This window comes from Pseudomonas gingeri (genome assembly GCF_013386165.1).
GTDB lineage: Bacteria > Pseudomonadota > Gammaproteobacteria > Pseudomonadales > Pseudomonadaceae > Aquipseudomonas > Aquipseudomonas gingeri_C.
Genome location: NZ_JACAOS010000018.1, coordinates 347,382 through 403,658, shown reverse-complemented (window position 1 = coordinate 403,658; position 56,277 = coordinate 347,382). Strand labels below are relative to the sequence as shown.

58 protein-coding genes (1 of these 58 cut by a window edge) are annotated in these 56,277 nt (G+C 61.8%); 36 read left to right on the top strand and 22 right to left on the bottom strand.

The genetic code is table 11. The features are described 5' to 3' along the window. Window positions 1-339 carry the final stretch of a fumarate/nitrate reduction transcriptional regulator Fnr gene (gene fnr / locus HX866_RS23535; protein ID WP_177095006.1) on the top strand. 396 nt of this gene lie to the left of the window's left edge, so the window shows 339 of its 735 coding nt (coding positions 397-735); the start codon falls outside the window, past its left edge; the stop codon is at window positions 337-339. A 145-nt stretch (window positions 340-484) separates the two neighbouring features. On the opposite strand, the gene HX866_RS23530 is transcribed toward fnr, so the two are convergent. Further along, a complete protein-coding gene (locus HX866_RS23530) occupies window positions 485-1,672 on the bottom strand; it encodes a molybdopterin molybdotransferase MoeA (protein ID WP_177140546.1) in 1,188 nt (395 codons plus the stop codon). A 22-nt stretch (window positions 1,673-1,694) separates the two neighbouring features. Further along, window positions 1,695-2,234 carry a molybdenum cofactor biosynthesis protein B gene (gene moaB, locus HX866_RS23525; RefSeq protein WP_177125742.1) on the bottom strand — a complete coding sequence of 180 codons (540 nt, stop codon included), beginning with the start codon at window positions 2,232-2,234 and terminating at the stop codon, window positions 1,695-1,697. An 80-nt stretch (window positions 2,235-2,314) separates the two neighbouring features. Between moaB and mobA the strand changes: the two genes are divergently transcribed. The 3 genes from mobA (at window position 2,315) to HX866_RS23510 (ending at window position 3,845) form a co-directional block, all read left to right on the top strand. Next, window positions 2,315-2,914: a molybdenum cofactor guanylyltransferase MobA gene (mobA, locus tag HX866_RS23520; RefSeq protein WP_177140484.1), complete on the top strand. Its 600-nt coding sequence runs from the start codon at window positions 2,315-2,317 to the stop codon at window positions 2,912-2,914. 111 nt (window positions 2,915-3,025) lie between these two features. Then, window positions 3,026-3,247 (top strand): YgdI/YgdR family lipoprotein, encoded by a 222-nt coding sequence (locus tag HX866_RS23515; protein ID WP_103499324.1) that lies wholly within the window; start codon window positions 3,026-3,028, stop codon window positions 3,245-3,247. A 148-nt stretch (window positions 3,248-3,395) separates the two neighbouring features. Then, on the top strand, window positions 3,396-3,845 hold the full coding sequence (locus HX866_RS23510; protein ID WP_177095000.1) for a type II 3-dehydroquinate dehydratase: 450 nt from the start codon (window positions 3,396-3,398) through the stop codon (window positions 3,843-3,845). 12 nt (window positions 3,846-3,857) lie between these two features. Here HX866_RS23510 and HX866_RS23505 read toward each other — a convergent pair whose 3' ends face one another. The 7 genes from HX866_RS23505 to HX866_RS23475 form a co-directional block, all read right to left on the bottom strand. Further along, a complete protein-coding gene (locus HX866_RS23505; RefSeq protein ID WP_177140483.1) occupies window positions 3,858-4,748 on the bottom strand; it encodes a pseudouridine synthase in 891 nt (296 codons plus the stop codon). A gap of 98 nt (window positions 4,749-4,846) precedes the next feature. Beyond that, entirely contained in the window at window positions 4,847-5,179 is a 333-nt protein-coding gene (locus HX866_RS23500) for a transcriptional regulator (protein WP_177094997.1), read from the bottom strand. Window positions 5,180-5,329: 150 nt separating this feature from the next. Next, window positions 5,330-5,530 (bottom strand): hypothetical protein, encoded by a 201-nt coding sequence (locus HX866_RS23495; RefSeq protein ID WP_177094995.1) that lies wholly within the window; start codon window positions 5,528-5,530, stop codon window positions 5,330-5,332. A gap of 159 nt (window positions 5,531-5,689) precedes the next feature. Then, window positions 5,690-5,926, bottom strand: a complete 237-nt coding sequence (locus HX866_RS23490) for a glutaredoxin family protein (protein ID WP_177105574.1) — start codon at window positions 5,924-5,926, stop codon at window positions 5,690-5,692. Between the two features lie 61 nt (window positions 5,927-5,987). After that, the gene (locus tag HX866_RS23485) at window positions 5,988-6,959 is read right to left on the bottom strand and encodes an acyltransferase family protein (protein ID WP_177105575.1); all 972 of its coding nucleotides are present in this window, start codon (window positions 6,957-6,959) and stop codon (window positions 5,988-5,990) included. Window positions 6,960-6,965: 6 nt separating this feature from the next. Continuing rightward, window positions 6,966-8,072, bottom strand: coding sequence for an acyltransferase family protein (locus HX866_RS23480; RefSeq protein WP_177125744.1), 1,107 nt, complete (start codon window positions 8,070-8,072; stop codon window positions 6,966-6,968). A 73-nt stretch (window positions 8,073-8,145) separates the two neighbouring features. After that, the gene (locus tag HX866_RS23475; protein WP_177094986.1) at window positions 8,146-9,354 is read right to left on the bottom strand and encodes an ammonium transporter; all 1,209 of its coding nucleotides are present in this window, start codon (window positions 9,352-9,354) and stop codon (window positions 8,146-8,148) included. Between the two features lie 357 nt (window positions 9,355-9,711). Between HX866_RS23475 and HX866_RS23470 the strand changes: the two genes are divergently transcribed. From HX866_RS23470 to HX866_RS23430, 9 genes are all read left to right on the top strand, one after another. Continuing rightward, on the top strand, window positions 9,712-10,026 hold the full coding sequence (locus HX866_RS23470; protein ID WP_177094984.1) for a DUF883 family protein: 315 nt from the start codon (window positions 9,712-9,714) through the stop codon (window positions 10,024-10,026). Window position 10,027: 1 nt separating this feature from the next. Then, window positions 10,028-10,405, top strand: a complete 378-nt coding sequence (locus HX866_RS23465) for a phage holin family protein (protein ID WP_177094982.1) — start codon at window positions 10,028-10,030, stop codon at window positions 10,403-10,405. After that, window positions 10,402-10,743: a hypothetical protein gene (locus HX866_RS23460; protein ID WP_177094980.1), complete on the top strand. Its 342-nt coding sequence runs from the start codon at window positions 10,402-10,404 to the stop codon at window positions 10,741-10,743. Before HX866_RS23465 ends, HX866_RS23460 begins: the two co-directional genes overlap by 4 nt. A gap of 123 nt (window positions 10,744-10,866) precedes the next feature. Next, entirely contained in the window at window positions 10,867-12,030 is a 1,164-nt protein-coding gene (locus HX866_RS23455) for an EAL domain-containing protein (protein WP_177094978.1), read from the top strand. Window positions 12,031-12,110: 80 nt separating this feature from the next. After that, a complete protein-coding gene (locus HX866_RS23450) occupies window positions 12,111-13,442 on the top strand; it encodes a deoxyguanosinetriphosphate triphosphohydrolase (RefSeq protein WP_177094975.1) in 1,332 nt (443 codons plus the stop codon). Window positions 13,443-13,683: 241 nt separating this feature from the next. Continuing rightward, complete coding sequence (locus HX866_RS23445) at window positions 13,684-14,106, top strand: response regulator (RefSeq protein ID WP_177094973.1); 423 nt, start codon at window positions 13,684-13,686, stop codon at window positions 14,104-14,106. 291 nt (window positions 14,107-14,397) lie between these two features. Continuing rightward, on the top strand, window positions 14,398-15,027 hold the full coding sequence (locus tag HX866_RS23440; protein WP_040064687.1) for a response regulator transcription factor: 630 nt from the start codon (window positions 14,398-14,400) through the stop codon (window positions 15,025-15,027). Between the two features lie 8 nt (window positions 15,028-15,035). Beyond that, window positions 15,036-18,683, top strand: a complete 3,648-nt coding sequence (locus tag HX866_RS23435) for a transporter substrate-binding domain-containing protein (RefSeq protein ID WP_177140482.1) — start codon at window positions 15,036-15,038, stop codon at window positions 18,681-18,683. Between the two features lie 60 nt (window positions 18,684-18,743). Then, window positions 18,744-21,695 (top strand): HD-GYP domain-containing protein, encoded by a 2,952-nt coding sequence (locus HX866_RS23430; protein ID WP_177140481.1) that lies wholly within the window; start codon window positions 18,744-18,746, stop codon window positions 21,693-21,695. A gap of 6 nt (window positions 21,696-21,701) precedes the next feature. On the opposite strand, the gene HX866_RS23425 is transcribed toward HX866_RS23430, so the two are convergent. Both HX866_RS23425 and HX866_RS23420 read right to left on the bottom strand, forming a co-directional pair. Then, window positions 21,702-22,184, bottom strand: coding sequence for a GAF domain-containing protein (locus HX866_RS23425; RefSeq protein ID WP_177094967.1), 483 nt, complete (start codon window positions 22,182-22,184; stop codon window positions 21,702-21,704). After that, complete coding sequence (locus HX866_RS23420; protein ID WP_177105579.1) at window positions 22,181-23,071, bottom strand: ATP-binding protein; 891 nt, start codon at window positions 23,069-23,071, stop codon at window positions 22,181-22,183. The genes HX866_RS23425 and HX866_RS23420 overlap by 4 nt, the downstream gene beginning before the upstream one ends. 167 nt (window positions 23,072-23,238) lie before the next feature. Here HX866_RS23420 and HX866_RS23415 point away from each other — a divergent pair, with 167 nt between their 5' ends. Beyond that, window positions 23,239-25,554 (top strand): hybrid sensor histidine kinase/response regulator, encoded by a 2,316-nt coding sequence (locus HX866_RS23415; protein ID WP_177094964.1) that lies wholly within the window; start codon window positions 23,239-23,241, stop codon window positions 25,552-25,554. On the opposite strand, the gene HX866_RS23410 is transcribed toward HX866_RS23415, so the two are convergent. The 3 genes from HX866_RS23410 to msrB all read right to left on the bottom strand — a co-directional run bounded on the left by HX866_RS23410 (window position 25,541) and on the right by msrB (window position 27,038). Further along, a complete protein-coding gene (locus HX866_RS23410) occupies window positions 25,541-25,999 on the bottom strand; it encodes a MarR family winged helix-turn-helix transcriptional regulator (protein ID WP_177094962.1) in 459 nt (152 codons plus the stop codon). The genes HX866_RS23415 and HX866_RS23410 overlap by 14 nt on opposite strands. Then, window positions 25,996-26,481, bottom strand: coding sequence for a glutathione peroxidase (locus HX866_RS23405; RefSeq protein WP_177094960.1), 486 nt, complete (start codon window positions 26,479-26,481; stop codon window positions 25,996-25,998). The genes HX866_RS23410 and HX866_RS23405 overlap by 4 nt, the downstream gene beginning before the upstream one ends. A gap of 161 nt (window positions 26,482-26,642) precedes the next feature. Then, window positions 26,643-27,038 carry a peptide-methionine (R)-S-oxide reductase MsrB gene (gene msrB, locus HX866_RS23400; protein ID WP_177094958.1) on the bottom strand — a complete coding sequence of 132 codons (396 nt, stop codon included), beginning with the start codon at window positions 27,036-27,038 and terminating at the stop codon, window positions 26,643-26,645. 226 nt (window positions 27,039-27,264) lie between these two features. On the opposite strand from msrB, the gene HX866_RS23395 reads away from it, so the two are divergent. Further along, entirely contained in the window at window positions 27,265-28,476 is a 1,212-nt protein-coding gene (locus HX866_RS23395) for a pyridoxal phosphate-dependent aminotransferase (RefSeq protein WP_177095326.1), read from the top strand. Window positions 28,477-28,792: 316 nt separating this feature from the next. Next, on the top strand, window positions 28,793-29,680 hold the full coding sequence (gene htpX / locus HX866_RS23390) for a protease HtpX (RefSeq protein WP_100940613.1): 888 nt from the start codon (window positions 28,793-28,795) through the stop codon (window positions 29,678-29,680). A gap of 57 nt (window positions 29,681-29,737) precedes the next feature. On the opposite strand, the gene HX866_RS23385 is transcribed toward htpX, so the two are convergent. Continuing rightward, on the bottom strand, window positions 29,738-30,397 hold the full coding sequence (locus HX866_RS23385; RefSeq protein ID WP_177094956.1) for a thiopurine S-methyltransferase: 660 nt from the start codon (window positions 30,395-30,397) through the stop codon (window positions 29,738-29,740). Window positions 30,398-30,506: 109 nt separating this feature from the next. Here HX866_RS23385 and HX866_RS23380 point away from each other — a divergent pair, with 109 nt between their 5' ends. Further along, a complete protein-coding gene (locus HX866_RS23380) occupies window positions 30,507-31,274 on the top strand; it encodes a DODA-type extradiol aromatic ring-opening family dioxygenase (RefSeq protein ID WP_177094954.1) in 768 nt (255 codons plus the stop codon). 205 nt (window positions 31,275-31,479) lie between these two features. Here HX866_RS23380 and HX866_RS23375 read toward each other — a convergent pair whose 3' ends face one another. Both HX866_RS23375 and prmB read right to left on the bottom strand, forming a co-directional pair. Further along, the gene (locus HX866_RS23375) at window positions 31,480-33,153 is read right to left on the bottom strand and encodes a DEAD/DEAH box helicase (RefSeq protein ID WP_177094952.1); all 1,674 of its coding nucleotides are present in this window, start codon (window positions 33,151-33,153) and stop codon (window positions 31,480-31,482) included. 418 nt (window positions 33,154-33,571) lie between these two features. After that, complete coding sequence (gene prmB / locus HX866_RS23370; protein WP_177140480.1) at window positions 33,572-34,480, bottom strand: 50S ribosomal protein L3 N(5)-glutamine methyltransferase; 909 nt, start codon at window positions 34,478-34,480, stop codon at window positions 33,572-33,574. Between the two features lie 220 nt (window positions 34,481-34,700). Here prmB and HX866_RS23365 point away from each other — a divergent pair, with 220 nt between their 5' ends. The 5 genes from HX866_RS23365 (at window position 34,701) to HX866_RS23345 (ending at window position 37,486) form a co-directional block, all read left to right on the top strand. Beyond that, window positions 34,701-35,294, top strand: coding sequence for a cysteine hydrolase family protein (locus HX866_RS23365; RefSeq protein ID WP_177094948.1), 594 nt, complete (start codon window positions 34,701-34,703; stop codon window positions 35,292-35,294). Window positions 35,295-35,432: 138 nt separating this feature from the next. Beyond that, window positions 35,433-35,753: a hypothetical protein gene (locus HX866_RS23360; protein ID WP_177125749.1), complete on the top strand. Its 321-nt coding sequence runs from the start codon at window positions 35,433-35,435 to the stop codon at window positions 35,751-35,753. 76 nt (window positions 35,754-35,829) lie between these two features. Then, a complete protein-coding gene (locus tag HX866_RS23355) occupies window positions 35,830-36,387 on the top strand; it encodes a Smr/MutS family protein (protein ID WP_100940620.1) in 558 nt (185 codons plus the stop codon). A 78-nt stretch (window positions 36,388-36,465) separates the two neighbouring features. Then, complete coding sequence (folE, locus tag HX866_RS23350) at window positions 36,466-37,011, top strand: GTP cyclohydrolase I FolE (RefSeq protein WP_017129709.1); 546 nt, start codon at window positions 36,466-36,468, stop codon at window positions 37,009-37,011. Between the two features lie 103 nt (window positions 37,012-37,114). Beyond that, the gene (locus HX866_RS23345) at window positions 37,115-37,486 is read left to right on the top strand and encodes a glutathione S-transferase N-terminal domain-containing protein (protein ID WP_177105584.1); all 372 of its coding nucleotides are present in this window, start codon (window positions 37,115-37,117) and stop codon (window positions 37,484-37,486) included. 12 nt (window positions 37,487-37,498) lie between these two features. On the opposite strand, the gene HX866_RS23340 is transcribed toward HX866_RS23345, so the two are convergent. The 3 genes from HX866_RS23340 to HX866_RS23330 all read right to left on the bottom strand — a co-directional run bounded on the left by HX866_RS23340 (window position 37,499) and on the right by HX866_RS23330 (window position 39,800). Next, window positions 37,499-37,894, bottom strand: coding sequence for a lysozyme inhibitor LprI family protein (locus HX866_RS23340; protein ID WP_177140479.1), 396 nt, complete (start codon window positions 37,892-37,894; stop codon window positions 37,499-37,501). A gap of 126 nt (window positions 37,895-38,020) precedes the next feature. After that, on the bottom strand, window positions 38,021-38,623 hold the full coding sequence (locus HX866_RS23335) for a glutathione S-transferase family protein (protein ID WP_177094940.1): 603 nt from the start codon (window positions 38,621-38,623) through the stop codon (window positions 38,021-38,023). 10 nt (window positions 38,624-38,633) lie between these two features. Continuing rightward, window positions 38,634-39,800 (bottom strand): aminotransferase-like domain-containing protein, encoded by a 1,167-nt coding sequence (locus tag HX866_RS23330; protein WP_177125751.1) that lies wholly within the window; start codon window positions 39,798-39,800, stop codon window positions 38,634-38,636. A gap of 81 nt (window positions 39,801-39,881) precedes the next feature. Here HX866_RS23330 and HX866_RS23325 point away from each other — a divergent pair, with 81 nt between their 5' ends. From HX866_RS23325 to HX866_RS23315, 3 genes are all read left to right on the top strand, one after another. Continuing rightward, window positions 39,882-40,322: a MarR family winged helix-turn-helix transcriptional regulator gene (locus tag HX866_RS23325; protein ID WP_177125752.1), complete on the top strand. Its 441-nt coding sequence runs from the start codon at window positions 39,882-39,884 to the stop codon at window positions 40,320-40,322. Between the two features lie 357 nt (window positions 40,323-40,679). After that, entirely contained in the window at window positions 40,680-42,029 is a 1,350-nt protein-coding gene (locus HX866_RS23320; protein ID WP_177094934.1) for an NCS2 family permease, read from the top strand. 64 nt (window positions 42,030-42,093) lie between these two features. Continuing rightward, complete coding sequence (locus tag HX866_RS23315) at window positions 42,094-42,720, top strand: LysE family translocator (protein ID WP_177140478.1); 627 nt, start codon at window positions 42,094-42,096, stop codon at window positions 42,718-42,720. 156 nt (window positions 42,721-42,876) lie between these two features. Here the strand turns inward: HX866_RS23315 and uraH are convergent, their stop codons facing one another. After that, window positions 42,877-43,230 carry a hydroxyisourate hydrolase gene (gene uraH, locus HX866_RS23310; protein ID WP_177094930.1) on the bottom strand — a complete coding sequence of 118 codons (354 nt, stop codon included), beginning with the start codon at window positions 43,228-43,230 and terminating at the stop codon, window positions 42,877-42,879. Window positions 43,231-43,662: 432 nt separating this feature from the next. Here uraH and puuE point away from each other — a divergent pair, with 432 nt between their 5' ends. From puuE to HX866_RS23270, 8 genes are all read left to right on the top strand, one after another. After that, on the top strand, window positions 43,663-44,589 hold the full coding sequence (puuE, locus tag HX866_RS23305) for an allantoinase PuuE (protein WP_177094928.1): 927 nt from the start codon (window positions 43,663-43,665) through the stop codon (window positions 44,587-44,589). Then, complete coding sequence (uraD, locus tag HX866_RS23300; protein ID WP_177126390.1) at window positions 44,586-45,101, top strand: 2-oxo-4-hydroxy-4-carboxy-5-ureidoimidazoline decarboxylase; 516 nt, start codon at window positions 44,586-44,588, stop codon at window positions 45,099-45,101. The genes puuE and uraD overlap by 4 nt, the downstream gene beginning before the upstream one ends. A gap of 60 nt (window positions 45,102-45,161) precedes the next feature. After that, complete coding sequence (alc, locus tag HX866_RS23295) at window positions 45,162-46,157, top strand: allantoicase (protein WP_177094924.1); 996 nt, start codon at window positions 45,162-45,164, stop codon at window positions 46,155-46,157. Window positions 46,158-46,300: 143 nt separating this feature from the next. Next, window positions 46,301-46,804, top strand: coding sequence for an ureidoglycolate lyase (locus tag HX866_RS23290; protein ID WP_177105590.1), 504 nt, complete (start codon window positions 46,301-46,303; stop codon window positions 46,802-46,804). Window positions 46,805-46,855: 51 nt separating this feature from the next. Continuing rightward, window positions 46,856-48,223, top strand: coding sequence for a urate hydroxylase PuuD (locus HX866_RS23285; RefSeq protein WP_177126386.1), 1,368 nt, complete (start codon window positions 46,856-46,858; stop codon window positions 48,221-48,223). A gap of 208 nt (window positions 48,224-48,431) precedes the next feature. Beyond that, window positions 48,432-49,787 (top strand): nucleobase:cation symporter-2 family protein, encoded by a 1,356-nt coding sequence (locus HX866_RS23280; protein ID WP_177140477.1) that lies wholly within the window; start codon window positions 48,432-48,434, stop codon window positions 49,785-49,787. Window positions 49,788-50,140: 353 nt separating this feature from the next. Continuing rightward, a complete protein-coding gene (locus HX866_RS23275; protein ID WP_177140476.1) occupies window positions 50,141-50,926 on the top strand; it encodes an outer membrane protein OmpK in 786 nt (261 codons plus the stop codon). 164 nt (window positions 50,927-51,090) lie between these two features. Beyond that, the gene (locus HX866_RS23270) at window positions 51,091-51,699 is read left to right on the top strand and encodes a TetR/AcrR family transcriptional regulator (RefSeq protein WP_177094915.1); all 609 of its coding nucleotides are present in this window, start codon (window positions 51,091-51,093) and stop codon (window positions 51,697-51,699) included. A gap of 130 nt (window positions 51,700-51,829) precedes the next feature. Here HX866_RS23270 and HX866_RS23265 read toward each other — a convergent pair whose 3' ends face one another. Further along, window positions 51,830-52,270, bottom strand: a complete 441-nt coding sequence (locus HX866_RS23265) for a GlcG/HbpS family heme-binding protein (protein ID WP_177126384.1) — start codon at window positions 52,268-52,270, stop codon at window positions 51,830-51,832. A gap of 256 nt (window positions 52,271-52,526) precedes the next feature. Here HX866_RS23265 and gcl point away from each other — a divergent pair, with 256 nt between their 5' ends. The 3 genes from gcl to HX866_RS23250 all read left to right on the top strand — a co-directional run bounded on the left by gcl (window position 52,527) and on the right by HX866_RS23250 (window position 56,233). After that, window positions 52,527-54,302, top strand: a complete 1,776-nt coding sequence (gcl, locus tag HX866_RS23260; protein WP_177094911.1) for a glyoxylate carboligase — start codon at window positions 52,527-52,529, stop codon at window positions 54,300-54,302. Between the two features lie 113 nt (window positions 54,303-54,415). Further along, complete coding sequence (hyi, locus tag HX866_RS23255; protein WP_177126381.1) at window positions 54,416-55,198, top strand: hydroxypyruvate isomerase; 783 nt, start codon at window positions 54,416-54,418, stop codon at window positions 55,196-55,198. A 144-nt stretch (window positions 55,199-55,342) separates the two neighbouring features. Then, the gene (locus HX866_RS23250; protein WP_177094908.1) at window positions 55,343-56,233 is read left to right on the top strand and encodes a 2-hydroxy-3-oxopropionate reductase; all 891 of its coding nucleotides are present in this window, start codon (window positions 55,343-55,345) and stop codon (window positions 56,231-56,233) included. The last annotated feature ends 44 nt before the right edge of the window (window positions 56,234-56,277 follow it).

Sequence of the window (56,277 nt, the reverse complement as noted above, 5' to 3'; positions counted from 1 at the left end):
CAGCTGCGCCGCCAGTTGATGCGGGTGATGAGCAGGGAAATTCGTGATGACCAGCAAATGATGTTGTTGCTGTCGAAAAAGACCGCGGATGAGCGCATCGCGACGTTCCTGGTCAACCTGTCGGCGCGTTTCCGCGCCCGGGGCTTCTCGGCCAACCAGTTCCGCCTGAGCATGTCGCGCAACGAGATCGGCAACTACCTGGGGCTGGCGGTGGAAACCGTCTCGCGGGTCTTTACCCGCTTTCAGACCAATGAGTTGATTGCCGCCGAAGGCAAGGAAATCCATATCCTCGACCCGATCCAGCTGTGCGCGCTGGCGGGTGGGTCGCTGGAAGGCTGATTCGACTGGACTCAACACGATCCCTGTAGGAGCCGGCTTGCTGACGATGCAATCTGACAGCCGACATCGTTGTCGCCTGGAGAATCGCTATCGCCAGCAAGCCGGCTCCTACAAGTACGGCGTTTCAGCGTGAAATATCGTCGGCCTAGCCCAGCACTTCGCTCAGCGGAATAAAGTTCACCCAATCGCCTTCCACCAGGGTGCTCTCTTCCAGCACCTCGACCAGCCCCTCGGCCCAGGCCGCGCTGCGCAGCACGCCGGAGCTCTGGTTGCGGTAGATGATCGCCCGGCCGTTTTCCAGGCGGCCACGCAGGTATTCGCGGCGATTGCCCGGCTTGGGCCAGACAAACCCGGCCGGCACCTTGAACTGCAACGGCTGCACCTCCTGCACGCCCTGACGGCGCAACAGATAAGGCCGGGCCAACAGCGCGAAGGTCACCAGGGTCGAAGCCGGATTGCCCGGCAAGCCGATCACCGGCACGCCACGGAAATGCCCGAAGGTCAGGGGCTTGCCCGGTTTGATCGCCAGCTTCCACAGCTCCAGCTCGCCCGCCTCACGCAAGGCGATCCCGAGAAAGTCCGCTTCGCCCACCGAGACCCCGCCCGTGGACAGGATCAGGTCGACATCGCCCAACTGTGTCAGGCGCTGGCGGGTCGCCTCCAGATCATCCGGCAGGATCCCGGCATCCACTACCTCGCAACCCTGGCGCGTCAACCAGCTGCACAGCAACACACGGTTGCTGTTGTAGATCTGTCCCGGCCCCAGCGGCTGGCCCGGTTCGACCAGCTCGTCGCCGGTGGACAGCACGGCCACCCGCACCCGCCGCACCACGTTCAGTTCGGCACAGCCGAGGGACGCCGCCAGCCCCTGTTCAATCGGCCCCAATCGGGTCCCGGCGGCCAACACCACCTCACCCACGGTGGTTTCCTGGCCCTGGGGGCGGATATTCTGCTCAACCACCAGCGTTTCGATAAAGCGCACCCGCCCATCGGCGAGCACCTCGGCGTTTTCCTGCATTTCGACGCAATCGGCCCCCGCCGGCACCGGGGCGCCGGTAAAGATCCGCGCGCAGGTTCCCGCCTGCAAAGGCTCGGGAGCCTGCCCGGCAAAGATCCGCTGGCTGACCGGCAGCGGTTCGCCGTGCCAATCGGCCAGGCGCAAGGCATAACCGTCCATGGCGCTGTTGGGCCAGGGCGGCAGGTCAAGACTGGAAACCAGGTCCTCGGCCAACACCCGGCCATCGACCTGTGCCAATGGCACGCGCTGCGCCTCGCGGATCGGCGCCGCCTCGGCCAGCGCCAATAGCCGGGCCAGGGCGACTTCCACCGGCATCAACGCACCGAGCTTGCCCGGCTTACCCGCGGGATTCACAAGGTTCTGCCTGTTTCAGATGAGGGACGAAGTTGCACGGGCGATGGCGCGAGTCCAACTGCTCGGCCAGGATCCCGTCCCAGCCGGTGCGCACCGCGTTGGTCGAACCCGGCAGGCAGCAGACCAGGGTGCCGTTGGCCAGGCCGGCCAGCGCCCGGGACTGCACGGTGGAAGTGCCGATATCCGCGACGGAGATCTGCCGGAACAGTTCGCCAAAACCGTCGACCTGTTTGTCCAGCAGGCAGGTCACGGCTTCCGGGGTGCTGTCACGGCCGGTAAAACCGGTGCCGCCAGTGATCAGCACGACCTGAACCACGTCTTCGGCGATCCAGCTGGCGACCTGCGCGCGAATCCGGTACAGGTCGTCCTTGAGCAAGACCCGCTCGGCGAGACGGTGCCCGGCGGCGGTCAGGCGGTCGACGAAGACCTGCCCCGAGGTGTCGTTATCAAAGGTACGGGTGTCACTGACAGTCAAGACCGCGATGTTCAGCGGTACGAAAGGTGTATCAGCCTTGGCTTTCATAGGCTCGGTCCAGTTGTAAGGAAGAACAGCCCGGTGTTATATCACAGCGTCCGTTTTTATCGCTGCTGCCGAGACTGCCCATGCCCGTGAACGACCTTTCCATTCTGCTCCTGGCCGGCGGTCGTGGCCAACGCATGGGCGGCCAGGACAAAGGCTTGCTGGAATGGCGCGGACAGCCGCTGATCGCCCATCTGCACGCCGTGGCGCGAGCGTTCACCGATGACCTGATCATTTCCTGCAACCGCAACCCGGAGCGCTACGCGGCCTATGCCGACCGGCTGGTGAGCGACGACGACAACGACTTTCCCGGTCCCCTGGCCGGCATTCGCGCAGGCCTCGCGGTGGCACGCCACGGGCATCTGCTGGTGCTGCCCTGCGATGTGCCGCAGATCGACGCCGCGCTGCTCACGGCCATGCTCGACGCCGTTCAGCGTGATCCGACCCGACCGCTGATGCTGCGCCAAGGCGAACACTGGGAACCGCTGTTATGCGTGATCCCCACGGCCCACGCCGGGGTCTTCGAAAAGGCCTGGGCCCTGGGCGAACGCAGCCCGCGACAGGTCATGCTGCAACTGCAGGCCCAGGCCCTGGAGTGCCCGATCGGGGATCCGAGGCTGGCCAATCTGAACACCCCGGAGCTGCTGAAGCCCTCGATTCACGCCTCTGATGAGGCCTCGTAAGGAACTTGCTGAGCCTATGTCCGTCAGAAACTATCAAGCAGCGTTGTAATACATCAGCTCTGACATCAATCGACGCTATCCTCAAAAAACACCCTTTTCCGGAGAAGTACCATGACGCAACGGACTCTTGCCGCACTCCTGCTGACAACCGCCCTGGCTGGCCTCGCCGGCTGCTCGTCGCCGACGGTGATCACCCTGAATGACGGACGTGAAATCCAGGCGGTGGACACCCCGAAATACGACGAAGACTCAGGGTTCTACGAATTCAAGCAACTGGACGGTAAAAAAACCCGCATCAACAAGGACCAGGTGCGTACCGTCAAAGAGCTGTAAGCCCTTCGATGCTTGCAGCACAGAGCCCGCCTTGCGCGGGCTCTGTCGTTTCTGCCCAACAGCGACAGCCAGCAGGCACAACCCTCGGGTACGGCCTATCCTGTAAGAATCCCTCATCCGGGCTCATTCCACTTCCGGTAGCTGAATCATGAAAGTCCTCATGCTGCACGGCCTCAATCACCACCTGTTCGGCAAGTGTGAGCCGATCCGCCATGCAGGCATCACCCTGGAACAGATCGACGCGCGCCTGCGCACGCTGGCCAGGGAGCTGGACGTGGATGTCACCAGTTTCCAGACCAACAGCGAGGGGGCCATGTGCATCCGTATCCGCCAGGGCGCCCGTGAACAGGTGGACGCGGTGCTGATCAATGCCGGCGCCTGGGCCCAGAGCAGCTACGATATTCGCGACGCCCTGTCACACTTGTCAGTGCCGGTGATCGAGTTGTACATGGCCAATATCCATCGCAACGAACCCTTGCACCAACCGTCGGTGCTGGCCGAAGTGGCCCGGGGACAGATCTGTGGTTTCGGCGTCGACAGCTACCTGCTCGGCCTGCGGGCGGCGGTGAGCGCAGCCCAGGCCCAGACCTGCCATTGACGGCCGCAGGTGTCACCAGCGCAGGACGATTTCGCTCTCGAAGTGGCGCTCCTGACCACTGATCGGGTCGCGAAAGCGCAAACCCTGGGCCAACAGCTTGAGGGGGTTGGCATAGTCATCCACGGCGTCCTTGAGCACCTGTGGATAAAACGGATCATTGCAGATGCCCGCGCCGAGTGCCGCCATGTGCACCCGCAACTGGTGCTTCTTGCCCGTCACCGGATACAGCCCGTAGCGCCACAGCTCGCCGTTCTTCTCCACAACCTCGACCGCGGTTTCGGTATTGCTGGTGCCGGACCCTTCGCGCATGCGAAAAAACGGCTCGCCCTCCACCAGCCGGCTTTTATGCACCAACGGAAACGACAGGTTCGGCAAGGCCCGGGCAATCGCCTCGTAGCGTTTTTCAATCTGCCGTGTCGGAAACAGCGTCTGATAGGCCGAACGACTGGCGGGATTGGCCGAGAACAGTACCAGGCCCGCAGTGTGCCGGTCGATGCGGTGCAGCGGCACCAGATTCGGGTTGTCCAGACGGTGGATCAGGCGCCGCAACAAGGTTTGCTCGACATACTCGCCGGCCGGCGTCACCGGCAGGAAATGCGGCTTGTCGGCCACCACCAGATGCTCATCGGCGTAGAGGATCGTCTCGATCACCGGAATCGGTGTCTCGTTCGGCACCTCGCGAAAGTAGTGAATCCGCAGGCCCTCGCGATAAGGCAACTGCGCGCTGATGGCCACGCCCCCGGCGTCCAGGACCCGGCCACGGGCAATGCGGTCGAGCCATTGCTCGCGGCTGATCGCCTGGAAGTGTTCACACAGACAATCCAGCACCGTGGCCCACGAACCGGGTGGCAGGTACAAGGTACTGGCCTGGTGCTCGGCGGCATTGAAGGGCAAGGCGGACATGGCAGGACTCGAACGGCTGGGCAAGCCGGCATTATCCCGCAAGACCCCGGCAGAACCTAGGGCAACGCAATCCGCACGCCAGCCTCCCTGCCAGAGCCTCAGCCCGAGGCGATCTTGCCTCCCAGCAACTTTGCACCGGCCGCCTCGGTGTAGTCCTTCAGCCAGCGCAACACATCCACCGCCTCCCAGCGTCCTGGATCGTAGAGCGCGTACATCAGGCCCTGGTAACCCACCACATCCAGTTGCCGGTGATAACCCGCGCGCTGGAACAGCGCTTCGATTTCTGCGAAACAGGTATTGAAATGCAACTTGTTGAAGGGTGTCTTGCCTTCCGTTACCAGCCCGTCCAGGCGCAATTCGAGTACCGCTTCACGCACCACATCAGCGGACATGCGGTTCACGCTGGATTTCAATTGTTCGACATTGAGCATGCTTTAACCCTCTTTATCTCTCTGGATTCCGTTCCCGGGTGCGCACGCCAGGGTGGGCATCCTGTCCCAACACCGGAACGAAAACTGTATAAACATACAGTAACTTATTTTTTGATGACCCGCCAATCGATTGCCGCCGACCGGCAGCCTTCATGATTCCCTGGGATGGACTTTGCCATAGACGTTGCCGCCGATGAACGAGCCCACCGTGCCGAGGATCACCATGGCGTAGGTCGCACCATCGATCTTTCCATACCAGGTCAACATCGCGGTGCTTACGCCAACCACCACAGTGGCGAGGAACTTGCGCCCGCCCAATTGGTTGACCAGCAGAATCGACCTCCCTTTCATTTCATTTCCTCCCTTGCGGCACTGGAACGTGCTGCCTCAAACGTCATGCAGCGACGTAAGCACAGTCGTTTTTCAAGCGCAACCGCGGGTAATTTGATGAAACAGAAGGCTCGCAGAGACCGTCACAACAACGGCTCCAGGACAGGCGCGGCAGAAGGCTCAGCCCAGAAAGGTCACCACCTGTTCGACCTCGAACGGCCAACCCAACTCGGCCCCGGTGTCGACGCGGCGCAGGACCGGGATACGCAGGCCATAGGTGTCGAACAGGGCTTCGCTGTCGGCGATATCCACCAGCTCCACCATCAGGCCGTGTTCGACCAGCGGCATCAGGATGGCTTCGGCGAGTTCACAGAGATGGCAACCCAGGGTGCCGAACAACTGACATTCAGGAGGCATGACAACGGGTCCGGACAGCACAAAGCCTTATTCTAGCACCCGTGGGCTGACGGGCCGGACCTCAGAGAATGAACCTCAGCCGTCGGCTCGCCAGGATCAACAACGGCGCTGTCACGAACGCCAGCACCAGCACCATCGCGGTCATCAGGTTGCCGTAGTCCACTCCCGCCCACATCACCCCGTAGAGGTACAACGGGTGCACGTAGTACACCGCCGAGGACAGCTTGGCATTGAAGGTACTGCCAGAGGCCCGGAAAAACACGAAGGGCAGCAGGAACAGCGCCGCAGTGATCAGCGGTAGCGACAACAGGAAATCGAAGTTCTGCCGGGCATCGGCCTGCAGGGAGAAATTCATCCTGGCCTCGGCCAACACCAGCACCAGGCCCACCACCAGTGCCGTGCAGACACCGCGCCGGGTAACCTTCTCCGGCACGCCATGGCGGGCAAACAGGAAGCCCACGGCCATGAACGGAAAGCCCATGAAGAGGAAGTTCCTGGCGGTGTAGTCGTTCTGGTTGAAGTGCTGGAGAAAGGCGTCGGGCAACTCGACGTAGACCCGGGTGTATTGCAGGAACAGGCCGATCAGGAAGGCGCCCAGGGCCAGCAGCGACAGCAGGCGGGTACCGCAGTTGCGCAGCAGGTAAAGCAGCAGGCCAGCGCCCAGCATGCCCACCAGGTACCAGAGGTGGAAATAGCCGATCACGAACTGCTTCAGCACGCCCAATACCCCACTGACACTGGCCAGGGTCTCGAGATCGACATAGGTCGGGCTGTAGATCAGCATCCAGAACAGGTACAGCAACAGCCCGCGCTTGAACCAGGTGGCAAAGGAATGCCCGGAGGCAAGGGTCTTCCAGAGGTAGTAGCCGTTGATCACAAAAAACGTCGGGACCGCCACCCGGAACAGGCCATTGCACAGCACATAACCCAGTTCGGTGTAGTTGCCGCCCAGGAAATGGCCATGCAGCAGCACAACAAACACCGCCAGCAGGACCTTCAACGCGTCCAGGTTACCGTTCAGGACTTTAGCCATGGACACTCACTTACCATCCTGCACCGGGTCCACGAGCTTGCGCGAAGAGGCACTGCGAAACCGTCGATTGCAATAGCTCGTCGCACGGTCCAATACCGGTTTCTCGAAGAAGCTGTAGCCAACCCAGCCGTAGCCCCAGACCGCGATCATCATCAGCGCCAGAAATACCAGATTGTCTTCGAAATGGGTCGGCCAGTTGCCAATGATCTGCCAGGCGCGCCCGATCACGCCGAGCACCAGCAGGTGCGAGAGATAGATGGTGTAAGACATATCACCGGTGAAAACCAGAAAGCGCGGACACTGGATCAACCGGCGCCGTTCCAGCAACGCCAGGGACAGGGTCAGGGCACCGAACACCAGGCCCACCAGGAGCATTCTCGGCAGGCCCTCGGTCGAGAACAACTCGAAATGGTTGATCAAGGCGAAACCCGGCACCACCGCCGCCACCAGCATCAGCCAGAGCAAGGCCGTCGGCACCTTGGCGCTATGACGGCTGTAGAAGAACAGGGCCACCCCACTGCCGATGATGAACTCCAGCGCATAGGGGTGCAGCACGATCTTGAGGACCGAGGAATAGTCGCGCCAGGAGTCCAGCAGATTGAATGTCACCAGCAGCGCCGCCCAGGCCAGCATCAGCAGCGCCAGCCAGCGCTCGCGAAAGCCGAGCAGAAAGCTGAACACCAGGTAGAACCACAACTCGAACACCAGCGACCAGGCGACCATCACCAGCAGCACCCGCTCATTGGGCAACAGCAGGAACGACAGCCACAGGTTGGAACCGCCATGGGAGCTGTTGACCAGCGTCGGCTGGACCAGATAGACCACCAGGGTGATAAAGAAGTACAGCCAGTAGTTGGGGTAGATCCGCGAGACCCGGTTGAACAGGAAGCGCTGGGCCTGGGCCAGGTCCTGGAAGCGGCCACGGGTGACAATCACCATGACGAAGCCGCTGATGACAAAAAACAGGTCCACGCCCAACTGGAAAAAGTCCACCCACGCCGGCAGCAAGGTATCGCCACCGGAGTACTTGTGTTCGACCGCTGCCATGTGGAACAGCACCACGCCCAGAACTGCCAAGCCTCTCAGCCCTTGCAGCGAATACAGACGCTCCATAGATCTCTCCGTTCGACCGGGATCTGGCCGCACGCCCCCCAACCTGGGGTTGAGCATAGCGAAATGGACTGGATTAGTCCTGACTCACCGCACCGATCTTGTGAATTGACAGGTCGGCACCGTAGTACTCCTCTTCCTGGCTCAGCCGCAGGCCATGCACCGCCTTGATCAGGCCATACACCGCAAAACCACCGGCCAGGGCGATCACCACCCCCAGCGCGGTACCGATCAACTGGCTGACCAGGCTGACCCCACCCAGGCCACCCAATGCCTGCTGGCCGAAGATCCCGCAGGCAATTCCACCCCAGACGCCACACAGGCCGTGCAAGGGCCAGACACCCAGGACATCGTCGATCTTCCATTGGCTCTGGGCCGCGATAAAGCACCAGACGAACAAGCCGCCCGCTACCACGCCGGTCACCAGCGCGCCCACCGGGTGCATCAGATCGGAACCGGCACAGATCGCCACCAGCCCGGCCAGGGGACCGTTATGCAGGAAGCCCGGGTCATTGCGACCGATGATCAACGCCGCCACCGTGCCGCCGACCATCGCCATCAGCGAGTTGACCGCCACCAGCCCACTTACCCCTTGCAGGGTCTGGGCGCTCATCACGTTGAAGCCGAACCAGCCGACGATCAGGATCCACGAGCCCAGGGCCAGGAACGGAATGCTCGACGGCGCGAACGCCACCAACCGCCCTTCGCGATAACGGCCCTGGCGCGGCCCCAGCAACAGCACCGCCGCCAGCGCCAGCCAGCCGCCCATGGCGTGCACCACCACGGAGCCGGCGAAGTCATGGAAGCTGGCACCAAAGCGGGCCAGCAGCCAGGCTTGCAGACCAAAATTGCCGTTCCAGACCAAGCCTTCAAAAAACGGGTACACAAAGGCCACGATCAATGCGGTGGCGCACAACTGCGGGGCAAACCGCGCACGCTCGGCAATCCCGCCGGAAATGATCGCAGGGATCGCCGCGGCAAAGGTCAGCAGGAAAAAGAACTTCACCAGGCCATAACCCTGGTTGCCACTGATTTGTGCCGCCGGCTGCAAAAAGCTCACGCCGTAGGAAATCCAGTAACCTATGAAGAAGTAGGCCAGGGTCGAAATCGCGAAGTCGCTGAGGATTTTCGACAAGGCGTTGACCTGGTTCTTTTGCCGAACGGTACCGACCTCGAGAAAGGCGAAACCAGCGTGCATGGCCAGGACCATGACCGCACCGAGCAGAATGAACAGGGTGTTGGAACCATGGACCAGAGTGTCCACAGCGCTTTGCAAGTTTTCCATGGAGACGGCAGACCTGAAGTCAGGGAAAGGCACCAAAGCAGTTCGACCGCCGCGTATTTCGCACCAGATTGGCGCTCACCTGAACCGAGAGCGAACCGCTTTGGCGCAGGGTGAAACACGAGGCACGAGGAACCCTTGGGTTTTTTCCGCGTTTTTTGATTATTTGAGGTATGGTTTTCGCAGGCCAGGGCCCTAGGGCGCCCAAATACAGCGCACATGCCCGACACAACGCACCAGCACAAAGCAAAAGCTGTACCAGCCGATCGCAGTGAACCTTCAGCCAAGGCCCACACTCGAAACCTGCAGAGGCTTTTTACGGACGCTTTTTCATCAATGGCTTTTCACGGAGAACACCCCATGGCTCGCAAGACGGCACAGACGGCTCAAGAAATACTGATGGCGGATTTCCAGACCCTGGTCAGCGACACCGAGCGCCTGCTCGAACACACCGCCAACCTGGCCGGCGACCAGGCCGATGAGTTGCGCACGCAGATTCACGAAAGCCTGCTCAAGGCCCGCGAAACCCTGCAACTGACCGAAGCCTCGCTGCGTGATCGCGGCCAGGCCGCCGTTGAAGCGACCGAAGCCTACGTCCAGGCCAAACCCTGGCAGTCCATCGGGATTGCCGCCGGTATCGGCTTTATCGTTGGCCTGCTGGCGACGCGGCGCTGATATGGCTGGCGATGAATCGACCGGCAGTGGCGCCTCGACACGCCGCCTGGGCGCAGCCTTCCTCGGCCTGCTGCACAGCCATGTCGAATTGTTCGGCATCGAGCTCCAGGAGCAGAAAGCCCGCACCGTCAGCCTGCTGCTGTTCGCCGGGTTGACCCTGGTGTTCGGCCTGTTGCTGCTGGTGGGGCTGTCGGCGCTGGTGCTGATCCTGCTCTGGGACAGCGCGCGCCTGGCCGGGATCATCGGCCTCTGCGTCTTTTACAGCCTGGCCGCGCTGTTCTGTGCCCTGCGCCTGAAAGCGGCGATCTTCGATGAGTCGTCGCCCTTCCACGCCACCCTTGAAGAATTGGCCAACGACCGCGAGCGACTGCTGCCATGAGCCTGCCCGAACTGACGCACCTGCATACCCGACGCGATATGCGCAAGGCGCTGATCCGCCTGCGCATGGAAATGCATCGCCAGGAAATCCGCCATGAGTCCCGCGAGCTGCTGCAACCGTTGCAGCGCATGCGTGGCCTGGGCCAGAACTGGCAGGCCAACCTGGGCCTCAAGCACGCGCCCTTGTGGGGAATCGGTCTCGTCACGCTGCTGGGCTTTTTCGGCGGCAAGGGCGCCAAGGGTGGCGGCCTGGACAGCCTGTCACGCTGGGCGCGCCTGAGCGCCAGCCTGTTGCCCCTGATCCGGCTGGTCGTGCGCGGCAGCTCGTCGAAACGCTGATTGTGTGAATCTGGCTACATTCTTGCAATGGCCATGGGGTTGCGCGCAAATCTTCGGACTCGCGTTCAACCTCTGCCTTGCCCGCCGCAGCCAGACCCATCCGACCCAACCCTAGGAGGCTCCGTGATCGACGGGCAACCGCTCGCCTGCTTTCAGCCGTTTATCGATACCGCCACCGGCCGTATCGCCGGTGTCGAGGCCCTTGGCCGACTGCGCCAGGCCAACGGGCAACTGACTTCCGTGGGACCGCTGTTCGCCGATCCGCGAACGCCTTCCGCTGCCTTGCGACGCCTGGACCGACAGATCCGCGACAACGCCCTGAGCCGCCTGCATGAAGCGCCCCCGGACTGGTTCCTGAGCCTGAACATGTCGCCGCGCTGGATCAGCCGCCTGAGCGATGGCCAGGCGTTGCCGAGCCTCAAGCAGCTGGCGCAGCACGCAGTCGATCCACGGCGCATCGTCTTCGAGATCACTGAGCTGGGGGGCGACAGCCTGCGCCTGGCGGAAGTGGTCAAGCGCTATCGGGAAGCCGGTGCGCGCATCGCCATCGACGACTTTGGCGCCGGTTATTCACAACTGGATCGGGTGCTGGCCCTGCAACCGGACATTCTCAAGCTCGACATGCGCCTGTTCCAGGCCGCGGCCCGTGGCGGCCCCAGCAGCGAGGTGGTCAAGGCCCTGGCGCAAATGGCGGAAAAAACCGGCTGCTGGATCATCGCCGAAGGGGTGGAGACCGAGGCCGAGCTGAATTTCGCCCTGGAATGCGGCTCGCGCTACGTGCAGGGGTATCTGTTCGCCAAGGCCGAGCTGGACTTCTTTGCCACCGACGCCTTTGTCGAGCGCTTCGCCGAGCTGCGTGAGCGTTATGTGCAGCAAAAGCTGGCCGAACGCGCGCGCCTGATGAACCTGCGCCAGCAACTGGGCGGGTTGATGAACACCTTGCAGAGCTGGGCCCAGGCCCAGGCGCCACTCAGCCAATTGCCACGGCCAGACAACTACCCCTGGCTACTGCGCTTCTACCAGTGCGATCGCCACGGCACCCAACTCACGCCCAATCTTGAATGGCGCAACAACACCTGGCAGGCCGACGGCAGCTACCTGGGCCACAACTGGTCCTGGCGGCCGTATTTCTATCACCTGCTGGCCGAAGGCTGGGACGAACGCCGGCTGATCCTCTCGAGCACCTATCGCGATGCCACCAGCAACCAGTACTGCCTGACCGCCGGACAATTCTTCGACAACGGCCAGCGGCTGCTGCTGATCGACATCGATGCCGCCGGCTTATAAATTTGCTTGCATGGTTTTGCTTGCAGGCCGGCCCGCTAAACGAGAAGCTGGGGCATCAGTCACCGACGGAGAGCCCCGCCTTGGATTGGCACACCCTGCTTACCCGCGAACGCCTCGGGAAATCGCTGCACAGCCCTGAAGAACTGGGCCGCAGCCCCTTCCACAAAGACCACGACCGCATCATCTTCTCCGGTGCCTTCCGGCGCCTGGGGCGCAAGACCCAGGTCCACCCGGTGACCAGCAACGACCATATCCATACACGCCTGACCCACTCGCTGGAAGTCAGTTGCGTCGGTCGGTCCCTGGGCATGCGTGTCGGCGAAACCCTGCGCGACGCCCTGCCCGACTGGTGCGAACCCAGCGACCTGGGCATGGTCGTGCAATCGGCCTGCCTGGCCCATGACATCGGCAACCCGCCGTTCGGCCACTCCGGCGAAGACGCCATCCGCCACTGGTTCCAGCAGGCAGCGGGACGCGGCTGGCTGGACGGCATGAGTGAGGCCGAAGGCAATGACTTCCTCAATTTCGAAGGCAATGCCCAGGGCTTCCGGGTGCTCACCCAGCTCGAATATCACCAGTTCGAAGGCGGCACCCGCCTGACCTACGCCACCCTCGGCACCTACCTCAAATACCCGTGGACCGCTCGGCATGCCGACTCCCTGGGTTACAAGAAGCACAAGTTCGGCTGCTACCAGAGCGAACTGCCGATCCTCGAACAGATCGCCCACAAGCTCGGCCTGCCGCAGTTGGAGGAACAACGCTGGGCACGCCATCCGCTGGTCTACCTGATGGAGGCCGCCGACGATATCTGCTATGCCTTGATCGACCTGGAAGACGGCCTGGAAATGGACCTGCTCGAATATGCCGAAGTCGAGTCACTGCTGCTCGGCCTGGTGGGCGACGACCTGCCGGAAACCTATCGGCAACTCGGGCCGCAGGACTCCCGGCGACGCAAGCTGGCGATCTTGCGCGGCAAGGCCATCGAACACCTGACCAACGCCGCTGCCCGGGCCTTCGTCGAGCAACAGGATGCGCTGCTGGCCGGGACCCTGTCGGGGGACCTGGTGGAACACATGCACGGTCCGGCCAAACGCTGCGTACTCAACGCCAAGGACATCGCGCGCAAGAAAATCTTCCAGGACAAGCGCAAGACCCTCCATGAGATCGGCGCCTACACCACCCTGGAAATTCTCTTGAACGCCTTCTGTGGCGCAGCCCTGGAACAACACGGCGGACGCACGCCATCGTTCAAGCATCGACGCATCCTCGACCTGCTGGGCAACAGCGCGCCGCAGCCCGAGTGGCCACTGCACCGCTCGTTCCTGCGGGTGATCGACTTCATTGCCGGCATGACCGACAGCTATGCCACTGAAATGGCCCGGGAAATGACCGGTCGCTCGAGCCCCGTTTAGGATCTTGCCGCCCGCCCCTGATCAGGGCGGGCCATTTAGCGGGATAAAACCTACACCGGCGAGAGAATGAACTGATTGATCGTGGCTTCGGCCCACTGAAATAATTGCTTTCCTCTTATGTCTGCCTTCCACACCCAAGCTGACCGGCCATTCAACAAGCGCCCGATTCCAGGCATATTTTCCTACACAGCGCCTACCTATGTAGCCTTGTCCCGAGTCGACAGGTCGCCCGGAAAACACCATGCCCAAACACAACTTACGCGTGTTGCTGGTAGAGGATCACCCCTTTCAACTGGCCGCCACCCAGAGCCTGCTCAACAGCTACGGCTTCCATGCCCTGACACCGACACTCAACGCCCGGGAAGCCTTGAATGCGTTGAATTCGGCACACACGCCCTTCGACCTGATGTTGTGCGACCAGTGCCTGCCGGACGTACTGGGGCTGGACCTGATCGAAACCGCCTGCCGCAGCGGCATGATCAAGCAGGCGATCCTGCTCAGCAGTCTCAGCAGCGAAGAACTCGCGGCCCTCAGCGCCCTCGCGCTGGAGCGCCGACTGCCCTTGCTCGGCTGCCTGAGCAAACCGCTGAACGGCCTTGCCCTGCAACACGCATTGGGCCTGGAGCGTCACGCCCATGAAGCCGGCGGCCCGGCCGAGCCCTAGCCATCTACCGGGTGTTCCCCCAAGACTGTCATGGCAAAAACACGCTTATACACAAGTAGGACATATCCCAAAAGATTATAAGATTCCATAAAGCATTAACCATTCTGTATAACCACCCCACACAATACTCAACAGCTCTTCCCTCTTAAAACTTGCGTCATCCGTAAGTCGAAACCCTATTTAAAGTAGGAATATTCCTATACTACCTCTGTAGGGCCTTCCCTTCATGCGCCTGCTTGTCCAACTGAGCTAAGGTTCGCGCTTTCCAAGCAGCTCGTATGGGACCTTATTATGAACTCGGTTTTTATCGTCGACGACCACCCTGTTGTCCGTCTGGCCATCAGGATATTGTTGGAACAAGAGGATTGTTATGAAATAGTCGGGGAAACCGATAACGGTGTCGACGCGATGCAAATGGTCCGTGAATGTATGCCGGACCTGGTGATCCTCGATATCAGTATCCCCAAACTGGACGGCCTGGAGGTGCTGGCCCGCTTCAATGCCATGAACTCGCCCCTCAAGACCCTGGTGCTGACCGCCCAGACGCCCAACCTGTTCGCCATGCGTTGCATGCAGTCCGGAGCCTCGGGTTATGTCTGCAAGGCCGAAGACTTGAGCGAACTCCTGAGTGCGATCAAGGCGGTGCTGTCCGGCTATAATTACTTCCCGAGCCAGGCGTTGATCGGTGCACGAAAAGAAGGGCCGGAAAACCCGGAGATCGAACTATTCAAACTCGTCAATGATCGGGAACTGATGGTCCTGCAATTGTTTGCCCAGGGTCGGACCAATAAGGAAATCGCCAAGGGTATGTTTCTGAGTAACAAGACCGTCAGTACCTACAAGAAAAGACTCATGCAAAAACTGAAAGCCAAATCCTTGGTAGAGCTTATCGAGATGGCCAAACGCAACGCGGTAGTGTGAGAAAACCAATGCCCATGCGCATAAAGGACTATCTGATGGTGATCACAGGCTTGTGCCTGTGCCTGTCAGCGCTTGCAGAGACCCCCAGTGTCACCTACTTCTCACTCCTCAGCCGCTCAAGCACCAGCCACATGGAGGTCGCGCTGGACAAGGAACAGCGGCGCTGGGTCCAGGACAAGCGTGAGCTGGTGCTCGGCACCTCCGCCCCGGACTACCCGCCTTTCGACATGACCGTCAGCGGGCGTGACTATGAAGGCATCACCGCCGACTACGCCGGCATTCTCGGCAGGGCCCTGGGCTTGTCCATCAAGGTGCAGAGCTTCGCCACCCGGGAGGCCGCCATCGAAGCCCTCGAGCAGGGCCGGATCGACCTGCTCGGCAGCGCCAACGGCTTCGAGGCCGAGAACACGCACATCGCGCTCTCGACCCCCTACGCCATCGACCAGCCGGTGCTGGTCACCCGTGAAGACGAAACCCGCGCCCTCAACGATGGCCTCGCGGGGATGCGCCTGAGCATGGTTTACCACTACCTGCCACTGGACGAAATCAAGAGCCTTTACCCCAACGCCACGCTGCAGTTCTACCCTTCCTACCTGAACGCCCTCAACGCCGTGGCATTCGACCAGGCCGACGTCTTCCTCGGCGACACCATCTCGACCCACTACCTGATCAACAAGGGCTATTTGCGCAATGTGAAAATGGCCAATTTCGGCAAGCACGAGGCCTATGGCTTCAGCTTTGCCGTGCGCGGCGACAATGTCGCCCTGCTGGGCGCCGTCAACGCGACCCTCAAGGCGATCCCCACCAGCGAGCGCGAGAATATCGCCCACCGCTGGAGTGCCGGCAGCGACATCCTGCTGACCGACCACAAGCTGCAACTGACCGCACGCGAAGAACGCTGGCTCAAGGAGCACCCGGTGGTCCGCGTGGTGGTCAACGAAGCCCTGGCGCCCATCACCTTCTTTGACGCCGACAACAACTTTCGCGGTGTCACCGCCGACCTGCTGGAACTGATCCGCCTGCGCACTGGCCTGCATTTCGAAGTACAGCGCTCGCGCAGCCTGGACGACATGATCAATCGGGTGAAAAATCACCAGGCCGATATCATCGCCGCCGTCGCCCCGACCAATGAGCGCGAGGACGCCCTGCATTTCAGCCGGCCCTACATGGAAAACTCGTTCGTGCTGCTGACGGCCAAGGGCCGCGACAGCGCCAACAACCTCGATCAGATGCAAGGCCGGCGCCTGGCGGTTATCCGCGGCAACCCGTTGATCGACTACCTGCGCAGGGACTTCCCGCAAATCAAGCTGATTGAAACCGACGACAGCCTCAAGGCGGTCGAACTGCTCGCCCAGGGCCAGGCGGAAGGCGCGGTCAGCTCGCTGGTGATTGCCAACTACCTGATCGCCTCGCAGACGTTCGACGACAAGCTGCAGATCAGCGCGACCATCGGCACCCAACAGGCGATCTTCGCCCTCGCCACCGCCCGCGGCGCCACGGAGCTGAGCTCGATTCTCGACAAGGCGCTGCTGAGCATCGCCCCGGACGAACTGGGCATCATCAACAGTCGCTGGCGCGGCTACACCCCGTCGTCCGACAGCTACTGGCGCAACTACCACCGGCTGATCCTGCAGATCGTCATGGGCGCCGGCGCGCTGCTGCTGCTCTCCCTCGGCTGGAACGCCTACATGCGCCGGCAGATCCGCCAACGACAACTGGCCGAGCGGGCCCTGAGCGACCAGTTCGAGTTCATGCGCGCGCTGGTCAACGGCACCCCGCACCCGATCTATGTGCGTGACCGCGAAGGCCTGTTGCAGACCTGCAACGACAGCTACCTGCAAGCCTTCTCGACCAAGCTTGAGGACGTCATCGGCAAGCGGGTCATGGACGCCTACCAGGGCAACGCCTTCGAGGCCCGGGAATACCAGGCCGACTACCAGCGGGTGATGGACGAAGGCACGGCGCAGATCTGCGACCGCACCCTGCATATCGGTGACCGCAGGATGACCATCTATCACTGGATCCTGCCCTACCGTAATTCCCTGGGTGAGGTGCAAGGCATCATCGGCGGCTGGATCGACATCAGCGAACGCCGCGAACTCTTCGAAGAACTGCGCGCCGCCAAGGATCAGGCCGACAGCGCCAACCGCGCCAAAAGCACCTTCCTGGCAACCATGAGCCATGAAATCCGTACGCCGATGAATGCGGTGATCGGCATGCTCGAACTGACCCTCAAGCGCGCCGACCAGGGCCATCTGGATCGCCCGGCCATCGAAGTCGCCTACAACTCGGCCAAGGACCTGCTGGAACTGATCGGCGATATCCTCGATATCGCCCGCATCGAATCGGGCCGCCTGAGCCTGTCCCCCGAACGGGTCAACCTCAGCGAACTGGTGGAGTCGGTGGTCCGGGTCTTCGACGGCCTGGCACGGCAGAAGCAATTGGACCTGGTGGTGCAGTTGCCCGAGCGACAGGACGCCGGCGACATCCTGATCGACCCGTTGCGCTTCAAGCAGATCCTGTCCAACCTGATCAGCAACGCCATCAAGTTCACCGAGCAGGGCCAGGTCACCATCTCGCTGCTGATGCAGCCCGCCGCCGACGCGCAACGGACCCACATGACCCTCAGCGTCCAGGACAGCGGCATCGGCATCAGCGCCGCCGATCAGGCCCGGCTGTTCGAACCCTTTGTGCAGGCCGACAACTCCGGGCACCTGGCCCGTAGCGGCGCCGGCCTGGGCCTGGTGATCTGTCGCAGCCTGTGCGAAATGATGGGCGGCACCCTGAGCCTGTCCAGCCAACCCGGCGAAGGCACCCGCGTGCTGGTGACCCTCGAACTGGACAGCCTCGAAGCGGCTCAAGGCGTCGCCCAGCGCGCCCCGGAACTGGCTCCGACGCTACAGGTCCTGAATGTCCTGGTGGTGGACGACCACCCGGCCAATCGGCTGTTGATGTGCCAGCAACTGGGCTTTCTCGGCCACGCCTTCACCACCGCGCAGAACGGCGCAACCGGCTTGCAGGCCTGGAAAGACGGACACTTCGACCTGGTAATCGTCGACTGCAACATGCCGGTCCTGAACGGCTACGAAATGACCCGGCGCCTGCGCGAACATGAAGCCCGTCACGATCTCCCCGCCTGCGCGGTGTTCGGCTTCACCGCCAACGCCCAGCCCGAAGAACGCACCCGTTGCAAGGAAGCCGGCATGGACGACTGCCTGTTCAAACCCATCAGCCTGACCACCCTCAACCAGAAGCTCGCCGACGTCACCCCGCGTCCACGCCAGACCGCCTTCAACCTCGACGGCCTGCACGCCCTGACCGGCGGCGAGCCGCTGCTGATGCGCCGCCTGATCGACGAACTGCTGAGCAGTTGCCAGGCCGACCGCGCAGAACTGCTCGGACTGCCCGTCAACGGCGACCGGATCGCCCTGATCGACATGGCCCACAAGATCAAGGGCGCGGCGCGAATCGCCCAGGCAGGCGCGTTGGTGGAGCACTGCGAAACCCTGGAAAAACACTGCCAGGAGGAAGCTCCGACGGCGCAAATCGAAGCCGCCCGACAGGCGATCACCCATGCCTTGCTCGAACTCGAAATGGCCTTGCGCGAGCACACCGGCCCAGCACCTGAAAAAATGCCCGGCCAAGCCCCCACCTGACCGTGGACATTGGCTATCCTTGGGCGCTGAGCACGGCCCCATCACCCAGGGAGATCAGCGATGCCCCGTCCCATGCAACGCGAAAGACGCCGGCTGGCGCTGCACGTGCACATCAGCATCCTGTTCACCTGCCTGCTGCTGTTGACCGGGACCCTGCTGGGGCTGTTCAACTATCGGCAAACCACCCAGATCATTCTTTCCAGCAGCGAAAAGCTCTTCGGCAGGGTCCGGGACGATGTGCAGCTTGATCTGCAGAACACCTACCAGCCGATTCGCCATCTGCTGAGCCTGCTGGCCATCGACGAACGCACCCAGGCCCTGGCACTCGAGCAACGGCTGGCACTGCTCAAGCCCTTTACCCAGGCCCTGAACGACAACCCGAACCTGGCCTCGCTTTACCTCGGTTATGCCGATGGCGACTTCTTCATGGTCCGGCCGCTGCGCGACAGCGCCCTGCGCGCCTATTTCAAGGCGCCGGAGAATGCCGCCTTCCAGGTCTGGAGCATCGAGCGTGAGCCCGGGAGCCAAGCGGTCAAATCCGAATCGCTGTTCTACGACGCGGCCTTGCAACTGATCAGCCGCCAGGACAATCATCGCGAAGCCTACGATCCCCGCGTGCGCTCCTGGTTCAACACCGCCCTGAATGGCAGCGACCAGATCACCACCGCGCCCTACCTGTTTTTCTCCACCCACAATGTCGGCACCACCCTCGCCCGGCGCAGCAGCGCGAACGTGGTGATCGCCGCCGACCTGACCCTGGCGGACCTTTCCGCGACCCTGGACAGACACAAGGTCACGCCTTCGACTGAAATCGTCCTGTTCGATGAAAATGCCAATGCCGTGGCCTACCCCGACTACGCCCGACTGGTCGGCAACAGCAGCGACGCACGCCTGCCCCGGGTCCAGGACCTGAGCCCGATCCTGCGGCGCTTCATGGAGCCGGACAGCAGCACCGAGCATCACCTGAGCAGCGCGAACCGGCAATGGATAGTCGCCCGTACGCAACTCGCCGAAGGCGGTCCAAAAGGCCTGCAACTGGCCCTGCTGGTGCCGGAAGACGAACTTCTGGCGGACGCCTACCGGATCCGCTGGCAAGGCGCGCTGATCACCCTGGCGACCCTGCTGCTGTGCCTGCCCCTGGGCTGGCTGACGTCCAGACTGTTGGTCAAGCCGTTGCACGCCCTGGTGCAGGAGGCCGATGCGATTCGCAGCTTCAACTTCAACCACCCGCAGACACCGCGCTCTCCGGTGCTGGAAGTCGACCGGCTGGCGACCTCGATGACCCGCATGAAACAGACCCTGGCGAGCTTCTTCGAAATCGCCTCCAGCCTTTCGGCGCAAACCCGCTTCGATCCGCTGTTGCAGCGGGTGCTGGAGGAAACGCTGAAAATCGCCCAGGCCCGGGCCGGCCTGATCTACCTGCTGGACAACGATAGCCGCCAGTTGGAAGCCCATGCCCTGATCATCGATGGCGTCCCTCACGATCCCCGGCACTTCGATATCCACAGCGCCACCGAGGCTGACGAACAGCGCCCGGACTGGCTCAAGACCCTTGACCAGCAGGATAACGTGGTCGCCACCCTCGGCTTCGAGCAGGCGGCCGACCTGCAAAAAGTGATGCTCGCCCTGGAGAGTCCACGGATTCACCTGATCGGTATCCGCCTGCACAACCGCCACGGCGAAACCGTCGGCGTACTCGCCCTGCTGCTGCCCGACAGCGGCACCGAGGCCGATATGGAGAACCTGCAGCCGGACCGCATCGCCTTTATCAGCGCTATTTCCGGCACCGCGGCCGCCTGTATCGAGAGCCAGCGCCTGCAAGCCCGACAAAAGCAACTGCTGGACGCCTTCATCCAGTTATTGGCCGGTGCCATCGATGCCAAGAGTCCTTACACCGGCGGCCACTGCCAACGTGTGCCGGTGCTGACGCTGATGATCGCCGAGGCCGCCGCCGCCAGCCAGGCACCGGCGTTCAAGGGCTACCAACCCACCGAAGACGAATGGGAGGCGCTGCACGTCGCCGCCTGGCTGCATGACTGCGGCAAGGTCACCACCCCCGAATACGTGGTCGACAAGGCCACCAAGCTGGAAACCCTGTACGACCGCATTCACGAAATACGCACCCGCTTTGAAGTGCTCAAGCGCGATGCCTGGGTCGACTATTGGCAAGGACTGGCACAGGGTGGCGACGAACCGGCCTTGAGCCGGGTGCGTGACGCCAGCCTTGCGGCCCTGGATGAGGACTTTGCCTTTGTCGCCCGCTGCAACCTTGGCAGCGAAGCCATGGCCGACGCCGACCTTGATCGCCTGCGGCACATTGCCCAACGCACCTGGACCCGAACCCTGGATGACCGCCTCGGGGTTTCCTGGGAGGAAAACCATCGCCAGGAACGCCAACCGGCTTCGCCCCTGCCGGCCATTGAAAGGCTTCTGGCGGACAAGCCCGAGCACCTGTTCGAACGTAACGCAGCAGAACTGATCCCCGCCGACAACCGCTGGGGTTTTCAGCTGGACGTGCCGCCCTACAAGTTCAACCGGGGCGAGTTGTACAACCTGGGCATTACCCGCGGGACACTGACCCGCGAAGAACGCTACATCATCAACCATCACATGGTGCAAACCATCCTGATGCTCGATCAACTGCCGTTTCCCGGGCACCTGGCCAACGTGCCGGAGATCGCCGGCGGTCACCACGAGAAAATGGACGGTACCGGTTACCCCAAGCGCCTGAAGCGCGAAGAGATGAGCCTGCCGGCGCGGATGATGGCGATTGCCGATATCTTCGAGGCCCTGACTGCTGCCGATCGCCCGTACAAAAAGGGCAAGACCCTGAGCGAAGCGCTGGGCATCATGGCTGGCATGTGCCGCGACGCCCATATCGATCCGGAACTGTTCCAGCTGTTTATCCGCGAGGAAATCTACTTGGAGTACGCCCGACAACACGTCCTGCCCCAGCAGATCGACACGGTGGATGCCGCGTCGCTGCTGGAAAAGGCCGGACTGGAGGCCTGAGTCGCCTCAGCAGTCGGTCAGGCGCAGGAAGATCGCCGCCAGGTGCTCGATACCGGCCTGGTCTTCAAGGCTGAAGCGCGCTAGACGCGGGCTGTCCAGGTCGAGCACGCCGATCAGGCGGCCGTCCTTGACCAATGGCACCACCAGCTCGCTGTTCGAGGCGCTGTCGCAGGCGATATGCCCGGCAAACGCATGCACGTCTTCGACCCGCTGGGTTTCCCGGGTCGCCGCGGCGGTCCCGCAGACACCCCGGCCGAAGGGGATGCGCACGCAGGCAATCTGACCCTGGAACGGCCCGAGCACCAGTTCCTCATTGCGATTGAGGTAGAAACCGGCCCAGTTCAGGTCATCCAGCTGGTTGAACAGGAAGGCCGAGAACTGCGCGGCATTGGCGATGAAATCGCGCTCGTCCGCCAGCAGCGACTCCAACTGCGCGTGCAGCAGGCGGTAGCCATCCAGGCCGCTACCGGCGCTCTGTAAATCGATCATGGTGCTTGCTCCAGCAACTTCAAACCCACCCAATAGCGGGCAAACTGATAGGCGCAACGTCCGTTGCGATTGCCGCGCCCGGTCGCCCAGCGAACCGCCAGGATGTCCAGTGCCTCGTCACGCTGCCAGGTCAGGCCGGCCTTGAGCGCCAGCTCGCCGATCCAGTGCTCGACCACGCTGAGGAAGTGCTCCTGGGTAAAGGGGTAGAACGACAGCCACAGGCCGAAACGGTCGGACAGGGCGATCTTGTCCTCCACCGCTTCACTGGGATGCAGCTCGCCGTCGACGCGTTTCCAGTTTTCGTTGTCGCTCTCTTTCTCCGGCACCAGGTGCCGGCGGTTCGAGGTGGCGTAGAGCAGGACGTTGTCCGGGGCCTGTTCGAGGGAGCCGTCGAGCACACTCTTGAGTACCCGGTAGTCGCCTTCGCCCGCCTCGAAGGACAGGTCATCGCAAAACAGCACGAAACGCTGGGGCAGCTTTTGCAACTGCTCCACCACCCGTGGCAGGTCCGCCAGGTGATCGCGCTCGATCTCGATCAGGCGCAACCCACCCTTGGCATGTTCGGCGAGCAAGGCGCGCACCAGCGAAGACTTGCCGGTGCCCCGAGAACCCCAGAGCAAGGCATGGTTGGCAGGCAGGCCGTCGAGGAACTGCCGGGTGTTGCGCGCCAGCTGCTCGCGTTGCTTGTCGACGCCGATCAGGTCGGACAAACGCATGTCCAGGCTGACCTCCAGCGGCAACAGATAACCGCTGCGCCCTTCGCGCTGCCAACGGGCCGCCAGGCAGCCGTTCCAGTCTATGGCCTGGCGCGGTGCCGGCAACAAGGGTTCGAGACGGGCGAGCACGGCATCGGCACGCTCAAGAAAGGCATTCAATCGAGAATCCACGACGTTTCCTCAGGCAAGTTCATACGATGATGTCGCGTGGGCGCCCTCAGGCGCCTGCAAGCTCTGGCAGACTGCACACCGCGTATGTCGAATCCCCCACTGCCGGTGCACCCATCGGATCAGCTATGCTTGCCGGGCGAAGGGAAAGGAAAGTGGTACACCACCCCATGGATATAAAATTCACCCACCGCTTGTCCTACAAACAAGCCCGGTTGACGGTGCTGGTCGGCTTCATTCTGGGAACACTGCTCAGTCTGCTGCAAATCGGCATCGATTATGCCAGCGAAAGCGCCTCGATCAACCGTGAAATCCTTTCCTTGCTGGAAATCAGCCACAACCCGGCGTCGAGGATCGCCTACAACATCGACGCCGAACTGGCGCAGGAACTGGCCTTGGGCCTGCTGCATTCTCCGGCGGTACTGCGTGCGCAGTTGATCGACAACAACCATATGGTCCTGACCAGCGTCGAGCGACCGCGCCAGGAGGGTAGCTATCGGATGATCAGCGACTGGCTGTTCGGCGCTGATCGCAGCTTCGAGGACCGGCTGTATCTCAGCCATTTGCCAGACGAATCCCTGGGCATCCTGCACCTTGATATCGACACTTACACCTTCGGCATCCGTTTCCTGCATCGGGCCGAGATCACCTTGCTCAATGGGTTTGCTCGCAGCCTGATCCTCACCGTGATCCTGCTGGTGCTGTTCTATACGATGCTGACCAAGCCCCTGGTGCGGGTGATTGAAGCCCTGAGCAGCAACATCCCGGGCCAGAAACAGGCACGACTGGCGTTCCCGCCTGGCCACGAACAGGATGAAATCGGCGTCTTGGTAAAAGTCGCCAACCGGCAATTCGAAAACATGAGCACCGAGATCCAGCAACGGCGCAGCGCTGAAAACCGCCTGACCGACTACCTGGGGCAGTTGGAAAACATCGTCTCGGCACGCACCACCGAACTCAAGGCCAGTAATGCACGCCTGAGCCAGTCCAACGAAGAACTGGAAGTGGCACGCCGCACGGCCCTCGACATGGCCCATGCACGCTCGGCGTTCCTGGCCAACATGAGCCATGAAATCCGTACGCCCCTGAACGGGCTGCTGGGGATGATCGCCCTGTCCCTGGACAGCCAGTTGAACGCCGAGCAACGCCAGCAATTGTCGATTGCCCACGACTCCGGCAAGGTCCTGGTGGAACTGCTCAACGATATCCTCGACCTGTCGAAATTCGACGCCGGGCAACTGGAACTGGAGCGCATCCCCTTCGACCTCGGTGCGCTGATCGAGGACACCGCCAACCTGCTCTCGCAGAACGCCGCCCCCAGCGTCGAACTGGCCTGCCTGATCGACCCGCAATTCCCGGCCCTGGTGCTGGGCGACCCGACGCGGGTGCGGCAGATCGTCAGCAACCTGCTGTCGAACGCGCTGAAGTTCACCCGCTTCGGCCGGGTCGATGTGCGCCTGAGCGCCCGCAACAACGGCGTGCGCATCGAAATCTGCGACACCGGCATCGGCATCGCCCAGGAGGCCCAGGCCAAGATCTTCCAGCCCTTCACCCAGGCTGGTGCCGGCATCACCCGCCAGTTCGGCGGCACCGGCCTGGGGCTGACCCTGACCTATAACCTGTGCGAAGCCATGAAAGGCAGCCTGAGCATCAGCTCCGAAGTCGGCTTCGGCAGCCAGTTCTGCGCCGAACTGCCGTTACCCGGACACACACCGGCCGCAACGCCCAGACGCCTCACCGGCAAGGTCATCGCCGTGACATCCAGCACCAGCGGCCTGAGCGAACTGCTCAGCCACCAGCTTCCGGTCTGGGGCCTGGACTACCAGCGCTACGGACTGGACGACAGCCTGGCCGGCGTCCATCCCGACCTGCTGATCACCGACTGCCCCGAATGCCTGTTCGGGCTGCGGCCGGCCATCACCGCACCGATCCTGCTGGTCACCGCCTATGGCAACTTCATGCCCAGCGAGCAGGCCAGCGCCCTCGCCCCGCTGCAACAGCAGGCCCGGCCACTGGCACGCAACGCGCTGTATCAGACGCTGGCGCGCATTCTGCTGCCCGACGACCCCGCCGAACTCAACGTGCAGCCCCAGAACAACCAGCCGCTACGTCGGGCCCGCATCCTGTTGGTGGAGGACAATCCAGTCAATCAACTGGTCGCCAAGGGCATGCTCGGCAAGCTCGGCTGCGAAGTGACGGTCGCCGCCCATGGCGGCGAAGCGCTGAACCAGCTGGAACAGCAAGTGTTCGACCTGGTGCTGATGGATTGCAACATGCCGGTCATGGACGGTTACGAAGCCAGCCGGCAGATCCGTCGCAGCGGGCGCTGGCCGAACCTGCCGATCGTGGCGCTGACGGCCAACGCCATGCCCGAGGAGCGTGAGCGCTGCCGGGCGGCGGGCATGAGCGACTACCTGGCCAAGCCCTTCCGCCGTGAAGAGCTGATCGCCCTGCTGGAGTTGTGGGTTCCCGCTACAGCGGCTTGAGCTGTGCCAGCAGTTGGTCGAGGCCGTCGCGCAGTTCATCCAGCCGGGTCAGATCGACACCACTGTCACAGAGCAGGCGGGTCTTGATCGGCAATACCTGCGCGCGCAGGGCCACGCCAGCGGGACTCAGGCTCAGGTGAACTTCGCGCTCATCCAGGGCCGAACGGCGCCGCTGCACCAACGCCATCTGTTCAAGGCGCTTGAGCAGCGGCGTCAGCGTCCCCGAGTCCAGCAGCAGGCGCTCACCCAGGGCCTTGACCGTCGGTTGCGCCGTTGGAGTCCCATGCCACTCCCACAGCACCAGCATCGCCAGGTACTGCGGATAGGTCAGGCCCAACTGCTCGAGCATCGGCTTGTAGCCCCGAATCACCGCCCGTGACGCGGCATACAGCTTGAAGCAGAGCTGGTTGTCGAGGCTCAGCAAATCGCCGGACAGGTCATTCATTTAAGCAGGGCTTCGATCTCGCGGGTGAGGTTCTCGGGCTTGGTGGTGGGCGCAAAACGCTTCACCAGACGACCGTCCTTGCCGATCAGGAACTTGGTGAAGTTCCACTTGATGCCCTGGGACCAGAGCAACCCCGGCGCACGCTTCTTCAACTGGACGAACAGCGGATGGGCCTCGTCGCCGTTGACATCGATCTTCTTGAACAGCGGGAAGCTGACGCCGTAGTTCAGTTCGCAGAACTCGGAAATCGCGCCTTCGTTGCCCGGCTCCTGCTTGCCGAATTGATTGCAGGGGAAACCGAGCACCACCAGTCCCTGGTCCTTGTAGGACTGCCAGAGCTGCTCGAGCCCTTTGTACTGCGGGGTAAAACCGCACTTGCTGGCGGTATTGACCACCAGGATCGCCTTGCCGGCGAAGTCGCCCAGGGTCTTTTGCTCGCCCTTGATGGTGGTGCAAGGGATGTTCAGCAGGTTATCGCTCATGACAGTTCCTCCAATGAATGTCGAACAAGATAGCGGGCAATTGAATTGCACACAATTCAATTGCCCGAATTGATGGCCGCCTATAAGTTGCGACCACACAGCCCCCCCCCAGCCGGCCTTCGCGCGGCCCCGGAATTGCGGGACAGCGCGCAGAACCGTGATCAGTCGCGGGGCACCAGATCCAGGCACACGGAGTTGATGCAGTAGCGCAAACCGGTCGGCGGCGGGCCGTCGGGAAAGACGTGACCCAGGTGCGCGTCGCATTTGCCGCAGACCACTTCGGTGCGGATCATGCCGTGGCTGACATCGCGGATCTCGACCATCGCGCTGTCGCCGATGGGCTGGTAAAAGCTCGGCCAGCCGCAGCCGGAGTCGAACTTGGCACGGGAATCGAACAGCGGCTCATTGCAGCAGATGCAATGATAGACCCCGTCGGTTTTGGTGCCATTGTATTTGCCCGAAAACGGCCGTTCTGTGCCTTTGAGCCGGCACACGTTGTACTGCTCCGGGTCGAGCATGGCACGCCATTCTTCCAGGGTCTTTTCCAACTTTTCCATCGTTATACCTCGGCGGCTGAAAAACCCCGATCTGTACCTTTTCCACGGATCGGGCGGCACGTATGATTGCGCCTCGTCAAACGCCAGTCTGGCACCCGCGTCCGACGCATTCAAACGGATTTTCCAAGCCGGCGGCCGGGGACCATGGGACGAGGTGAAAACGCAGTATTGCCATAGCGGCCTCGACGAGACCGTCTGGATCGTCCATTTTCAGGATCACATCGCCATGCAGGTCAGCAAATCGAACAAGCTCGCCAACGTCTGCTACGACATTCGCGGCCCAGTGCTCAAGCACGCCAAACGCCTGGAAGAGGAAGGCCACCGCATCCTCAAGCTGAACATCGGCAACCCGGCGCCCTTCGGTTTTGAAGCCCCGGACGAAATCCTCCTGGACGTGATCCGCAACCTGCCGACCGCACAGGGCTACAGTGACTCCAAGGGCCTGTACAGCGCCCGCAAGGCGGTCATGCAGTACTACCAGCAGAAGCAGGTCGAAGGTGTCGGCATCGAAGACATCTACCTGGGTAATGGCGTCTCCGAACTGATCGTGATGTCCATGCAGGCCCTGCTCAACAATGGCGACGAAGTGCTGATCCCGGCGCCGGACTACCCGCTGTGGACCGCCGCGGTGGCCCTGGCCGGCGGTAGCCCGGTGCACTACCTGTGCGACGAGCAGGCCAACTGGTGGCCGGACCTGGCCGACATCAAGGCCAAGATCACCCCCAATACCAAGGCCATGGTGATCATCAACCCGAACAATCCGACCGGTTCGGTGTATTCGAAGGAAGTCCTGCTGGGCATGCTGGAGCTGGCGCGCCAGCACAACCTCGTGGTCTTTTCCGACGAGATCTACGACAAGATCCTCTACGACGACGCCATCCACGTCTGCACCGCCTCGCTGGCGCCGGACCTGTTGTGCCTGACCTTCAACGGCCTGTCCAAGTCCTACCGGGTCGCGGGTTTCCGTTCCGGCTGGGTAGCGATCTCTGGCCCCAAGCAGAACGCCCAGAGCTACATCGAAGGCATCGACATCCTGGCCAACATGCGCCTGTGCGCCAACGTGCCGGCCCAGCACGCCATCCAGACCGCCCTGGGCGGCTACCAGAGCATCAACGACCTGGTGCTGCCGCAAGGTCGCCTGCTGGAACAGCGCAACCGCACCTGGGAGTTGCTCAACGACATTCCCGGTGTCAGCTGCGTGAAGCCCATGGGTGCGCTCTACGCCTTCCCGCGGATCGACCCGAAAGTCTGCCCGATCCTCAACGACGAGAAGTTCGTCCTCGACCTGCTGATCTCGGAAAAGCTCCTGGTGGTCCAGGGCACCGCGTTCAACTGGCCATGGCCCGATCACTTCCGCGTCGTCACCCTGCCACGGGTGGATGACCTGGAACAGGCCATCGGGCGCATCGGCTCGTTCCTGAAAACCTACCGCCAGTAATTTCCTACAACTTCCTGCGACTCATCCGCGAGTCGCAGGAAAGCGCTTTCCCCCCATTTCTTTTTGTATGTCTTTGCGTCAGCATGCCGCCGACCAGGGAACCCCTCTTGCTGCGAGCGCATACCCCGGTTTCAAAGGGGCTTGCCGCATTGCGATGCCTCGGAAATCCAGGTTCTTCATTAGGAAATGACTGGCAAGCGACTAGAATCAAGCTGTAGGACACAGTTTGAAATAGTCACCTGGTTGAATCGCTCGGAGCAGCACCTTATATACCCCGCATGACGCTACATCTTTAGCTGAGGAGAAACTTTCAACCATGATGCGCATCCTGCTGTTCTTGGCCACTAACCTGGCGGTCGTGCTGATTGCCAGCATCACCCTGAGCCTTTTCGGCTTCAACGGGTTCATGGCGGCCAACGGGGTTGATCTCAACCTCAATCAGCTGCTGGTCTTCTGTGCGGTCTTTGGTTTCGCGGGCTCCCTGTTCTCGCTGTTCATCTCCAAGTGGATGGCGAAGATGAGCACCGGCACCCAGCTCATCACCCAACCTCGTACCCGCCATGAGCAATGGCTGCTGCAAACCGTCGAGCAACTGTCCCGCGACGCCGGCATCAAGATGCCCGAAGTGGGTATCTTCCCGGCCTACGAGGCGAACGCCTTCGCCACCGGCTGGAACAAGAACGACGCCCTGGTCGCGGTCAGCCAAGGTCTGCTGGAGCGATTCTCGCCCGATGAAGTGAAGGCCGTGCTGGCCCACGAGATCGGCCACGTGGCCAATGGCGACATGGTTACCCTGGCACTGGTACAAGGCGTGGTGAACACCTTCGTGATGTTCTTCGCGCGAATCATCGGCAACTTCGTCGACAAGGTCATCTTCAAGAATGAAGAAGGCCAGGGCATCGCCTACTACGTGGCGACCATCTTCGCCGAACTGGTCCTGGGCTTCCTGGCCAGTGCCATCGTCATGTGGTTCTCGCGCAAGCGCGAATTCCGTGCCGACGAAGCCGGCGCCAGCCTGGCCGGTACCGCCGCCATGATCGGCGCCCTGCAACGCCTGCGCTCCGAACAGGGCCTGCCGGTGCATATGCCGGACACCCTGAATGCCTTTGGCATCAACGGCGGCCTGAAACAGGGCCTGGCGAAGATGTTCATGAGCCACCCACCGCTGGAAGAGCGTATCGAAGCCCTGCGTCGACGTGGCTGATAGACCTCACAACCCAGTGACAAAGAGGGCAACGAAAGTTGCCCTTTTTTTTGCACGCTACAGGATCTTCTCCAGTCGATAAACCCGCTCATCGAGGCGCGTGACACCGGCCTGGAGGAACTTCCAGCTCTCGCCGAGCACATCCTGCTCCTCCTCCATCTGAAGCTGCCACAGCGGCTCCAGCAAGCGCCGGACCTCACCGTCAAGCACGGCGAACGGCGGCCCGTCGAGCTGGGCCTGGTCGTAATCGAGGGTGATCAGCAGTCCCTGGGTACCGAGCGGTAGTATCCGACTCAAATGCGCCGTGTACTGCTCGCGCATCGGCGGCGGCAGGGCGATCAAGGCCGCCCGGTCATACAACCCTGCGCAGTCGGCAACGTCTGCGGCCGCCAGGGCGAAGAAATCCCCACACCACAGCTCCAGCGGACCGGCCTCGTAGATCATGAACGCGCCTTGCTGACGTATCAGCGGCTTGAGCTGCTGCTCGGCAAAAAACGCCTCCACGGCCTTCTCCGACAACTCCACGCCCAGGACCCGCAGGCCTTGCGCCGCCAGCCACGCCAGATCGAGGCTCTTGCCACACAGGGGCACCAGCACCCGGGCGTCTACCGGCAGCGCAAGATCGGGCCAGAAACGCTGCAAATGGGGATTGACCTGCTCCAGGTGAAAGCCGATCTGGTTGTGTTCCCAACGCTTGTGCCAAAATTCCGGTTGCATAGGTTCACCCTGAAAATTCGATCAAAAAGCACTAAAACTTATATTAGATTTAGATCAATGATCTGATTGAAGATGGCGTCATCATAACTTGACGCTCAGGACTTTCATTATGCTCCCCAGCCTGTTCATCTCCCACGGCTCGCCCATGCTGGCCCTGGATCCCGGCGCCAGCGGCCCGGCCCTGGCCCGTCTGGCGGCCGAACTGCCGCGACCGAAGGCCATCGTCATCGTCTCGGCCCATTGGGAAAGCCAGGACCTGCGGGTCAGCAGCAACCCGCAGCCGGAAACCTGGCACGACTTCGGTGGTTTCCCACGGGAACTGTTCGCCGTGCAATACCCGGCGCCCGGCGAACCGAAGCTGGCCGCCGAGATTGTCGCCCTGCTCGAGGCCGACGGCCTGACCGCGCGCCTCGACGAGCAGCGCCCATTCGACCATGGTGTCTGGGTACCGCTGTCGCTGATGTACCCGCAAGCCGATATCCCGGTGGTCCAGGTGTCCTTGCCAAGCCGCATGGGCCCGGCCTTGCAGACCCGCATCGGGCAGGTCCTCGCCGGCCTGCGGGAACGGGACATCCTGCTGATCGGCTCCGGCAGCATCACCCATAACCTCGGCGAACTGGATTGGCATGCCGGCCCCAACAGCATCGAGCCTTGGGCCAAGGCCTTTCGCGACTGGATGGTGGACAAACTCGCCGCCGATGACGAAGCCGCCCTCCACGACTACCGCAAGCAGGCGCCCTACGCCGTGCGCAGCCACCCGAGTGACGAGCACCTGCTTCCGTTGTATTTCGCCCGTGGCGCCGGCGGCCAGATGAGCCTCGCTCACCAGGGCTTCACCCTGGGCGCGCTGGGCATGGACATCTACCGCTTCGCCTGATGTCCTAATATCACCCACGCCCCCTCCTGTAGGAGCGAGCTTGCTCGCGATAAACGCCCAGGCACCGCGGAGTGTCAGATAGCCTCGCGTTATCGTTGGCGACCATCGCGAGCAAGCTCGCTCCTACAGGGAAGGCGTTCGACAGGCAAAAAAAATCCCCGCACCAGGCGGGGATTTTTTATCGATCAATCAACCCGGGGGTTGATCAATCTTCGCGGTAGCGACGCAGCTTGAGCTGCTTGCCAGCCACACGAGTGTCCTTCAGCTTGGTCAGCAGACGCTCCAGACCATCTTCCGGCAGTTCCACCAGGCTGAAGCTGTCACGCACCTGGATGCGACCGATCGCTTCACGGGCCAGGCCACCTTCGTTGAGGATGGCACCCAGCAGGTTCTTGGCGGCGATACCGTCACGCGCACCCAGCGCGGTACGGCAGCGGGCACGACCTTCAGCCAATGGCACCGGTGCACGACGCTCACGATCGCTACGCTCAGGACGGTCACCGGAACGCTCCGGACGATCGCCACGTGGCGCATTGTTCGGCACCAGCGGACGCTCTTTCTCGATCGCCGCCAGGGTCAGCGCCTGGCCATTGGTGGCCTTGCGCAGCAGGGCCGCGGCCAGGGCACGCGGGCTGCAACCGATATCGGCGGTCAGGCGATCCAGCAGGTCACCATGGGTCGATTCAGCATCAGCAACCAGCGGCGACAGGCTGTTGGTCAGTTTCTTGATGCGCGCATCGAGAACAGCCTGGGCGTCCGGCAGGCGGACTTCGGCAACTTTCTGACCGGTTACACGCTCGATCACCTGCAGCATGCGGCGCTCACGAGGCGTCACCAGCAACAAGGCACGACCTTCGCGACCGGCACGGCCAGTACGGCCGATACGGTGAACGTAGGACTCAGGATCGTACGGCATGTCGACGTTGAACACGTGAGTGATGCGCGGAACGTCCAGGCCACGAGCAGCAACGTCGGTCGCTACAACGATGTCCAGACGGCCATCCTTGAGGGAGTCGATGACGCGCTCACGCTGGTTCTGGGCGATGTCACCGTTCAGCGCAGCAGCTTTATAGCCTTTGGCTTCCAGGGCACTGGCCAGGTCCAGGGTCGCTTGCTTGGTGCGCACGAACATGATCAGTGCGTCGAAATCCTCGACTTCCAGCAGGCTCAGCACAGCCGAGGTCTTCTGGTCGGCGTGAACCAACAGGTGAGCCTGTTCGATCGCGGTAACGGTCTGGGTCTTGGTCTGGATCTTGACGTGCTGTGGCTCGCGCAGATGGCGCTCGGCAATGGCACGGATCGACTGCGGCAGGGTTGCCGAGAACAAAACGGTCTGACGGGTTGCCGGCAAGGCCTTGAAGATGACTTCCAGGTCATCCATGAAGCCGAGCTTGAGCATTTCGTCCGCTTCATCGAGAACCAGGTGGTTCACGGTGGCGAGGACTTTTTCGTCACGACGCAGGTGGTCGCACAGACGGCCCGGCGTGGCGACAACGATCTGTGCGCCATTACGGATTGCTTTCAGTTGCGGGCCCATGGGCGCGCCGCCGTAAACGGCCACAACGGTAACGCCCGGCATTTGCTTGGCGTAGGTTTCGAAAGCGGTTGCTACTTGCAACGCCAACTCACGGGTTGGCGCCAGGATCAGGGCTTGCGGTTCGCGCTTAGCAGGATCGATGCGATGCAGGATCGGCAGGGCGAACGCAGCGGTTTTACCCGTACCGGTTTGCGCCTGGCCAATCATGTCGTGGCCGGCCATGATGATCGGGATCGATTGCTGCTGGATAGCCGAAGGCTCTTCGTAGCCAGTCGCGATGACGGCTGCAAGAATATTCGGATTAAGATTAAAAGCGGCGAAGCCGCCGATTTCCTGGGTCATGGGTCTGCCTCTAAGTGCATCCGCAAAGACCCATGCTCCAAAGCTGCGCATGCCTTGTAAGACTCTGAGAGTCACCCTGGCAGCTTTGTCGGCGGGGATTTGCGAAAACGATTGAATGAAGGAATCGTCAAGGATAGTCCGCATGGCGGACAGCAGCCGAAGCTGACTTCGGGAAATTGCATTACCTAAACGCGGCCCGGTTAAAGGCCGGCGCGCACTATACCGGAATTGGCGAAAAAAGGGAGATTTATTTATCTGAAAAAGTCGCTGCACGCCTCTCTATGGCGGGCTTTACAGATAATCGACCGAGGACCTGCATCTTGCCCACCTTGCCGGGTGGGGCTGGCGACTTAAACGGTTCACTCGTCGGAATGTGCCCGTACCGCCAGCGCGCAACGCAAGCCCCTGGTGTTTGCCTTCAGATCTTCGCGACAAACGACGCCTGATGCACCCGGCACTGCTCGGCCGTGAGCATGAACACGCCGTGACCGCCGCGCTCGAAGTCCAGCCAGGCGAAGTCCACCTCGGGGTACAACGCCTCGACATGCACCTGGCTGTTGCCGACTTCGACAATCAGCAAGCCCTTCTCGGTCAGATGGTCCGCCGCCTCGGCCAGCATCCGCCGTACCAGGTTCAGGCCGTCGTCACCGCAGGCCAGGCCCAGTTCGGGTTCGTGCTGGTATTCCTCCGGCATGTCGGCAAAGTCCTCGGCATCCACATAAGGAGGATTGGAGACGATCAGGTCGAAACGCTGGCCGGGCAGACCGTCGAAACCATCGCCCTGGACCGTGAACACCCGCTCATCGACACCATGACGCTCGATATTCTGGTTGGCCACTTCCAATGCTTCGAAAGACAGGTCGGCCAATACCACTTCAGCCTGCTGGAACTCATAGGCACAGGCGATCCCGATACAGCCGGAGCCGGTGCACAGATCGAGGATCCGCGCCGGCTCATTCGCCAGCCAGGGAGCGAAGTGGCCTTCAATCAATTCGCCAATCGGCGAGCGCGGAATCAGTACCCGCTCATCGACGATAAACGACATGCCACAGAACCAGGCCTCACCCAGCAGGTAGGCGGTGGGCACGCGGTCTTCGATGCGGCGCTTGAGCAAATGCTGCAAGCGGCTCAGCTCGTCGTCTTCCAGGCGGCAGTCGAGGTAGCTGTCGGCGATTTCCCAAGGCAGGTGCAAGGCCCCCAGCACCAACTGACGCGCCTCGTCCCAGGCATTGTCGGTGCCATGACCGAAAAACAGATCCGCGCCATGAAAGCGACTGACAGCCCAACGAATATGGTCGCGCAGCGTGCGCAGGCGGGAATTGATCACGGGGGAAGGCTCCTGAAAAAACGACGGGCGATTCTAACAGTCAAACCGGCACCGGGTGAAAATAAGGCAAAAAGACATCACTGCCCAGCATTTCGGGCCCCGACAAACAATCCTTGACACGGCTACAGCCCAATAACGACGCCGCCTGCACGGGTTGCGATTCACATACGCGCTCAGCCGGAGGAGAATGCGGTAAAAGCCCCACTCAAAGGAGCCCCGAATGTCCGTTCCAAAGACGATGTTTCAACTCAGCGGCCGTGGTTATGCTGCCGCCAATCTGAGCCATGCCAGCCTGTTGATCATCGACGCCCAGAAAGAATATCTCAGCGGCCCGCTTGCCCTGTCCGGCATGGACGCTGCCGTCGACAATATCAAGCAATTGGTTGCCGCCGCCCGCCAGGCCGGAAGGCCCATCGTGCACATCCGCCACCTGGGCACCGTCGGCGGTCTGTTCGACCCCCAGGGCGAACGCGGCGAGTTCATTCCCGGGCTGGAACCCCAGGGTGACGAAACCCTGATCGGCAAGCTGCTGCCCAGCGCCTTTCACGGCACCGGCCTTGAGAAACACCTGCAGGAGCTCGGCTCCCTGGACCTGATCGTCTGCGGCTTCATGAGTCACTCCAGCGTCAGCACCACGGTGCGCGCGGCCAAGAACCTGGGCTTTCGCTGCACCCTGGTGGAAGATGCCTGCGCGACCCGCGACCTGCCCTACAAAGATGAAATCATCAGCGCCGCCCAGGTCCAGCGCACCGAGATGGCGATCATGGCGGACAACTTCGCCACCCTCGCCCTGACCCAGCACCTGATCGGCTGACGCCGTCGATGGGCGGCCCTGGCGACCGCCCATCCATTAACGCGATCAATTGCGTCTCATTTTCCGATTTCCCGGACACATCAGGAACAAGCCGACCATCTCCCGGTCGAAGGGCCGATACTCATAGAGGAAATCGGAATGAAGATATCCGATGGTTTTGACGCTCGCCGCTTGCGGCCACGAGGCCGAAGCACCTGGGGCTCGCGTTTGAGCGCGGCGATTGCGGCGCTGTTGGCAACCTTCGGGGTGTTGCTGGTCATGGCCGGTGCGGCCAGCCTGCTCGGCCATGCACCGGCCCTGGGGGATTTGAATGCCACGCCGGGCGGTTCGGCGGTGGTCCTGGGCGTGGGCGTGCTGACGCTCTGGTTCGGGGTCTGGTTGTGGCGCCGCAGCCGTCGTCGGATGCGCCGTGGCCAAGGGCTGGACATCGCCCCCCACTTGATGAAAAAGCACGACTGATCAAGCACCTGCGCGCAATCGACTGTGACGACAACCGGGGGACTTGGGTAAACTGCCGGGCCCTGCGGAGGCTGACATGCAAGACGACGATTTTTCCCTGTTCAAAAGCGAGATCCGTGGCGTCAAGCCGATCAAGCATGACCGTGCCGACACCGGCAAGCCCAAGTCCGACCGCGCGCAACTGGCCAAGCTGCGCCAGGCGGCCACGGTACGGGTGCAGGACACCGCGGTGGACGGTCTGTCGGACCAGTTCGTCATCGACGTAGGTCCCGAAGACGACCTGCACTGGGCTCGCGACGGGGTCCAGGAAAGCCAGATGCGCAAGCTCAAGATCGGCCAGATCCCGTTCGAAGGCAGCCTCGACCTGCACGGCATGAGTGTGGAAAAAGCCCGGGAAACCCTCTGGGCGTTTCTCGCCGAGGCGACCAGGTTCGAGATTCGCTGCGTGCGTGTCACCCATGGCAAGGCAGTACGCCTGGATGGCAAGCGTCCGATGATCAAGAGCCACGTCAACACCTGGCTGCGCCAACACGCCCAGGTCCTCGGTTTCACCTCCTGCCAGCCGAAGCATGGCGGCGCGGGCGCGGTGTATGTGATGCTCAAACGGACCATGATGGAAGGTCGCGACGAGTAACCGAACTGTCATCGAATTTGCAGGCGGCTGCCAGCCGCCGTATCCTTGTTCTTTGCGTAAACTCCCACAGGTAGCTTCATGTCCCTGGAACAGAATTACACCGCGATCCTCGGCCAACTCGGCGAGGACGTCTCCCGCGAGGGTCTGCTCGACACGCCCAAGCGCGCCGCCAAAGCCATGCAGTACCTTTGCCGCGGTTACGAACAGACCCTGGAAGAAGTCACCAACGGTGCCTTGTTCAGCTCTGACAACAGCGAAATGGTGCTGGTCAAGGACATCGAGCTCTACTCGTTGTGCGAACACCACCTGCTGCCCTTTATCGGCAAGGCCCATGTGGCCTACATTCCGAGCGGCAAGGTGCTGGGCCTGTCCAAGGTCGCGCGCATTGTCGACATGTACGCCCGACGCCTGCAGATCCAGGAAAACCTCAGCCGCCAGATCGCCGACGCGGTCCAGCAGGTGACCGGTGCCCTGGGTGTCGCGGTGGTGATCGAAGCCAAGCACATGTGCATGATGATGCGCGGTGTGGAGAAACAGAATTCGTCGATGATCACCTCGGTGATGCTGGGCGAGTTCCGCGAAAACGCCGCGACCCGCAGCGAATTCCTGGCGTTGATCAAATAAGCATCGGTGACATGAAAAAACCGGCGTTCATCGCCGGTTTTTTTTCGTACGGGGAAAATCAGGTAAGCTGCGTCCCGTCATCTACCGCCCGCGAGGCTATCCCGTGTTCGTCAAAGCACTTCGAGTCGGCCTGGGCCAACTCATCATCTTCATCGATTTCCTCACCCGCCCCGGCAAGCAAAAACGCTCCACGCCGGACCAGGCCAAGGTCGATGCCGCCGCCAAGGACCTGACCCTGTATCAGTTCCACGCCTGCCCGTTCTGCGTGAAGACCCGCCGCACCCTGCGCCGCCTCAACGTGCCGGTGGCACTGCGCGACGCGAAGAACAACGAACAGGATCGCCAGACCCTGCTTGAGCAAGGCGGCAAGATCAAGGTGCCGTGCCTGCGTATCGAAGAAAACGGCCAGACCACCTGGATGTACGAATCCAAGGTGATCATCGATTATCTGCAGAAGCGCTTTGCCGCAGCCTGAAGCCCGTCGCCATCACCGGCGGCAAAAATTGGTTTCATCGCGACATTCGGTATAAGCCTTCAACTGCGCCGCACGCTGCTGGGTCAGTTCAGTCTTGCACTGCAGATCGAGCAGCGGCCAGATCGTCCCGCCGTCCGCCGGTTTGCCATTGCGATACAGGCAATCGGCGTCACGGAAGACCAGCCACTTGCGCTGGGCATCCTTGAGCGCGTCCTTGCTGGCCGGGGTCTTCAGGTAGTCCATCTGGGTCTTGTAGTAGGTGTTCAGGTCGTTATCGGCCTGCTTGAATGCCTTGCCCGCACATTCATTCATCGCCGCCTGGCTGGCATCGCAGCCATCGGCCGCCTGTGCGCCCGTGGCCAGGCCCAGCAAGCTGAGAGTCAAACACGCTATGAGTGGATATTTCATCGACGAAACCCCGTTCAGTGGATAAGAAAGCCAGTTTCCGATAGGACCCCAGCAGCGCCAGAAGTACTCGCACAGACAAAAATAAACCGGCCCTGAGGCCGGTTTAAGTCTTTGCCGGTTTGCTGATCAATCGAGCATACCGACATGCTTCGGATGGCTGGCCACCCGCTGCAACCAGGCCTGGATACCCGGGTAGACGCTCAGGTCGAAGCCACCCTCATGGGCGACATGGGTGTAGGCATACAACGCGATGTCGGCGATCGAATAATGCTCGCCCACCAGGTACGGGGTTTGCTGAAGCTGCTTCTCCATCACCTTCAACGCCTTGTGCCCGCGCTTCTGCAGCTTGAGGTATTCCTCGCGACGCTCCTCCGGCAAGCCCAGGTAGAACTCGATAAACCGCGCCACCGCGATATAGGGTTCATGGCTGTATTGCTCGAAGAACTGCCATTGCAGCACCTGGGTGCGCAAACGCGGCTCGGTGGGCAGGAATTCGCTGCCGTCGGCCAGGAAGTTGAGAATCGCATTGGACTCCCACAGGCAGGTGCCGTCTTCCAGTTCCAGTACCGGCACCTTGCCGTTGGGGTTCTTCGCCAGGAATTCCGGGGTCTCGGTATCACCTTTGAGGATGTCCACCGGGTGCCAGCGATACTCCTGCCCCAGCAGGTGCAACATCAGCTTGATCTTGTAGCAATTGCCCGACTGGTAATCGCCATAAACCTTGTACATGGCCCTCCCCTTAAGCCGCTTGTGCGACCTGTGCGTGACGGATGACAGCAGCCAGGCGCTTGAGACCTTCGTCCAGGCGCTCCGGTGCGATATGACTGAAATTAAGGCGAAGATTACCCGGATTACACTCCGGTTCGGCAAAAAAAGGTTCGCCGGGCATAAACGCCACATCCTGGCTCAACGCCTCGGCGAGCAAGGTCCGGGTGTCCAGCGGTTGCTTGAGGGTCAACCAGAAGAACAGCCCGCCCTGGGGCACCTGCCAATCGGCCAGGTCGCCGAAGTGCCGCGCCAATGCCTGTTGAAAAGCATCCCGTCGGACTCGGTAAAAGTCCCGGAGTTGCCCCAGGTGCTGGCGATATTTTTCCGTACCGATCCACTGCAACGCCTGCCATTGGCCGATGCGGTTGGTGTGCAGGTCCGCCGATTGCTTGAGCTTGAGCAGATGGGGGAACAGATCCGGGCTGGCAATCAGGTAGCCGACCCGCAAGCCGGGGGCCAGGGTCTTGGACACCGTGCCGCTGTAGATCCAGCTGGCACGCCGCAAACGGCCGGCAATCGGTACCGCGTCAACGCCATCGTAACTGAGCTCGCGATAGGGTTCGTCTTCGATCAAGGTCACCCCGAACTCATCAAGCAATGCCGCCACGGCGGCGCGCTTGGCTTCGCTGTAGCAAACCGCGGACGGGTTCTGGAAGGTCGGGATCAGGTAGATAAAAGCCGGGCTGTGTTTTTCCAGACGGGCACGCAACTGCAGAAGATCAGGCCCGTCATGTTCCTGGGGAATGCTCAGGCAATCAGCACCGAATAGCTGGAAAATCTGCAAGGCCGCCAGATAGGTCGGAGCTTCGAGGAGGATTTCGCTGCCCTGGTCGATATACAGCTTGGCCGCCAGATCCAGGGCCTGCTGCGAGCCGCTGACCACCAGTACCTGGCTGGCCTGGCAGTCGATCCCTCGCGTCCGCGCCTCGGCGGCCAGTGCTTCACGTAAGGCCGGCTCGCCCTCACTCATGCCGTATTGTCCCATGGCGACCGGCATCCCCTCCCACGCCAATACCGGCAGCATCGCTTCGGCCGGCAGCCCGCCGGCGAACGACATCACCTCGGGACGCTGGGCGGCAGCAAGGATTTCACGAATCAGGGAGCTTTTGAGGCGCGTAACACGTTCGGAGAAGGCCATGGGGTCACCGCTATCCAAGTGGGCGAAAAATACGTCAAACTGCTTGACCGAAATTACGCCGCCGCGAGCCAATACGTCAATATGCTTGACCTTAAAAATTCGAATGCCCAGCAAGACGCCATGCAAGCCTTCTTCTTCGGTTACCAGGCGTTCACCGCCAAGGCCGACGAAATGCTCGAGCGTCGGGGCTTGAGCCGGGTGCACCAGCGCATCGTGTTTTTTATCGCCCGTTATCCGGACGTGAGCGTCAAGGAGTTGCTGGCCTTGCTCGGCGTCAGCAAGCAGGCGTTGAACATGCCGTTGCGCCAGTTGAGCGAAATGGATCTGGTGAGCAGCCTTGCGTCCGCGACCGACAAGCGCAAGCGCCTGCTGCGCCTGACGGCGGAGGGTGAACAGTTGGAGGGGTCGTTGCGCCGTGAGCAGGTCAAATTGTTGCAGAAGGCCTTTGCCCAGGCTGGAGAAGCCGCCGTCGAAGGCTGGCTGGCGGTGAACCTGGCGCTGGGAGAAAACCGCCCCACCTGACACCCCCTCCCGCCCCTTGAACACCACCACCTGTGGCGAGCGGGCTTGCCCGCGCTCGGCTGCGCAGCAGTCGTAAAACCTGCCGTCGCGATCTGCCAGATACACCGCGAGTACCGGTTTGAGGGCCGCTTCGCACCCCAACGCGGGCAAGCCCGCTCGCCACAATAGTGCGCACTCCCAAAACATCGAACACAAATAAAAAAACATTATTTGCTTTATTTGTATACAAAAGCATAATTCGTTTCGTGCGAGTTCCTGACTTTATGGTCAACAAACCCGTGCTGCCTCAAAGAGCCGCTGCCCGCCCCCTGCGTCCGGCTCTGGAAATAACAATAAAACTCTTGAGGAGTACTCGCTGTGGAAAGCCGCAAATCCGAAGCCCCCCTGCTGGACCTGTCGCCACCGTCAAGTTCCGGCCTGCTGGAACGCCTGTTCAAACTCAGGCTGCATGGCACCACGGTGAAAACCGAACTGATCGCCGGGGTGACCACCTTCATCACCATGGCCTACATCATCTTCGTCAACCCGAACATCATGGCCGACGCCGGCATCGATCACGGCGCGGCCTTTGTCGCCACCTGCATCGCCGCCGCCCTCGGCTGCCTGTTGATGGGCCTGTACGCCAACTGGCCGGTGGGCCTGGCACCGGGCATGGGCCTGAACGCCTTCTTCACCTATACCGTGGTCGGCACCATGGGTTACCACTGGGAAACCGCCCTCGGCGCGGTGTTTATCTCCGGCGTGCTGTTCATGGCCCTGACCCTGTCACGGATCCGTGAATGGCTGCTCAACAGCATTCCCGTAAGCCTGCGCCATGCGATGGGCGCCGGGGTCGGGCTGTTTCTAGGGGTGATCGGCCTGAAAACCGCCGGAATCGTCGTCGCCAGCCCCGCCACCCTGATCAAGCTCGGCGCCCTGCATGAGCCTGGTCCATTGCTGGCCGCGATCTGCTTCCTGATGATCGCCATCCTCAGCTACCACCGGGTATTCGGCGCCATCCTTATCAGCATCATCACCGTGACCCTCGCCGGTTGGGGCCTGGGCCTGGTGGAATACCACGGCATCTTCTCCGCCCCGCCGAGCCTGGCCCCGACCTGGATGGCCATGGACCTGAAGGGGGTGTTCAACATCAGCATGATCAGCGTGGTCCTGGCCTTCCTCTTCGTGCATATGTTCGACACCGCCGGCACCCTGATGGGCGTCGCCCAGCGCGCCGGCCTGGTGAACGCCGAAGGCCGCATCGAGAACCTGTCCCGGGCGATGAAGGCCGATAGCGTCTCCAGCGTATTCGGTGCGGTGGTCGGTGTTCCGCCGGTCACCAGCTACGTGGAAAGCGCCGCGGGTGTCGCTGCAGGTGGTCGGACTGGTCTGACCGCTGTTACTGTAGGCATACTGTTTGTCGCGGCCATGTTCTTCGCCCCGCTGGCTGGCATGATCCCTGCGTACGCGACCGCCGGCGCCTTGATTTACGTGGCGATGCTGATGATGAGCGGCATGGCGCATATCGAGTGGGACGATGCCACGGACAGCATTCCGGCCATCGTCACCGCGATCATGATGCCGCTGACTTTCTCGGTCGCCGACGGCATCGCCCTGGGTTTTATCACCTATGTGGCGTTGAAGGCGGGGACCGGCAAGTTCAAGGATATTTCCGTCAGCCTGTGGGTGCTGTGCGTCATTTTTATCGCCAAGTTCATCTTCCTGTAAGCGAACTTGAGCGCTACTCACCAGCCCCATCTCGATGGGGCTTTTGTACTAAGGGAGAAGTCTGATGAGCCTGGAAACCTGGTTGTTGTTCAGTGGCGCCGCCCTGGTGGTGATCCTGATCCCCGGGCCGCTGTCGCTACTGATGATCAGCAACAGTCTGAATTATGGATTGCGCCGCTCCTACCCGGCCTTTCTCGGCGGGGTCAGTGCCTCGATCTGTTTGTTGAGTGCCTCGGCCCTGGGACTCGGCGCATTGCTGCTGGCCTCGGAACAATTGTTCAGCGCGCTGAAGGTTGTCGGCGCGCTGTACCTGTTCTACCTCGCCTGGCAGAGCTGGCAGCAATCGCGGCAACCGGCACGGGCGGCGAATGTGCCCGAAACCGCACCGGTTCCGCGCTTTCGTGCCCTGTTTGGGCGCGCCTTCGTACTCGGCGCGAGCAACCCGAAGGACATCCTGTTCTTCGCCGCCTTCCTGCCGCAGTTTCTCAAGGCCGACCACGGGTTTCTCGGCCAGTTGCTGGTGATGATCGCCACCTGGACCGTGCTGGACCTGTTGTGCAAGCTGGCCTACGGCCTCGGCGCCCATGGCGCGGCGGGTTATTTGCGCAGCGGCAAGGGGCAGAGCTGGTTCAACCGGATCAGTGCCGGGCTATTCAGTGGGGCAGGCGCGGCATCGTTGTTGAGCCGTTAGGGTTGAGGTGCCGGTAAGGGCCTCATCGCGAGCTTGCTCGCGATAGCGCCCTCCCGGACAACCACGCTTCCCCGGCTTTTCCCCCGGACATAAAAAAGCCCGCAGTGAACGCGGGCAAAGTAACCAAGGAAGCTTTTGCGCAGATGCTTGGGGAATCTAGCTGCCTCGGTAGGTCGAATAGCTGTAGGGCGAAATCAGCAACGGCACGTGGTAGTGCTCCTGCTCGGCACTGATGCCAAAACGCAGCACCACCACGTCAAGAAAGGCCGGCTCAGGCAGCGCCACACCGCGAGCGCGATAGTAGTCGCCGGCATGGAACTGCAACTGATAGACCCCGGAGCGGTAATCGGCACCTTGCAGCAGCGGCGCATCGCAACGCCCGTCACTGTTGGTCAGGGCGCTGGCGACCAGCTCCAGCTGTGCACCTTCGACCCGATACAGCTCGACCTTGATCGAACTGCCGGGGCAGCCATGTGCGGCATCCAAAACATGTGTAGTCAAACGTCCCATTGATTCTGTGGGCCGCTCCACCCTTCAGGCAGATCAGGCCTCACGCCTCCCGGAGTCAGTGAATAAAGGAGAAACCGCCCCCTGGCAAAGCACGAAGCGGCGTGGCTCGGAAATTATTAAGACACTTTTACAAAATATTGTACACAATAAATTCAAGCTTTTTTCCAGCACCCCTGGCCCATGCCAGCCGACCGCGAAGGCAGCGCAATCGCCTGCCAGCAGAAGGCCCGCAAGACATTAACTGACCGACAAGGCAGGTTTCTTGCAGGGTTTCCATCCGGGAAGCGGGTAATCGTCCGACGGAAAGAAATGCAAAAAAACGGGCTTACAAAATGAATATAAAGTTGTATACAATCACTCCATCGCCGTGACGCCACCCGGTTCTGACGGGGCACCACGCAACCGTCACCACGAACAAGAAGGAAGACTGCAGTGAGCGCCGACTACCCACGCGACCTGATCGGTTACGGCAGCAACCCGCCTCACCCCCACTGGCCGGGCAACGCCCGCATTGCCTTGTCCTTTGTACTCAACTACGAGGAAGGCGGCGAACGCAACATCCTCCATGGCGACCCGGAATCCGAAGCCTTTCTCTCGGAGATGGTCGCCGCACAGCCCCTGCAGGGCGCGCGCAACATGAGCATGGAGTCGCTCTACGAATACGGTAGCCGCGCCGGCGTATGGCGAGTTCTCAAGCTGTTCAAGCGCTTCGATATTCCCCTGACCGTCTTCGCCGTGGCCATGGCCGCCCAGCGCCACCCGGATGTGATCCGCGCCATGGTCGAGGACGGCCACGAGATCTGCAGCCACGGCTACCGCTGGATCGACTATCAGTACATGGACGAAGCCCAGGAACGCGAACACCTGCTCGAAGCCATCCGCATCCTCACCGAAATCAGCGGCGAACGTCCGCTGGGCTGGTACACCGGGCGCACCGGGCCGCACACCCGCAAGCTGGTGATGGAGGAAGGCGGCTTCCTCTATGACTCGGACACCTACGACGACGACCTGCCCTACTGGGAACCCAACACCCCCAACGGCAAGCCGCACCTGGTGATCCCCTACACCCTCGACACCAATGACATGCGCTTCACCCAGGTGCAGGGTTTCAACACCGGCGACGATTTCTACCAGTACCTCAAGGATGCTTTCGACGTGCTCTACGCTGAAGGCGCCGAGGCACCGAAAATGCTCTCCATCGGTTTGCACTGCCGCCTGGTCGGTCGCCCGGCACGCCTGGCCGCCCTTCAGCGCTTCATCGAATACGTCAAAGGCCACGAACAGGTCTGGTTCAGCCGCCGGGTCGATATCGCCCGCCACTGGCACGCTACCCACCCGTATCAGGGAGCCGCGAAATGACTGCTTTCCAGACCCTCAAGCCGTCGACCTTGAGCCGAGAAGCCTTTATCCAGGCCTTCGCCGATATCTACGAACATTCGCCCTGGGTCGCCGAAAAGGCTTTCGACCTGGGCCAGGACGCCGGGGTCGACGAGATCGAGACCCTGCACCAGCGCATGAGCGACATCCTGTTGAGCGCCGATCACGCCAGCCAGCTGGCACTGGTCAACGCTCACCCGGACCTGGCCGGCAAAGCCGCCGTCCAGGGCCAACTCACCGAAGCCAGCACAAACGAACAAGCCGGCGCCGGTATTCACCAATGCTCGAGCGAGGAGTTCCAACGCTTCACCGAGCTGAACGACGCCTATAAAGCCAAGTTCAAGTTTCCCTTCATCATGGCGGTAAAAGGCAGCAACCGGCATCAGATCCTGGCCGCGTTCGAAGTGCGCATCCACAACCCGGTAGACACCGAGTTCCAATGCGCACTGGCCGAGATCAACAAGATCGCCCTGTTCCGCTTACTGACCCTTTAGCGAGCCGCGCCTGAACCCGGCAAGCCTCCCCAGCCACTAATTAAAAGGCAGACAAAAAGCATGAAAGCTTACGCCGTACCTTTCGAGAAGTTCGTCAACCTGGCCGACGCCCGCCTGGGCACCAAGATCCTTTCGGTCACCGATGACTGGTTCGCCGACGCCAACCGCCTGTTCCAGCCAACCCCTGCGGTGTGGAAAGAAGGCGTGTTCGATGACAACGGCAAATGGATGGACGGCTGGGAGTCGCGCCGCAAGCGTTTCGAAGGTTACGACAGCGCCGTGATCCGCCTTGGCGTGGCCGGCTCGATCAAGGGCGTGGACATCGACACTTCGTTCTTCACCGGCAACTATCCGCCGTCCGCGTCCCTGGAAGCCTGTTTCCTGAGCCAGGGCGAACCGGACGAAAACACCCAGTGGGTCGAAGTGCTGTCCGCCGTCGAGCTGCAAGGCAACAGCCATCACTACCACGAAATCAGCAACGACCAGGCCTTCAGCCACCTGCGTTTCAATATCTATCCGGACGGTGGCGTGGCGCGCCTACGGGTCTACGGCATTCCGTTCCGTGACTGGTCGGCAGTCGGCGACAACGAACAGATCGACCTGGCTTCGGCCCTCAACGGCGGCCGTGCCCTGGCCTGCTCCGACGAGCATTTCGGTCGCATGAGCAACATTCTCAACCCAGGCCGTGGGGTGAACATGGGCGACGGTTGGGAAACCGCGCGTCGGCGTACCCCGGGCAATGACTGGGTGATCATCGCCCTCGGTCATCCGGGCGAGATCGAGCAGATCATCGTCGACACCCTGCACTTCAAGGGCAACTACCCGGACAGCTGCTCGATCCAGGGTGCCTTCGTCAAGGGCGGCACCGACAGCCAGATCGAAACCCAGAGCCTGTTCTGGCGCGAACTGCTGCCGAGCCAGAAGCTGGAAATGCACCAGGAACACAGCTTTGCCGAACAGATCAAGGCGCTGGGACCTATCACTCATATCCGCCTGAACGTGTTCCCGGACGGTGGCGTGAGCCGGCTGCGGGTGTTGGGCAAAGTCGCACGGTAATGCCGTGACCTGCAGGAGCCGGCTGGCTGGCGAAGAACGATAACGCGGTGAAGCTGGAATACCGCGTTGCCCCAATCGCCAGCAAGCCGGCTCCCACAGCACCGAGTACATCCACAACAAACCTGAAGATTAAGAAGAACCGCATGCGCACACTGACGATTGAACCGCTGAGCAAAGAAGCCTTCGCCCCTTTCGGTGACGTGATCGAAACCGACGGCAGCGATCACTTCATGATCAACAACGGTTCGACCCAGCGCTTCCATCGCCTGGCCACGGTGCAGACCGCCACGCCGGACGATCAGGCGATCATCAGCATCTTCCGCGCCGACGCCCTGGAGATGCCCTTGACCGTGCGCATGCTCGAGCGCCATCCGCTGGGCAGCCAGGCTTTTATACCGCTGCTCGGCAACCCCTTTCTGATCGTGGTCGCGCCCCTTGGCGATGCACCGGTATCAGGCTTGGTCCGCGCCTTTGTCAGTAATGGCAGGCAGGGCATCAATTACCATCGCGGCGTCTGGCACCACCCGGTGCTGACGATCGAAAAGCGGGATGACTTCCTGGTGGTTGATCGCAGTGGCAGTGGCAATAACTGCGATGAGCATTTCTTCAAAGAGGATGAATACCTGATCCTCGCCCCCCACCAATAAGAGAAGGTCTGATCACTCCCGAAAAAGAGTGACAGACGAGAGGTAAAGACTGTGCAAGCACATCTGATGGAATGGCTGAACCTGAGCGTGCGCTGGATTCACATGATCACGGGCGTGGCCTGGATCGGGGCATCGTTCTACTTCGTCTGGCTGGAGAACAACCTCAACCGGGTCAACCCCAAGGACGGCCTGGCCGGCGACCTGTGGGCGATCCACGGCGGCGGTATCTACCACCTGGAAAAATACAAGCTGGCCCCACCGACCATGCCGGACAACCTGCACTGGTTCAAATGGGAAGCCTACTTCACCTGGATGTCGGGGATCGCGCTGCTCTGCGTGGTGTTCTACTCCAACCCGGTGCTCTACCTGGTGGCGCCCGGCAGCGGCCTGAGCGGCCCCGAAGGCGTGGCCATCGGCATCGGAGCGCTGATCGCCGGCTGGTTCGTCTACGACTTCCTCTGTGATTCGGCCCTGGGCAAACGCCCCGCCCTGCTCGGCTTTATCCTGTTCGTGCTGCTGATTGCCGCAGCCTACGGATTCAGCAAGGTGTTCAGCGGTCGTGGTGCGTACCTGCACGTCGGCGCGATCATTGGCACCATCATGGTCGGCAACGTGTTCCGCATCATCATGCCGGCCCAACGTGCGCTGGTGGCGGCCATCGCCGAGAACCGCACGCCGGACCCGGCCCTGCCGGCCAAGGGCCTGCTGCGTTCGCGGCACAACAACTACTTCACCCTGCCGGTGCTGTTCATCATGATCAGCAACCACTTCCCGAGCACCTACGGCAGCCAGTACAACTGGCTGATCCTGGCCGGGATCGCGGTGCTGGCGGTGTTGGTGCGGCATTATTTCAACACCCGTCACAACAGCCACAAGTTTGCCTGGACCTTGCCGGTCGCAGCCCTGGGGATGATCTGCCTGGCTTATGTCACCGGCCCGACTTCGGCGCCGAGCGCACCGCAAGTGGCCAAGGCCCCGGCGAAGATCGAATACCAGCCGCTGCCGGAAACCGCATTGGGTGGCAAGCCGGCCCAGGCGGCGCCAGTGGCACCGGCAGCAGCATCGGCCGAACCCGAGCCTGCGCCCGTTGCGGCGCCTGCTACGGCTGTGGCTCCTGCTCCCGTTGCGGCGGCGGCTCCAACGGCGAGTGCCGCCGATGTCAGCTTCGACAAGGTCCACAGCGTGATCCAGGAACGCTGCGCGGTATGCCATTCGGCCCAGCCCACCAGCCCGCTGTTCAGCTCGGCACCGGCGGGGGTGATTTTCGATACCCCGGAACAGATCCAGTTGCTGGCGCCACGTATCCAGGCCCAGGCCATCACCACCCAGATCATGCCGTTGGGCAACATCACCCAGATGACCCAGCAGGAACGTGACCTGATCGGTGCCTGGATCAACCAGGGGGCGCGTACCAACTAAGACCCGAAGTTCGAGCTCTTTGTGGCGAGTGGGCTTGCCCACGCTCGACTGCGCAGCAGTCGCAAAACCGATCATCGTGTTCTTCCCGACACACCGCGATCACTGGTTTCAGGGCTGCTTCGCAGCCCAGCGCGGGCAAGCCCGCTCGCCACAATCGGCAACCACACAGCGCTAAAACCACAAGAATAAAAAAGACCCGAGGTGTTGCATGTCCGAGTTATCCGAACCGCGCATCCCCGCCGCACCCGCTATCCAGCGTCTGCCCCTGTTGCAATTGATCCTGGTGGGTCTGCAACACGTTTTGCTGATGTATGGCGGCGCCGTCGCCGTACCGCTGATCATCGGACAGGCCGCCGGCCTGAGTCGTGAGGAAATCGCTTTTCTGATCAACGCCGACCTGCTGGTGGCCGGTATCGCCACCGTCGTGCAATCCCTCGGTATCGGCCCCATGGGCATCCGCATGCCGGTCATGATGGGGGCCAGTTTCGCCGCCGTCGGCAGCATGGTGGCCATGGCCGGCATGCCCGGCATCGGCATGCCCGGTATCTTCGGCGCCACCATCGCCGCCGGCTTCTTCGGCATGCTGATCGCGCCGTTCATGTCCAAGGTGGTGCGCTTCTTCCCACCCCTGGTGACCGGCACGGTGATTACCGCCATCGGCCTGTCGCTGTTCCCGGTGGCGGTCAACTGGGCCGGCGGCGGCAGTGCGGCGACGCAGTTCGGTTCGCCCATCTACCTCACGGTGGCGGCGCTGGTACTGGCCACCATCCTCTTGATCAACCGTTTCATGCGCGGCTTCTGGGTCAATATCTCGGTGCTGATCGGCATGGTCCTGGGTTATGTCCTGTCCGGCGTCATCGGCATGGTCGACCTCAGCGGACTGGCCCAGGCCCCCTGGCTGAAAGTGGTCACTCCGCTGCACTTCGGCATGCCGCAATTCCACCTGGCGCCGATCCTGTCGATGTGCCTGGTGGTGGTGATCATCTTCGTCGAGTCCACCGGCATGTTCCTCGCCCTGGGCAAGATCACCGGCCAGGACGTCACCCCGGGCATGCTCCGCCGTGGCTTGCTGTGTGATGCCGGCGCCTCGTTCCTCGCCGGTTTCTTCAACACCTTTACCCACTCCTCCTTCGCCCAGAATATCGGCCTGGTACAGATGACCGGCGTGCGCTGTCGCTGGGTGACCATCGTCGCCGGGATCTTCCTGGTCATCCTCAGCCTGCTGCCCAAGGCCGCGTTCCTGGTGGCCTCGATTCCGCCGGCGGTGCTCGGCGGCGCGGCCATCGCCATGTTCGGCATGGTCGCCGCCACCGGGATCAAGATCCTCCAGGAAGCCGACATCTCCGACCGCCGTAACCAGCTGCTGGTGGCGGTGAGCATCGGCATGGGCCTGATCCCCGTGGTGCGGCCGGAGTTCTTCGCCCACCTGCCATTGTGGATGGGGCCGATCACCCACAGCGGTATCGCCATGGCGACCTTGAGCGCGGTGTCCCTGAACCTGCTGTTCAATGTGCTGGGGGGCGCCGAACGGGCGGCTCTCAGCGGACATGCTCACCCGCACTGATGCCCTTGCCGGTGGATTCGAGCGCTCTGGCACGGGGTGCTTGAGCCCCTGGGCGCGAGTCAGTATGCTGCGCGCCCGCTCGAATCCGCTCGAACAAGCCATCGCCACCGACACCTGACCCAAGCGCCAGCCTACCCCGGCGCGGGACAACCTCAAGGCCTATCGAAGCACTCCCGATCGACTGTCTCACGGACAGCCGGACGAGGCGTCTTTGACTGTTTTTTGCCTTGATCCAGCCCTTGCCAGGAGCAGGCAGGCTGGTGAGCCGGTGGTGGCCAACGAAGAAAAAAGGCGCCAGACCCAGAGCGCCGAGCGACGCAAGCCTAGAACCACTGACCTTAGGGAGCACACCCATGAAGCGCACTTGTACGAGCCTGATGTTGTCCGCCACCCTGCTGGGCGCAGGAACCGCCTGCGCAGGCGACCTGCTGCAATGGCAGAACAACAGCCTGACCTACCTGTATGGCAAGAACTTCACCGTCAATCCGCAGATCCAGCAGACCCTGACCTTCGAACACGCAGACGCCTGGAAATACGGCGACAACTTCTTCTTCCTCGACCGGATCTTCTACAACGGCAAGGCCGACACCAACCTCGGTCCGAACACCTACTACGGCGAGTTCACCCCACGCCTGTCCATGGGCAAGATCTTCGACCGTTCGTTCGCCTTCGGCCCGATCAAGGATGTCCTGCTGGCCCTGACCTACGAGTTCGGCGAAGGCGACACCAACTCCTACCTGTTCGGCCCCGGCTTCGACCTGGCCGTGCCGGGGTTCGACTACTTCCAGTTGAACTTCTACCAACGCCACACCGACAGCAACCGCCCGGGCAGCAATATCTGGCAGATCACCCCGGTCTGGTCCTACACCTTGCCGGTGGGCAGCTCGGACGTGCTGTTCGACGGTTATATGGACTGGGTGGTGGACAACGACCGCAATGCCCAAGGGGCCTACCACGCCAACCTGCACTTCAACCCGCAGATCAAATACGACCTGGGCAAGGCCTTGCACTGGGGCGACAAAAAGCTCTACGTGGGCTTTGAGTACGACTACTGGAAGAACAAGTACGGCCTCCAGAGCAGCAACGACTTCAAGACCAACCAGGACACGGCGAGCTTGTTGATCAAGTACCATTTCTGATGACCGCAGCGTCTTGAAAACACCCTGAATCCTGTGGGAGTCGGCAACTGCCGCCGCTCCCGCAGTCGGCCTATTCAGGCGTGTGGAAGGGGCATTCTTGAGCCTTGCGCAAACCCGGTGCTACCATGCCCAACCGCCCGGGCCGGCAAGGAAAAACCTGGTTTATGAGCACCATCCGCGAACGCAACCGAGAACTGATCCTGCGCGCCGCCAGCGAAGAGTTCGCCGACAAGGGCTTCGCCGCCACCAAGACCAGCGATATCGCGGCCAAGGCCGGCCTGCCCAAGCCCAATGTCTACTACTACTTCAAATCCAAGGACAACCTCTACCGCGAGGTGCTGGAAAGCATTATCGAGCCGATCCTCCAGGCCTCGACGCCGTTCAACCCCACTGGCGTACCCGCTGAGGTGCTGGCCGGTTATATCCGCTCGAAGATCCGCATCTCCCGCGACCTGCCGTTCGCTTCCAAGGTTTTCGCCAGTGAGATCATGCACGGCGCGCCGCACCTGAGCCCCGAGCAGGTGGAACAGCTCAACGCCCAGGCCCGGCACAATATCGCCTGCATCCAGACCTGGATCGACCGTGGCCTGATCGCCCCGCTCGACCCCCATCACCTGATGTTCAGCATCTGGGCCGCAACCCAGACCTATGCTGATTTCGACTGGCAGATCTCCTCGATCACCGGCAAGGCCAAGCTGGAAGACGCCGACTATGAAGCGGCGGCGCAGACCATTGTGCGGCTGGTGCTCAAGGGTTGTGAGCCGGATCGCTAGACCGCATCGTCTGCATCGCGAGCAAGCTTGCTCCTACAGGTGACCGTGGCAACACGATACTTTTGTGGTGAGACGCGATCCTGTGGGAGCCGGCTTGCCGGCGATGGCGTCCGGACAAACGCCGCAAGGCTCAAACCGATACCCCGGCATCCGCCACCAACCCCAACGCCTCGACCGCGCTGATCGCACACTGCTCATCGATATCCGAAGTATCGCCGGTGATCCCGATGGCACCGATCACCTGCCCGTCCAGATCACGAATCAACACCCCTCCTGGTGCCGGCACCACGCTGCCCTGCCCCAGGCTGTTCAACGCCGCGACAAACGCCGGCCGCTGCTGCGCATCCAGTGCCAGCAAGCGCGAGCCCTTGCCCAGGGCAATCGCCCCCCAAGCCTTGCCAATGGCGATCTGCGGACGCAGCAGGCTCGCCCCATCCTCGCGCTGCAACGTCACCAGATGGCCGCCGCCATCCAGCACCGCAATGGTCAGTGGCGCCGCCGAAATGGCCCGGCCGGCGGAAATCGCCTGGCTGGCCAGGCTGACTGCGACGTTCAAGGTTAAAGCGCTCATGGTGCCGTCCTTTCGAGTAAGGGGAGAGAAACGTTGACGCGTCGTTTCTGGAAGCGTCCAACCCCACAAATAGAACACAATGTTAAATATTTTTGTATACAAAAATACAAAGATCAGCACATAACCTCGCAACAAACAGCCTAGAAACCAATCTATCAATCATTTTAGAAAAGGCATTGACCAGTGCTGCCTAGCGTGAATACACTCGCCACACAGCAACTTGTATACAATTACAAAACGCAAGAGGCACAAAACAATGAGCAAAATGAGAGCAATCGAAGCCGCCGTCCTGGTCATGCGTCGTGAAGGCGTGGACACCGCCTTCGGCATTCCCGGCGCCGCGATCAACCCGCTGTACAGCGCGTTGCAGAAGCTCGGCGGTATCGATCACGTCCTTGCTCGCCACGTCGAAGGCGCCTCGCACATGGCTGAGGGCTACACCCGCACCAAGGCCGGCAATATCGGCGTGTGCATCGGCACTTCGGGCCCGGCCGGCACCGACATGGTCACCGGCCTGTACAGCGCCATTGCCGATTCGATCCCGATCCTTTGCATCACCGGCCAGGCGCCACGGGCACGGCTGCACAAGGAAGACTTCCAGGCCGTCGACATCACCAGCATCGTCAAGCCGGTGACCAAGTGGGCGACCACCGTGCTCGAACCCGGACAGGTGCCCTACGCCTTCCAGAAAGCCTTTTATGAAATGCGCTCCGGGCGCCCCGGTCCGGTGCTGATCGACCTGCCGTTCGACGTGCAGATGGCGGAAATCGAATTCGACATCGAGGCCTACCAGCCGCTACCACTGGCCAAACCCAGTGCCACGCGGATTCAGGTCGAGAAGGCCCTGGCCATGCTCGACCAGGCTGAACGCCCTCTGCTGGTGGCCGGTGGCGGCATCATCAATGCCGATGCCAGCGAGTTGCTGGTGGAGTTCGCCGAGCTGACCGGTATTCCGGTGATCCCGACCCTGATGGGCTGGGGCACGATTCCCGACGACCACCCGCTGATGGTCGGCATGGTCGGGCTGCAGACCTCCCATCGCTACGGCAATGCCACACTGCTCAAGTCCGACGTGGTGCTGGGGATTGGCAACCGCTGGGCCAACCGTCACACCGGCTCGGTGAATGTCTACACCGAAGGCCGCACCTTCATTCACGTGGACATCGAGCCGACCCAGATCGGCCGGGTGTTCACCCCGGACCTCGGCATCGTCTCCGACGCCGCTGCGGCCCTGACGGTGTTTATCGAAGTGGCCCGCGAATGGCAGGCCGCCGGCAAACTGAAGGATCGCAGTGCCTGGCTCGCCGATTGCCAGCAGCGCAAGGCCAGCCTGCAACGCAAGACCCACTTCGACAACGTCCCGGTCAAACCCCAGCGCGTCTATGAGGAGATGAACCAGGTGTTCGGCAAGGACACCTGCTACGTCAGCACCATCGGCCTGTCGCAGATTGCCGGCGCGCAATTCCTCCACGTCTACAAACCACGGCACTGGATCAACTGCGGCCAGGCCGGTCCCCTGGGCTGGACCATTCCGGCGGCGCTGGGGGTGGTCAAGGCCGATCCTTCGCGCAAGGTCGTGGCGCTGTCCGGCGACTACGACTTCCAGTTCATGATCGAGGAACTGGCGGTGGGCGCGCAGTTCAAGCTGCCCTATATCCACGTGGTGGTGAACAACTCCTACCTGGGGCTGATTCGCCAGGCCCAGCGCGGCTTCGACATGGACTACTGCGTGCAGCTGTCCTTCGACAACCTCAATGCACCCGAGCTCAACGGTTATGGCGTGGACCACGTGGCCGTCGCCGAAGGCCTGGGTTGCAAGGCCCTGCGGGTGTTCGAGCCGGGGCAGATCCAGGGCGCGTTGCGTCAGGCCCAGGCGATGATCGAGGAGTTCAGGGTGCCGGTGATTGTCGAGATCATCCTCGAGCGGGTGACCAATATTTCCATGGGCACCGAGATCAACGCCATCAACGAGTTCGAAGACCTGGCGCTGGTCGGCAACGACGCGCCGACGGCGATTGCGCTGCTCGACTGATCCCACTGCGGCGGGGACGGGCTTGCCAGTGCCGGTGATATCACCTTCACTGCCGCTATTGCTGCGCCTGCAGCCTGTCCAACCGCTTTGTATCGATTTGCAAGGAGACCTCCATGCCACGCTTTGCCGCCAACCTGTCCATGCTGTTCACCGAAGAGGATTTCCTCGCCCGCTTCAAGGCCGCCGCCGATGCCGGTTTCAGCGGTGTGGAATACCTGTTCCCCTACGACTTCAGCTCGGCCGAGCTCAAGGCACAACTCGATGCCCATGGCCTGACCCAGGTGCTGTTCAACCTGCCGGCCGGCGACTGGGCCAAGGGCGAGCGCGGGATTGCCTGCCACCCGGAGCGGGTCGAGGAATTCCGTGCCGGGGTCGACCTGGCCATCGCCTATGCGCAGGTGCTGGGCAATACCCAGATCAACTGCCTGGCCGGTATCCGCCCCCAGGGCGTCGAGGATGCCGTGCTGGAAAAGACCTTTGTCGACAACCTCAAGTACGCCGCCGACAAACTTGAAGCCGCCGGCATCCGCCTGGTGATGGAAGCGATCAACACCCGCGACATCCCCGGCTTCTACCTGAACACCACGGCCCAGGCCCTGTCGATCCGACATCAGGTGGGCAGCGCCAACCTGTTCCTGCAATACGACATCTACCACATGCAGATCATGGAGGGCGACCTGGCCCGGACCCTGGCCGAGCACCTGGTCGAGATCAACCATGTGCAACTGGCCGACAACCCCGGGCGCCATGAGCCGGGGACAGGGGAAATCAACTACCGGTTCCTGTTCGAGCACCTGGATAGCATCGGCTACCAGGGCTGGATCGGCTGCGAATACAAGCCGCTGACCACCACCGAAGCGGGCCTCGGCTGGCTGAAAACCCACAACGCGATATAACCCCTTTCCCCGTAGGAGCCGGCTTGCTGGCGATGCTATCGACGCGGTGTGCCTGCCAGACCGCGTTGCCTGGATCGCCAGCAAGCCGGCGCCCACACAGACCGTGGAACGGGCAGCCCCCTACAAAAACAAGAGGATTTTCTCATGGCTAAAATCGGTTTTATCGGCACCGGCATCATGGGCCATCCCATGGCCACCAATCTGCAGAAAGCAGGTCACAGCCTGTTCCTGTCCGCCCACCATGACGCCGCCCCGGTCGACCTGGTCAACGCCGGCGCGGTAGCCCTGGCAAGCCCGAAGGAAGTCGCCCAGGAAGCCGAGTTCATCATCGTCATGGTGCCGGACACACCACAGGTCGAGGATGTGCTGTTCCGTGCCGACGGGATTGCCGCCGGCGTCGGCCCGGGCAAGATCGTCATCGACATGAGCTCGATCTCGCCCACCGCCACCAAGGCGTTCGCGGCCCGGATCAATGAAAAAGGCGCGCAGTACCTCGACGCCCCGGTGTCCGGTGGTGAAGTCGGCGCCAAGGCCGCGACCCTGAGCATCATGGTCGGCGGCGATGCCCAGGCCTTCGCTCGCGCGTTGCCGTTGTTCCAGAGCATCGGCAAGAACATCACCCTGGTCGGCGGTAACGGTGACGGCCAGACCGCCAAGGTGGCGAACCAGATCATCGTCGCCCTGAATATCCAGGCGGTGGCCGAGGCGTTGTTGTTTGCCGCAAAAAACGGCGCCGACCCGGCCAAGGTGCGTGAAGCGTTGATGGGCGGCTTTGCCTCGTCGAAAATCCTCGAAGTGCATGGCGAACGCATGATCAAGGGCACCTTCGACCCGGGCTTCCGCATCAGCCTGCACCAGAAGGACCTGAACCTGGCCCTGGCAGGTGCCCGTGAGCTGAATATCAACCTGCCCAACACCGCCAATGCCCAACAGGTCTTCAACACCTGCGCGGCCATCGGCGGCAGCCAGTGGGACCATTCGGCGCTGATCAAGGGCCTGGAGCACATGGCGAATTTTTCGATTCGCGAGCGCTAGACCCTGCCGGCCCATGCCGACAAAACGCGATCAACTGTAGGAGC

Bases quoted from the DNA above. Each gene is read 5' to 3' on its own strand.
- HX866_RS23530 (WP_177140546.1), bottom strand. From the start codon at position 1,672: ATGCCGGTGGAAGTCGCCCTGGCCCGGCTATTGGCGCTGGCCGAGGCG.
- moaB (WP_177125742.1), bottom strand. From the start codon at position 2,234: ATGAAAGCCAAGGCTGATACACCTTTCGTACCGCTGAACATCGCGGTC.
- mobA (WP_177140484.1), top strand. From the start codon at position 2,315: ATGCCCGTGAACGACCTTTCCATTCTGCTCCTGGCCGGCGGTCGTGGC.
- HX866_RS23515 (WP_103499324.1), top strand. From the start codon at position 3,026: ATGACGCAACGGACTCTTGCCGCACTCCTGCTGACAACCGCCCTGGCT.
- HX866_RS23510 (WP_177095000.1), top strand. From the start codon at position 3,396: ATGAAAGTCCTCATGCTGCACGGCCTCAATCACCACCTGTTCGGCAAG.
- HX866_RS23505 (WP_177140483.1), bottom strand. From the start codon at position 4,748: ATGTCCGCCTTGCCCTTCAATGCCGCCGAGCACCAGGCCAGTACCTTG.
- HX866_RS23500 (WP_177094997.1), bottom strand. From the start codon at position 5,179: ATGCTCAATGTCGAACAATTGAAATCCAGCGTGAACCGCATGTCCGCT.
- HX866_RS23495 (WP_177094995.1), bottom strand. From the start codon at position 5,530: ATGAAAGGGAGGTCGATTCTGCTGGTCAACCAATTGGGCGGGCGCAAG.
- HX866_RS23490 (WP_177105574.1), bottom strand. From the start codon at position 5,926: ATGCCTCCTGAATGTCAGTTGTTCGGCACCCTGGGTTGCCATCTCTGT.
- HX866_RS23485 (WP_177105575.1), bottom strand. From the start codon at position 6,959: ATGGCTAAAGTCCTGAACGGTAACCTGGACGCGTTGAAGGTCCTGCTG.
- HX866_RS23480 (WP_177125744.1), bottom strand. From the start codon at position 8,072: ATGGAGCGTCTGTATTCGCTGCAAGGGCTGAGAGGCTTGGCAGTTCTG.
- HX866_RS23475 (WP_177094986.1), bottom strand. From the start codon at position 9,354: ATGGAAAACTTGCAAAGCGCTGTGGACACTCTGGTCCATGGTTCCAAC.
- HX866_RS23470 (WP_177094984.1), top strand. From the start codon at position 9,712: ATGGCTCGCAAGACGGCACAGACGGCTCAAGAAATACTGATGGCGGAT.
- HX866_RS23465 (WP_177094982.1), top strand. From the start codon at position 10,028: ATGGCTGGCGATGAATCGACCGGCAGTGGCGCCTCGACACGCCGCCTG.
- HX866_RS23460 (WP_177094980.1), top strand. From the start codon at position 10,402: ATGAGCCTGCCCGAACTGACGCACCTGCATACCCGACGCGATATGCGC.
- HX866_RS23445 (WP_177094973.1), top strand. From the start codon at position 13,684: ATGCCCAAACACAACTTACGCGTGTTGCTGGTAGAGGATCACCCCTTT.
- HX866_RS23440 (WP_040064687.1), top strand. From the start codon at position 14,398: ATGAACTCGGTTTTTATCGTCGACGACCACCCTGTTGTCCGTCTGGCC.
- HX866_RS23435 (WP_177140482.1), top strand. From the start codon at position 15,036: ATGCCCATGCGCATAAAGGACTATCTGATGGTGATCACAGGCTTGTGC.
- HX866_RS23430 (WP_177140481.1), top strand. From the start codon at position 18,744: ATGCCCCGTCCCATGCAACGCGAAAGACGCCGGCTGGCGCTGCACGTG.
- HX866_RS23425 (WP_177094967.1), bottom strand. From the start codon at position 22,184: ATGATCGATTTACAGAGCGCCGGTAGCGGCCTGGATGGCTACCGCCTG.
- HX866_RS23415 (WP_177094964.1), top strand. From the start codon at position 23,239: ATGGATATAAAATTCACCCACCGCTTGTCCTACAAACAAGCCCGGTTG.
- HX866_RS23410 (WP_177094962.1), bottom strand. From the start codon at position 25,999: ATGAATGACCTGTCCGGCGATTTGCTGAGCCTCGACAACCAGCTCTGC.
- HX866_RS23405 (WP_177094960.1), bottom strand. From the start codon at position 26,481: ATGAGCGATAACCTGCTGAACATCCCTTGCACCACCATCAAGGGCGAG.
- msrB (WP_177094958.1), bottom strand. From the start codon at position 27,038: ATGGAAAAGTTGGAAAAGACCCTGGAAGAATGGCGTGCCATGCTCGAC.
- HX866_RS23395 (WP_177095326.1), top strand. From the start codon at position 27,265: ATGCAGGTCAGCAAATCGAACAAGCTCGCCAACGTCTGCTACGACATT.
- htpX (WP_100940613.1), top strand. From the start codon at position 28,793: ATGATGCGCATCCTGCTGTTCTTGGCCACTAACCTGGCGGTCGTGCTG.
- HX866_RS23385 (WP_177094956.1), bottom strand. From the start codon at position 30,397: ATGCAACCGGAATTTTGGCACAAGCGTTGGGAACACAACCAGATCGGC.
- HX866_RS23380 (WP_177094954.1), top strand. From the start codon at position 30,507: ATGCTCCCCAGCCTGTTCATCTCCCACGGCTCGCCCATGCTGGCCCTG.
- HX866_RS23375 (WP_177094952.1), bottom strand. From the start codon at position 33,153: ATGACCCAGGAAATCGGCGGCTTCGCCGCTTTTAATCTTAATCCGAAT.
- HX866_RS23365 (WP_177094948.1), top strand. From the start codon at position 34,701: ATGTCCGTTCCAAAGACGATGTTTCAACTCAGCGGCCGTGGTTATGCT.
- HX866_RS23360 (WP_177125749.1), top strand. From the start codon at position 35,433: ATGAAGATATCCGATGGTTTTGACGCTCGCCGCTTGCGGCCACGAGGC.
- HX866_RS23355 (WP_100940620.1), top strand. From the start codon at position 35,830: ATGCAAGACGACGATTTTTCCCTGTTCAAAAGCGAGATCCGTGGCGTC.
- folE (WP_017129709.1), top strand. From the start codon at position 36,466: ATGTCCCTGGAACAGAATTACACCGCGATCCTCGGCCAACTCGGCGAG.
- HX866_RS23340 (WP_177140479.1), bottom strand. From the start codon at position 37,894: ATGAAATATCCACTCATAGCGTGTTTGACTCTCAGCTTGCTGGGCCTG.
- HX866_RS23335 (WP_177094940.1), bottom strand. From the start codon at position 38,623: ATGTACAAGGTTTATGGCGATTACCAGTCGGGCAATTGCTACAAGATC.
- HX866_RS23330 (WP_177125751.1), bottom strand. From the start codon at position 39,800: ATGGCCTTCTCCGAACGTGTTACGCGCCTCAAAAGCTCCCTGATTCGT.
- HX866_RS23325 (WP_177125752.1), top strand. From the start codon at position 39,882: ATGCTTGACCTTAAAAATTCGAATGCCCAGCAAGACGCCATGCAAGCC.
- HX866_RS23315 (WP_177140478.1), top strand. From the start codon at position 42,094: ATGAGCCTGGAAACCTGGTTGTTGTTCAGTGGCGCCGCCCTGGTGGTG.
- uraH (WP_177094930.1), bottom strand. From the start codon at position 43,230: ATGGGACGTTTGACTACACATGTTTTGGATGCCGCACATGGCTGCCCC.
- uraD (WP_177126390.1), top strand. From the start codon at position 44,586: ATGACTGCTTTCCAGACCCTCAAGCCGTCGACCTTGAGCCGAGAAGCC.
- alc (WP_177094924.1), top strand. From the start codon at position 45,162: ATGAAAGCTTACGCCGTACCTTTCGAGAAGTTCGTCAACCTGGCCGAC.
- HX866_RS23290 (WP_177105590.1), top strand. From the start codon at position 46,301: ATGCGCACACTGACGATTGAACCGCTGAGCAAAGAAGCCTTCGCCCCT.
- HX866_RS23280 (WP_177140477.1), top strand. From the start codon at position 48,432: ATGTCCGAGTTATCCGAACCGCGCATCCCCGCCGCACCCGCTATCCAG.
- HX866_RS23275 (WP_177140476.1), top strand. From the start codon at position 50,141: ATGAAGCGCACTTGTACGAGCCTGATGTTGTCCGCCACCCTGCTGGGC.
- HX866_RS23270 (WP_177094915.1), top strand. From the start codon at position 51,091: ATGAGCACCATCCGCGAACGCAACCGAGAACTGATCCTGCGCGCCGCC.
- HX866_RS23265 (WP_177126384.1), bottom strand. From the start codon at position 52,270: ATGAGCGCTTTAACCTTGAACGTCGCAGTCAGCCTGGCCAGCCAGGCG.
- gcl (WP_177094911.1), top strand. From the start codon at position 52,527: ATGAGCAAAATGAGAGCAATCGAAGCCGCCGTCCTGGTCATGCGTCGT.
- hyi (WP_177126381.1), top strand. From the start codon at position 54,416: ATGCCACGCTTTGCCGCCAACCTGTCCATGCTGTTCACCGAAGAGGAT.
- HX866_RS23250 (WP_177094908.1), top strand. From the start codon at position 55,343: ATGGCTAAAATCGGTTTTATCGGCACCGGCATCATGGGCCATCCCATG.